The organism is Microcoleus sp. Pol7_A1 (genome assembly GCF_036701085.1).
Classification (GTDB): domain Bacteria; phylum Cyanobacteriota; class Cyanobacteriia; order Cyanobacteriales; family Microcoleaceae; genus Microcoleus; species Microcoleus asticus.
This window is the reverse complement of the sequence record NZ_JAUBQD010000027.1, coordinates 1-57,671: the sequence shown is the minus strand read 5'-3', so window position 1 is coordinate 57,671 and position 57,671 is coordinate 1. Positions and strand designations below refer to the sequence as shown.

General features: G+C 47.3%; 42 protein-coding genes. 27 read left to right on the top strand and 15 right to left on the bottom strand.

What is annotated here, in order from left to right; translation table 11 throughout:
* Positions 1 to 87: 87 nt before the first annotated feature.
* Complete coding sequence (locus QUA20_RS16640; RefSeq protein ID WP_333190004.1) at positions 88 to 927, bottom strand: glycosyltransferase; 840 nt, start codon at positions 925 to 927, stop codon at positions 88 to 90.
* 643 nt (positions 928 to 1,570) lie between these two features.
* Between QUA20_RS16640 and QUA20_RS16635 the strand changes: the two genes are divergently transcribed.
* From QUA20_RS16635 to QUA20_RS16625, 3 genes are all read left to right on the top strand, one after another.
* Positions 1,571 to 6,676, top strand: coding sequence for a PAS domain-containing protein (locus QUA20_RS16635; RefSeq protein ID WP_333190003.1), 5,106 nt, complete (start codon positions 1,571 to 1,573; stop codon positions 6,674 to 6,676).
* Between the two features lie 199 nt (positions 6,677 to 6,875).
* Positions 6,876 to 7,334: a 50S ribosomal protein L9 gene (gene rplI, locus QUA20_RS16630; RefSeq protein WP_015177225.1), complete on the top strand. Its 459-nt coding sequence runs from the start codon at positions 6,876 to 6,878 to the stop codon at positions 7,332 to 7,334.
* Between the two features lie 311 nt (positions 7,335 to 7,645).
* The gene (locus tag QUA20_RS16625; protein ID WP_333190000.1) at positions 7,646 to 10,258 is read left to right on the top strand and encodes a replicative DNA helicase; all 2,613 of its coding nucleotides are present in this window, start codon (positions 7,646 to 7,648) and stop codon (positions 10,256 to 10,258) included.
* Positions 10,259 to 10,495: 237 nt separating this feature from the next.
* Here the strand turns inward: QUA20_RS16625 and QUA20_RS16620 are convergent, their stop codons facing one another.
* Together QUA20_RS16620 and QUA20_RS16615 are read right to left on the bottom strand one after the other, a co-directional pair.
* Positions 10,496 to 11,083 carry an FKBP-type peptidyl-prolyl cis-trans isomerase gene (locus QUA20_RS16620; protein ID WP_333189999.1) on the bottom strand — a complete coding sequence of 196 codons (588 nt, stop codon included), beginning with the start codon at positions 11,081 to 11,083 and terminating at the stop codon, positions 10,496 to 10,498.
* A 256-nt stretch (positions 11,084 to 11,339) separates the two neighbouring features.
* The gene (locus QUA20_RS16615; RefSeq protein WP_333189997.1) at positions 11,340 to 11,666 is read right to left on the bottom strand and encodes a phasin family protein; all 327 of its coding nucleotides are present in this window, start codon (positions 11,664 to 11,666) and stop codon (positions 11,340 to 11,342) included.
* A gap of 212 nt (positions 11,667 to 11,878) precedes the next feature.
* Here QUA20_RS16615 and QUA20_RS16610 point away from each other — a divergent pair, with 212 nt between their 5' ends.
* The 4 genes from QUA20_RS16610 (at position 11,879) to QUA20_RS16595 (ending at position 14,678) form a co-directional block, all read left to right on the top strand.
* A complete protein-coding gene (locus tag QUA20_RS16610; RefSeq protein ID WP_172185914.1) occupies positions 11,879 to 12,235 on the top strand; it encodes a zinc ribbon domain-containing protein in 357 nt (118 codons plus the stop codon).
* Positions 12,236 to 12,309: 74 nt separating this feature from the next.
* A complete protein-coding gene (locus QUA20_RS16605; RefSeq protein WP_333189995.1) occupies positions 12,310 to 13,275 on the top strand; it encodes a BadF/BadG/BcrA/BcrD ATPase family protein in 966 nt (321 codons plus the stop codon).
* A 244-nt stretch (positions 13,276 to 13,519) separates the two neighbouring features.
* Positions 13,520 to 14,176, top strand: coding sequence for a hypothetical protein (locus QUA20_RS16600; RefSeq protein WP_333189993.1), 657 nt, complete (start codon positions 13,520 to 13,522; stop codon positions 14,174 to 14,176).
* 37 nt (positions 14,177 to 14,213) lie between these two features.
* Entirely contained in the window at positions 14,214 to 14,678 is a 465-nt protein-coding gene (locus QUA20_RS16595; protein ID WP_333189991.1) for an MgtC/SapB family protein, read from the top strand.
* Between the two features lie 577 nt (positions 14,679 to 15,255).
* On the opposite strand, the gene QUA20_RS16590 is transcribed toward QUA20_RS16595, so the two are convergent.
* Together QUA20_RS16590 and QUA20_RS16585 are read right to left on the bottom strand one after the other, a co-directional pair.
* Positions 15,256 to 15,471 carry a hypothetical protein gene (locus QUA20_RS16590; protein ID WP_333190052.1) on the bottom strand — a complete coding sequence of 72 codons (216 nt, stop codon included), beginning with the start codon at positions 15,469 to 15,471 and terminating at the stop codon, positions 15,256 to 15,258.
* Positions 15,472 to 15,518: 47 nt separating this feature from the next.
* Positions 15,519 to 15,749, bottom strand: coding sequence for a hypothetical protein (locus tag QUA20_RS16585; RefSeq protein ID WP_333189990.1), 231 nt, complete (start codon positions 15,747 to 15,749; stop codon positions 15,519 to 15,521).
* 126 nt (positions 15,750 to 15,875) lie between these two features.
* Here QUA20_RS16585 and QUA20_RS16580 point away from each other — a divergent pair, with 126 nt between their 5' ends.
* Both QUA20_RS16580 and QUA20_RS16575 read left to right on the top strand, forming a co-directional pair.
* Entirely contained in the window at positions 15,876 to 16,049 is a 174-nt protein-coding gene (locus QUA20_RS16580) for a hypothetical protein (protein WP_333189988.1), read from the top strand.
* Positions 16,050 to 16,143: 94 nt separating this feature from the next.
* Positions 16,144 to 17,892: a hypothetical protein gene (locus QUA20_RS16575; protein WP_172191843.1), complete on the top strand. Its 1,749-nt coding sequence runs from the start codon at positions 16,144 to 16,146 to the stop codon at positions 17,890 to 17,892.
* A gap of 417 nt (positions 17,893 to 18,309) precedes the next feature.
* On the opposite strand, the gene QUA20_RS16570 is transcribed toward QUA20_RS16575, so the two are convergent.
* On the bottom strand, positions 18,310 to 18,441 hold the full coding sequence (locus tag QUA20_RS16570) for a hypothetical protein (RefSeq protein WP_333189985.1): 132 nt from the start codon (positions 18,439 to 18,441) through the stop codon (positions 18,310 to 18,312).
* Between the two features lie 460 nt (positions 18,442 to 18,901).
* On the opposite strand from QUA20_RS16570, the gene QUA20_RS16565 reads away from it, so the two are divergent.
* The 4 genes from QUA20_RS16565 to QUA20_RS16550 all read left to right on the top strand — a co-directional run bounded on the left by QUA20_RS16565 (position 18,902) and on the right by QUA20_RS16550 (position 32,773).
* On the top strand, positions 18,902 to 22,273 hold the full coding sequence (locus QUA20_RS16565) for an amino acid adenylation domain-containing protein (RefSeq protein ID WP_333189983.1): 3,372 nt from the start codon (positions 18,902 to 18,904) through the stop codon (positions 22,271 to 22,273).
* A gap of 4 nt (positions 22,274 to 22,277) precedes the next feature.
* The gene (locus tag QUA20_RS16560) at positions 22,278 to 27,320 is read left to right on the top strand and encodes an aminotransferase class III-fold pyridoxal phosphate-dependent enzyme (RefSeq protein ID WP_333189981.1); all 5,043 of its coding nucleotides are present in this window, start codon (positions 22,278 to 22,280) and stop codon (positions 27,318 to 27,320) included.
* Positions 27,321 to 27,557: 237 nt separating this feature from the next.
* A complete protein-coding gene (locus QUA20_RS16555) occupies positions 27,558 to 28,433 on the top strand; it encodes a cupin-like domain-containing protein (RefSeq protein ID WP_333189980.1) in 876 nt (291 codons plus the stop codon).
* A gap of 206 nt (positions 28,434 to 28,639) precedes the next feature.
* The gene (locus QUA20_RS16550) at positions 28,640 to 32,773 is read left to right on the top strand and encodes an amino acid adenylation domain-containing protein (protein WP_333189978.1); all 4,134 of its coding nucleotides are present in this window, start codon (positions 28,640 to 28,642) and stop codon (positions 32,771 to 32,773) included.
* A gap of 196 nt (positions 32,774 to 32,969) precedes the next feature.
* On the opposite strand, the gene cobS is transcribed toward QUA20_RS16550, so the two are convergent.
* Positions 32,970 to 33,767 (bottom strand): adenosylcobinamide-GDP ribazoletransferase, encoded by a 798-nt coding sequence (gene cobS / locus QUA20_RS16545; protein ID WP_333189976.1) that lies wholly within the window; start codon positions 33,765 to 33,767, stop codon positions 32,970 to 32,972.
* 259 nt (positions 33,768 to 34,026) lie between these two features.
* Between cobS and QUA20_RS16540 the strand changes: the two genes are divergently transcribed.
* From QUA20_RS16540 to QUA20_RS16530, 3 genes are all read left to right on the top strand, one after another.
* Complete coding sequence (locus QUA20_RS16540; protein WP_333189974.1) at positions 34,027 to 34,476, top strand: hypothetical protein; 450 nt, start codon at positions 34,027 to 34,029, stop codon at positions 34,474 to 34,476.
* A 225-nt stretch (positions 34,477 to 34,701) separates the two neighbouring features.
* A complete protein-coding gene (gene tgt, locus QUA20_RS16535; protein WP_333189972.1) occupies positions 34,702 to 35,832 on the top strand; it encodes a tRNA guanosine(34) transglycosylase Tgt in 1,131 nt (376 codons plus the stop codon).
* Positions 35,833 to 35,892: 60 nt separating this feature from the next.
* A complete protein-coding gene (locus tag QUA20_RS16530) occupies positions 35,893 to 36,030 on the top strand; it encodes a photosystem II reaction center protein K (protein ID WP_006634808.1) in 138 nt (45 codons plus the stop codon).
* Between the two features lie 84 nt (positions 36,031 to 36,114).
* Here QUA20_RS16530 and QUA20_RS16525 read toward each other — a convergent pair whose 3' ends face one another.
* From QUA20_RS16525 to QUA20_RS16500, 6 genes are all read right to left on the bottom strand, one after another.
* On the bottom strand, positions 36,115 to 36,669 hold the full coding sequence (locus QUA20_RS16525) for a glutathione S-transferase family protein (RefSeq protein ID WP_333189970.1): 555 nt from the start codon (positions 36,667 to 36,669) through the stop codon (positions 36,115 to 36,117).
* 137 nt (positions 36,670 to 36,806) lie between these two features.
* The gene (locus QUA20_RS16520) at positions 36,807 to 37,388 is read right to left on the bottom strand and encodes a manganese efflux pump MntP family protein (protein WP_333189968.1); all 582 of its coding nucleotides are present in this window, start codon (positions 37,386 to 37,388) and stop codon (positions 36,807 to 36,809) included.
* Positions 37,389 to 37,893: 505 nt separating this feature from the next.
* Entirely contained in the window at positions 37,894 to 40,287 is a 2,394-nt protein-coding gene (locus QUA20_RS16515) for a cache domain-containing protein (RefSeq protein WP_333189966.1), read from the bottom strand.
* 488 nt (positions 40,288 to 40,775) lie between these two features.
* Positions 40,776 to 41,240 carry a hypothetical protein gene (locus tag QUA20_RS16510; protein WP_172187066.1) on the bottom strand — a complete coding sequence of 155 codons (465 nt, stop codon included), beginning with the start codon at positions 41,238 to 41,240 and terminating at the stop codon, positions 40,776 to 40,778.
* Positions 41,241 to 41,429: 189 nt separating this feature from the next.
* Entirely contained in the window at positions 41,430 to 41,990 is a 561-nt protein-coding gene (locus QUA20_RS16505; RefSeq protein WP_333189963.1) for a sugar O-acetyltransferase, read from the bottom strand.
* 138 nt (positions 41,991 to 42,128) lie between these two features.
* Positions 42,129 to 42,803 carry an MBL fold metallo-hydrolase gene (locus QUA20_RS16500; RefSeq protein ID WP_333189961.1) on the bottom strand — a complete coding sequence of 225 codons (675 nt, stop codon included), beginning with the start codon at positions 42,801 to 42,803 and terminating at the stop codon, positions 42,129 to 42,131.
* 33 nt (positions 42,804 to 42,836) lie between these two features.
* On the opposite strand from QUA20_RS16500, the gene QUA20_RS16495 reads away from it, so the two are divergent.
* The 5 genes from QUA20_RS16495 to QUA20_RS16475 all read left to right on the top strand — a co-directional run bounded on the left by QUA20_RS16495 (position 42,837) and on the right by QUA20_RS16475 (position 50,050).
* The gene (locus QUA20_RS16495) at positions 42,837 to 44,309 is read left to right on the top strand and encodes a site-2 protease family protein (protein ID WP_333189959.1); all 1,473 of its coding nucleotides are present in this window, start codon (positions 42,837 to 42,839) and stop codon (positions 44,307 to 44,309) included.
* Positions 44,310 to 44,521: 212 nt separating this feature from the next.
* Complete coding sequence (locus QUA20_RS16490; RefSeq protein WP_333189957.1) at positions 44,522 to 45,118, top strand: hypothetical protein; 597 nt, start codon at positions 44,522 to 44,524, stop codon at positions 45,116 to 45,118.
* A gap of 131 nt (positions 45,119 to 45,249) precedes the next feature.
* Positions 45,250 to 46,320: a DUF6745 domain-containing protein gene (locus QUA20_RS16485; protein ID WP_333189956.1), complete on the top strand. Its 1,071-nt coding sequence runs from the start codon at positions 45,250 to 45,252 to the stop codon at positions 46,318 to 46,320.
* A gap of 163 nt (positions 46,321 to 46,483) precedes the next feature.
* Entirely contained in the window at positions 46,484 to 47,665 is a 1,182-nt protein-coding gene (sat, locus tag QUA20_RS16480) for a sulfate adenylyltransferase (RefSeq protein ID WP_333189954.1), read from the top strand.
* A gap of 207 nt (positions 47,666 to 47,872) precedes the next feature.
* On the top strand, positions 47,873 to 50,050 hold the full coding sequence (locus QUA20_RS16475) for a caspase family protein (protein WP_333189953.1): 2,178 nt from the start codon (positions 47,873 to 47,875) through the stop codon (positions 50,048 to 50,050).
* Positions 50,051 to 50,318: 268 nt separating this feature from the next.
* Here the strand turns inward: QUA20_RS16475 and QUA20_RS16470 are convergent, their stop codons facing one another.
* On the bottom strand, positions 50,319 to 51,596 hold the full coding sequence (locus QUA20_RS16470) for a valine--pyruvate transaminase (RefSeq protein WP_333189952.1): 1,278 nt from the start codon (positions 51,594 to 51,596) through the stop codon (positions 50,319 to 50,321).
* Between the two features lie 583 nt (positions 51,597 to 52,179).
* Here QUA20_RS16470 and QUA20_RS16465 point away from each other — a divergent pair.
* The 3 genes from QUA20_RS16465 to QUA20_RS16455 all read left to right on the top strand — a co-directional run bounded on the left by QUA20_RS16465 (position 52,180) and on the right by QUA20_RS16455 (position 55,073).
* The gene (locus tag QUA20_RS16465) at positions 52,180 to 52,722 is read left to right on the top strand and encodes a peroxidase-related enzyme (protein ID WP_333189950.1); all 543 of its coding nucleotides are present in this window, start codon (positions 52,180 to 52,182) and stop codon (positions 52,720 to 52,722) included.
* Between the two features lie 21 nt (positions 52,723 to 52,743).
* Complete coding sequence (locus tag QUA20_RS16460; RefSeq protein WP_333189947.1) at positions 52,744 to 53,949, top strand: adenylate/guanylate cyclase domain-containing protein; 1,206 nt, start codon at positions 52,744 to 52,746, stop codon at positions 53,947 to 53,949.
* Positions 53,950 to 54,233: 284 nt separating this feature from the next.
* Positions 54,234 to 55,073: a Tab2/Atab2 family RNA-binding protein gene (locus QUA20_RS16455; RefSeq protein WP_333189945.1), complete on the top strand. Its 840-nt coding sequence runs from the start codon at positions 54,234 to 54,236 to the stop codon at positions 55,071 to 55,073.
* A 144-nt stretch (positions 55,074 to 55,217) separates the two neighbouring features.
* On the opposite strand, the gene QUA20_RS16450 is transcribed toward QUA20_RS16455, so the two are convergent.
* Positions 55,218 to 55,418 (bottom strand): hypothetical protein, encoded by a 201-nt coding sequence (locus QUA20_RS16450; protein WP_172187078.1) that lies wholly within the window; start codon positions 55,416 to 55,418, stop codon positions 55,218 to 55,220.
* A 209-nt stretch (positions 55,419 to 55,627) separates the two neighbouring features.
* Between QUA20_RS16450 and QUA20_RS16445 the strand changes: the two genes are divergently transcribed.
* From QUA20_RS16445 to tcmP, 3 genes are all read left to right on the top strand, one after another.
* On the top strand, positions 55,628 to 56,500 hold the full coding sequence (locus QUA20_RS16445; protein WP_333189944.1) for an S-methyl-5'-thioadenosine phosphorylase: 873 nt from the start codon (positions 55,628 to 55,630) through the stop codon (positions 56,498 to 56,500).
* A gap of 163 nt (positions 56,501 to 56,663) precedes the next feature.
* On the top strand, positions 56,664 to 56,993 hold the full coding sequence (locus tag QUA20_RS16440; protein WP_333189943.1) for a hypothetical protein: 330 nt from the start codon (positions 56,664 to 56,666) through the stop codon (positions 56,991 to 56,993).
* 20 nt (positions 56,994 to 57,013) lie between these two features.
* Positions 57,014 to 57,613 (top strand): three-Cys-motif partner protein TcmP, encoded by a 600-nt coding sequence (tcmP, locus tag QUA20_RS16435; protein WP_333189941.1) that lies wholly within the window; start codon positions 57,014 to 57,016, stop codon positions 57,611 to 57,613.
* Positions 57,614 to 57,671: the final 58 nt, after the last annotated feature.

The following is a 57,671-nucleotide window of genomic DNA, read 5'->3' as shown; positions in this document are numbered from 1 at the left end:
GCATCCAGGATACAAGCCCCCGGATTCATCCGTGGGGTCAATGCTTCAATCTAAAATCTAAAATCTAAAATCTAAAATCGATTGACCTTAACGTTTTTGTTTTTTCAGGTAACTCTTAAACTTGAGTATCGGTTCGCTCAACCACCGATCTAATCTTCTGTATTTTACCTGAAAGCTCGACAGCCCCTTAAACTTATTTGGAATTTTTTCCAGTTCGTCCTTAAACGGTGTCTTAGACAACATATCCAGCCATAATTGATTGGGGGCGGAGCTTTCCCACGGTTTCGGTCTTGACATAAAGTGCATCACTTTACTTGACTTATCATCAGTATCGTGGTTGTTCCATATTTGCCCTAATTGCTTCCACCTTCCCACTAAAACAGAATTTAATGCACCTTGATCGCGATCGCCCCAAACGTGAACCCTAGCGTTTTGGAGCAACTTTTCGGACAGTTTGTCTTCCTCCCAAAGCTTCATGTTGTAAACTAAAACGCCACTATTGAAATAAGGGTTTCGATCTTGATAATTGTTGCAATTTCCCCAGACGTTAGCTGCGGCTGCTACCGGCATAGTTTGAAAATTTAGGTTCCACAGCGGCTCTAAACTCCCCACAACGATCGTGTCGCTGTCGAGCCAAATCAGCCTTTCTGTTTCTTTCGTATATTTTCGCGGCTCCAATTTAACGTAAGGAAGTTTAGAACCTGACACCGAAAGAAGTTGGTCGTAATTAGATTGCAATTCTTGCCATTCAATCTGGTATTTGCAGCAATTCTGTAACTGTTTCTTTTGCTGTGGGTCTATCCTGGTAGATACAATGCTAATTTTTACAGGCTGCTTCCCAGATTCGCTAACATTGAGATCTACAGACTTGAGAAGTGCTGCTAACCCCAGAATATAGGTGCGATCGGCGGCTGTGAATATGTGCATAGGATTAAGTTTGTGAAATGAATGGCAGTAAAAGGCGCACGGTCAAACGCGATACAAACGCTGGGACTGGAGGAAGCAGGCGGCCCTGTATTGGGGTAAATGCGATCGCCCGTTTACCGTTGAGACCAACATAATCTTGCCTCAACTTACGAGCGGGTTTACACAAAAAAACGGGGTTTCTAAGTAGGTAGGCGGAAATAAAGTTTACAATATAACAGAATGTAAGAAGGGCGTAACAAGAGCGATCGCTTCGTTTCACTCGCTCCGAGAGAGACCTTATTTATTTTCAAGCTCGATCCACTTATTTACCTGTGCGCAAGTTTCATCTGTTCGCGCCCCAAAACGAGCAACAGCCGTCGGTAATATGCAGCAACGCCGAAAACTGATGAGACTTACTGACCTGGCCTTTGAAACAGCCAGAAATTTGCCCGTCGCCTGTGCTGAATCTCGCAACTGGTTAAGACGTGGGACTCTACGATAAAATAAATTGTCGAGATCTCGATCTTCCCGCAGGACGATTGACATCCCTCTGAGGTTTGAATTGTCACCCCGATTCAATCAAAAGTTCCTCTGAATTCTTTCCCTATTCATTGATGAGCGCGATTGGCTTGGCCAAAAGTAAAATGAGCTTTGTTAGAAACCGATGCAAAATCCAGGCAACACTGAACCCCAACCGAAAATCGACCCCTCTGTTTCAACGGATTCTCACAAAGCATTCTACCCAGCCGCGCCTTTTCCCACAGATGTAGGGATGGTTCTGCAATTGGCAGATGGTAGCATTCAGGGGTGCAATTCTCACGCCCAGGATCTGTTGGGGATGACAGCCGAACAGATGCAGGGCAGCACTTCAATCAATAGTCTGTGGCAGACAGTGCGTGAAGATGGCTCGGATTTTCCCGGCGAGAAGCATCCGGCGATGGTGGCGCTGCAAACCGGGCGATCGTGCTCAAATATCATCATGGGCTTTTATCGGTCACAGGGAGAATTGATTTGGTTGACGCTCAATTCTCAACCTTTATTTCAGGGAGATCGATCGACTCCCTATGCGGTAGTAACAACCTTCACCGAGATCGCTCAACCTCAGACACAAGCAGTCTGTCACGCGCCCGCCCAACAACTGTCAGACACCCTCGAAAGTATTTCGGATGGGTTCTTTGCTTTGGATCGAGACTGGCGATTTACCTACCTCAATTTGCAAGCGGCACGGTGGCTGAATCGACTCTCGGAAGAGTTGATTGGCAACAGCATTTGGGAAGAGTTTCCCGAATCTGTGGGCAGTTTGTTTGAAAAGAAATATCGCCACGCCGCGACATTCCAAGTTACGGTTAGTTTTGAATCTTTTTATCCGCCGCTCAATGCTTGGTATGCGGTACGAGCCTATCCGATCGCATCGGGACTTGCCGTTTATTTTCAAGATGTGACCGAGGAGAAAGCGGCTCGGGCTATTTTTATTCAACAAGCGCAAACTGTGCAGCAACAACTAGCAGAAATCGAGGCGATTTATGCTAGTGCGCCGATCGGACTTTGCTTTATCGATACCGACTTGCAGTTTGTCCGCATCAACGATCGGCTAGCAGAAATTAACGGAGTTCCAGCCGCCGCTCACATCGGCAAAACATTGCGCGAAATCTTACCAGAACAAGCAGATAATTTAGAGCCTCTTTACCAACAAGTTATTGAAACTAAAGTTCCCCTCAAACAGCTCGAAGTTCGCGGGACGAACTCAGCACAGCCGGGAGTCGATCGCGATTGGCTATTGAGTCTCTATCCGCTGAGGGCCGAGGACGATCGCGTGCTGGGCGTGAATGTGACGGTGCATGAAATTACCGAACGCAAAGCTACCAAAAAAGAAATTCAACGGCTCAACCAAGAACTAGAGCGGCGAGTTAATGAACTGCAATCGATACTTGATGCTGTACCCGTCGGTATTACGATCGCCGACGACCCACAGTGTAAAGTAATTCGCGCTAACCGGTTTGCCGAGTCGATGTTGAAAGTGCCCCCCGATACCAATGTTTCTGGAACCGGAGAGCAAGCCGCAGTCCTTCCGTTTAGACAACTCCGCAACGGACAGGAAATTCCGGGAGAACAACTCCCCATGCAACTAGCCGCGGCTTCCGGCGTCGCAGTGCGAGATGTGGAAATTCAAATGGTGCGCGAGGACGGCGCGGCCTTTGATTGGTTGGTGAATGCGGTGCCGTTATTTGACGAACAAGGTGCAGTTCGCGGCTGTGTGGGGGCGTTTGTGGATCTTAGCGAGCGCAAACGAGCTCTTGCTGCTTTGCGCCGTTCCGAGGAACGCTATCGCACTTTGTTTGACTCCCTAGACGAAGGCTTTTGCGTCATAGAAATGCTGTTTGACGAAAACGACAAGCCGATCGATTACCGCTTTTTGGAAGTCAATCCTGCCTTTTTGAAACAAACCGGACTCGAACAAGCTGTGGGCAAAACGGCGCGACAGATGCTTCCTGAACTCGAAGATTATTGGTTTGAGATGTACGGCAAAGTCGCGCTGACGGGGGAGTCCTTGCGCTTTGAGCACGGCTCGGAAGTCATGAACCGCTGGTTTGAGGTTTCGGCGTTCCGCACTCCTGAGCCGCAGAGCCGAAAAGTCGCCTTACTTTTCAAAGAAATCAGCGATCGCAAACAATCGGAAAATCTGCTGCGGCAACAGTCCGAGCAACTGCGGCTGTTCGTCAAACATTCGCCTGCGGGGGTGGCGATGTTTGACCGGCAGATGCGGTATATGCTGGTGAGCGACCGCTGGCTGGTAAGTTACGGGCTCGGCACTCAAAACATTGTGGGCCGATCGCACTACGACATCTTTCCCAATTTGCCCGATCTTTTCAAACAAATCCACCAGCGCTGTCTGGCGGGAGCAGTCGAAACCTGCCAAGAAGAGCAGTTTCCCCGCCCTGATGGCTTAATCGACTGGGTGCGGTGGGAAATTCACCCTTGGCGAACCAACACCAATGAGATTGGCGGCATCATGATTTTTTGCGAAATCATCACCGAGCGCAAAAACGCTGAACTCGCGCTGCAAGCGGCCTCCCAGCAAGTCAGCAATATTCTAGAAAGTATTACCGATGCCTTTATGGCGATCGATTCACAATGGCGCTATACCTACGTTAATGCCACTGCTGAAAAACTGCTTTCTCGATCGAGAAACGACTTGTTAGGTCGATCGATCTGGGAGGTATTCCCCGCCCAGGGAGAATCGAATTCGATGGTATATCAAGAATTTCATCGAGTCGTTAACGAGCAAGTTTCTGTCAAATTTGAAGAGTTTTCCCCGCCGCTTCAGAGATATATAGAAGTGAGCGCCTATCCTGCAGCCGAAGGACTTACGGCTTATTGGAGCGATATTAGCGATCGCAAACGCACTGAAGAAGAACTGCGGCAAAAGAATGCGATTTTGAATCTAATTAATGAGTCAGCGCCCACGCCAATTTTTGTTAAAGATCGAGAAGGACGGATTATTTATGCAAATCCAGCCACCTTGAAGGTGCTGGGTAAACCTGCTGCTGAAGTAATTGGCCGGCGCGATCGCGATTTATACCCAATAGCAGAACTTGGAGCCACAGTCACGGAAAACGATCGCCGCATTATGGAATCCGGACAAACAGAAGTCGTCGAAGAATCTCCCGATGGCATTCGGACATTTGTGGCAATGAAAGCTCCCTACCGCAATCAGGCGGGAGAAGTCATCGGCCTGATTGGCATCTCCAGCGACATCACAAATCGCAAACGAGCAGAAGTCGCCATGCAAGAACAAACTAAGTTACTGCAAGTAATTATTGACAGCATTGGTGACGGTTTGATTTTGGCCAACCAACAAGGGGAGTTTGTGCTGTTTAACCGAGCCGCCGTGCGGATATTCGGTCAGCTATCGAATGAAAAATCTTGTGAGGAATGGTCGAGTACCTACGGACTTTTTACGACAGACAAAAACACTTTCTTCCCCGACGCTGAACTACCTCTAGCCAGAGCAATCAAAGGTGAATATGTCAATGATGTAGAGGTATTTGTCCGCCGCGAAGATTCCGAAGATCGCTGGATCAGTATCAGCGGTTATCCAGTAGTTGATGCTAGCAGTGAAATCAAAGGCGGAGTGATTGTTTGTCGGGATATCACAGAACGCAAACAAGCAGAAGCAGCGATGCAAGAAAGCGAAGAACGATTCCGCAATATGGCTAACAATACTCCTTTTATGGTATGGGTAACAGACTCCACAGGCTATTGCACTTTCTTGAGCAAAAGCTGGTATGACTTCACAGGTCAAACTGAGGAAATAGGTTTGGGATTGGGTTGGGTAAACGCGCTGCATCCAGAAGACAGAGAACAGGCCAAGAAAGCATTTTTGACCGCCAACGAACGCCAAGAACCTTTCCGCGTGGAATATCGCATCAGGCGCAAGGATGGCGGATTTTCTTGGGCGATCGATGCGGCTGCTCCCAGATTTTCCGAAAGCGGACAATTTGAGGGTTATATCGGCTCTGTAATCGACATTACAGAGCGAAAACAAGTGGAAACCGAGCGCGATATGGTTCTCCAATTAGAACAAACTGCCCGCGCGGAAGCGGAGCGAGCTAACCGCATTAAAGACGAGTTTTTGGCAGTGCTTTCTCACGAGTTGCGATCGCCCCTGAATCCGATTTTAGGCTGGTCGCAACTGCTCCTCGGCGGCAAGCTGAACGCCACTAAAACTGCCAAAGCCTTTGAGACGATCGAGCGCAACGCCAGACTGCAATCTCAATTAATCGAAGACTTGCTTGACGTGTCTCGGATTCTGCAAGGGAAACTCACATTAAATGTTGCTCCGGTGAATCTGGCAACGATTATTCCGTCTGCGGTGGAAACTGTGCAATTAGCAGCCGAAGCCAAAAAAATTCAAATCCAAACAATCTTAAATCGCGATATCGGGCAAGTTCTCGGCGATACAAGTCGCTTGCAGCAAATTGTGTGGAATTTGTTATCAAACGCGGTGAAATTCACGCCCGAAGGCGGTCAAGTTGAAGTTCGATTAGCGCAAATCGAAGGCAAAGCTCAAATTCAAGTCACGGACACGGGTAAAGGTATTCTTGCCGATTTCTTGCCTTATGTTTTCGACCATTTCCGACAAGAAGACAGCGCTACAACTCGCAAATTTGGCGGCTTGGGATTGGGATTGGCGATCGTCCGCCAACTCGTCGAACTTCACGGCGGAACGGTGTTTGCAGAAAGCAGCGGAGAAGGCCAAGGAGCGACGTTTACGGTGAGATTACCGCTATTAAATGATGATTCTAGAAGGCAGGAGGAGGAAGCCGTCAATGGGGCTGCTAGTCCCGATATCTCATCCTTGCCGCTAGCTGGATTGAGGATTTTGGTGGTAGATGATGAGCCTGACTCGCGAGATTTTGTCGCTTTCGTGCTTGAGGAAGCGGGTGCAGAGGTGATTTCCCTGTCATCTGGTGCTGAGGCGCTACAGTCGATCGCACAAACTGCACCGGATTTGCTCGTCAGCGACATCGGAATGCCCCAGATGGACGGATATATGTTGATCGAGCGCATCCGCACTCAGCTTGCGCCTGAGTATCGCCAGTTGTTGGCGATCGCCTTAACGGCCTATGCTGGAGAAGCGAACGAGCGCCAAGTTTTGCAAGCCGGATTTGACAAACACTTAGCCAAGCCGATCGATCCGACTGAGTTAGTTGCTACTGTAATGCGATCGATCGCTCTCAACGAGCGAGCGCGACGCTTTGCTAGGTAAGCTTAAACAGCAGCACCTCCCCGTTTGGCGAATTTCCAACAGAATTTGCCAGTTATAAAGATATTATGCCTGTCTTCCTTCTTCCTTCTTCCTTCTTCCTTCTTCCTTCTTCCCTCTCCCTTCTTCCTTCTCCCTTGCGATCGCCCCTCAAACTTCGCTATTATAAAAAGTTGCAGTTAAAACCCCACAATCAACGATCATGGCCAAGCGCGTCCAATTAGTTTTAAATAAAGATGTCAGCAAACTCGGCAAAGCTGGCGACGTAGTAGAAGTAGCCCCAGGCTACGCCCGCAACTACCTAGTACCCCAAGGAATGGGATTTAGAGCCACTCCGGGCATTCTCAAGCAAGCAGAGCGCCGCCGTGAAGAAGAAAGACTGCGCCAGCTAGAGCTCAAGCAGCAAGCTGAAGTCCGCAAAACCGCCCTCGAATCGGCCGGGCCTTTCATTATCTCCAAGCAAGTCGGCGAAGGAGACGCGATTTTTGGTACTGTCACCAACCAAGAAGTAGCAGAACTGATTTTCAACTCTACCAGTCAAGAAGTCGATCGGCGCGGCATCACTCTGCCCGAAATTCGCCAAACTGGTACATACAAAGCTGAAATCAAACTACACGCAGAAGTTACCGCCGAAGTTGATATTCAAGTTGTTCCGATGTAATTAAGAGTTATCAGTCATCAGTCATCAGTCATTAGTTGTTAGTCATTAGTCATTAGCTAAGAACTGAGTACCGCTAACTAAGAAGTGAGTAACGCTAACTAAGGACTGAGGACTGCTAACTTGCAGATTTAAAACTGAGGACTAATCACTGGCAACTAATAACTATAGGATTTACGCAAAAAATGGTTTAATGCGCTATACGTAGGAATAAGGTGCGCCCATAAGCACCCTACAGATAGAGTTGGTGCGTAAGTCCTAAACTAATAACTAATGACTAATGACAATGACCAATGACTGAGAAATATTGACTAATGAGCGATTTGATGCCGACAAATATAGAGGCAGAAGAAGCAATTTTGGGCGGGATTTTAATTGACCCCGAAGCTATTTCCCGAATAGCCGAACTTCTGCGGCCGGAGTTTTTTGCGATCGCCGCTCATCAAGTCATTTATCGATCGGCATTAGGGTTGTTTTTACAGGGTCAACCTACGGATCTAATGACGGTAACGACTTCTCTAACCGACCGCAACCAGTTAGAGCAAGTAGGAGGACTAACTAAATTAGCACAATTAGTCGATCGCACAGTTTCCGCAGTCAACATCGACCAATATGCAGTTTTAGTTGAAGACAAATATCAGCGCCGCAAATTAATCGAAGCTGGCAACAACATAGTACAATTAGGTTACGAGACGGCAACTCCGCTAGAAACAGTCTTAGACCGCGCCGAACAAGAAATTTTCAGCATAACTCAAGAACGTCCGCAACAGGATTTAGTGTCGATCGGCGAAACGCTAAACCAAACATTTCAAGACCTAGAAAATCGCAATGAAGGCCTCACACTTCCCGGTATTCCGTGCGGTTTTTATGACTTAGATGCTATGACAGGAGGCTTTCAGCGATCGGATTTAATCATCGTTGCAGCCAGGCCGGCGATGGGTAAAACGGCTTTTTGTACCAACATCGCCCACCACATCGCAGCCGGACAGCAGAAATTGCCGGTTGCCGTTTTCAGCTTAGAAATGTCGAAAGAACAGCTAGTGCAGCGTATCCTGTCCAGCGAAGCCAAAATAGAAAGTAACCGATTGCGATCGGGTAGAATCAGTCAAAACGAATGGGAACCAATCAGTACAGCCATTGGCAATTTATCAGAACTACCACTATTTATTGACGATACTCCCAGTATTACCGTCACAGAAATACGATCGAAAGCCCGCCGCCTCCAAGCAGAACAAGGCGGAGCCCTAGGATTAATCTTGCTAGATTACCTGCAATTAATGGAAGGCAGCAGCGACAACCGCGTGCAAGAACTATCTCGAATTACCAGAAGCCTTAAAGGTTTAGCCCGCGAACTCAACGTGCCGATTATTGCCTTATCTCAGTTGAGTCGGGGCGTGGAAGCGAGGACAAACAAGCGGCCGATGATGTCTGATTTGAGAGAAAGTGGCTGCTTAACAGGTGATAGTTTGGTAATGCTAGCAGATACTGGTGTGCGCGTACCAATTCGTGAATTAGTAGGAAAATCTGGCTTCACGGTTTGGGCGCTCAATGAAGCCACCATGCAGTTAGAAAAAGCCGTTGTTAGCAATGCTTTTGCTACAGGTGTGAAGCCTTTACTACGACTGCAAACTCGTTTGGGACGAGCAATTAGAGCCACTGGCAATCATAAGTTCTTAACCATTCACGGCTGGCGGCGATTGGACGAGTTAAAAATAGGCGATCGCATTGCCCTACCTAGATACGTATCAAGTTCCTCGATCCAATCGATGGACAATGCCGAAATAGCCTTGCTAGGACACATGATTGGAGACGGATGTACTCTACCTCGACACGTTATTCAATACACTACTAGAGAGGAAGATTTAGCCAATACAGTTGCAAATCTTGCAATAGAAGTCTTTGGAGAGCGAATCATACCTCGTATTTGTAAAGAACGTGATTGGTATCAAGTTTATCTTCCTGCCGCCTATCATCTCACACATAATGTGAGGAATCCTGTAACTGAATGGCTAGATGCTTTAGGTGTTTTTGGTCTGCGTTCTCACCAGAAGTTTGTCCCTAATCAAATATTTGAGCAGCCTCAAGAAGCAATAGCTTTATTTTTACGCCATCTTTGGTGTACTGATGGTTGCATAAAAACAGCTAGGGGTAAATGTCATTACCCTAGTGTTTACTATGCTTCCAGTAGTGAAAAATTGGCAAGAGATGTTCAGTCACTTTTACTCAGACTTGGTATCAATGCCCGCTTATTTTTAAGCCCCCAGCCAGGGAAAGGGCGAGAGCAACATCAAGTTTGGGTTACTGGAAGACCTGATTTAGATAAGTTTATTCATTTGATTGGTGCAGTAGGTAACTACAAACAGCAAGCTCTGACAGAAATTGCAGAATACATTGAAATTCGTTCTAGCAATACTAATAGAGATGTCATACCGCGTGATGTGTGGAAAATGTATGCTGTTCCTGCTATGCAGCAATTTGGTTTAACTACACGCCAGATGCAAGCACAGCTTGGCAACTTATATTGTGGTACAACCCTTTACAAACACAACCTTGGTCGGGAACGGGCATTCAGATTAGCTACAATTGTTAAATCTGATGAACTTGCCCTCTTATCTAAGAGCGATGTTTACTGGGATGAAATCGCCTCAATAGAAGTTGATGGCGAAGCTGAGGTTTACGATTTAACAGTGCCTGCACTGCATAATTTTGTCGCTAATGACATCATAGTTCACAACTCTATCGAGCAAGACGCGGATTTAGTAATTATGCTCTACCGCGATGAATATTACAACCCTGATTCGCCCGATCGCGGAATTGCAGAAGTAATTATTACCAAACACAGAAACGGCCCCACAGGAATCATCAAACTATTATTCGACGCCCAATTTACCTGCTTTCGCAATCTGGCATCTCCGAAGCGATCGTAAATCAACTAGGGCTGATATTATGTCCGTTGAATTGGCAGTTATAAAGTTTGGTCGATTAAGTGGGGGCGGGTTTATAGATATTTTCGTATCGATGTGAATAAAAGATGGTTGGTGAAACCTGCCACTACAAATATTGTAGTTATTTACCAGACGCAATCTTACACAGAAACCCGGTTTCTTAAAAAAACCGGGTTTCTAAACACCGTAAAAGTTTTACGTTGAATTAGATTGAGCTACCTAGCCAGCGATTTTCAACAATTCCACATCAAAAATCAGCGTAGCATTAGGAGGAATCACCCCGCCGGCACCGCGAGCGCCGTAACCGAGTTCAGGGGGAATAATCAACTTGCGGCGCTCTCCAACTTTCATCGTACCGACACCTTCATCCCAACCCTTAATTACTTGACCCACGCCAATTTTGAACTGAAAAGGAGAATTGCGATCGCGCGAACTGTCAAACTTCGTGCCATCTTCCAAAGTTCCAGTGTAGTGCACGACAACCGTCTGCCCGGTTTTTGGAGTCGCCCCATTACCCTCTTTCAATTCAACATATTTCAGACCTGAATCTGTGGTGACAGTTTTCTCAGTATTATCAGTCATATTATTGCCAGCGATAGTAGCTGGTACCTCAGGTAAAGTAGCATCAGCTACTAGCAAGCTATCTTCTTCCAAAGACGGCGCTGACAACTTCTCAATAGCAGTCTCGGGTAAAATATTGTTCAATTCGGCGGCAACTGCTTGAGACCCAGAACCGCCCATTTGAGCGACTATCAAAAACACAAAGCAAACCAGCATTACCCCCAAACTCACTAGAACTCCTCGCAAAATTAATCCTCCTGATAATTTTAACCGCGATATCTCAGATCTCTAAGACATCTAGTACAACAATAACTACCAAATTTTATCTGAACTTTTCCACCAAAAGATGGCAGGTTCCAGATAATTTTAAAGGCAAAAGTATGAAGTCAGAATGTTTGTAATTATACATAAGTGGCTTCTACATAAGTGCCTTTTTGAGCCTTCTGCCTTCGGGTGACAATCTTATCACAAGATAGCAGCGCACCGACAGACCCGATCGAACTCAGCGCCAGTTACGGTTTTCTAAATCCCGCATCTGACGTTCGAGACGATCGAGCCTTCCCCGCAACTCATCCATTTCGGATTGTCGGGGGACTCCCATATCCTGCAGCATATTCCGCAGTTGCCGCTGCAACTGCGTATCCCAATTGCCCTGTTCAGACTTGAGATGCTCAGTCATGTCATCGACAAAGGTTTTGGCTTGGTCGGAATTGATTTTGCCATCTTTGACCCATTGCTCGCTGACTTCCTGCAATTTCTCGGCCACCAGGGAGGTAGTACCAATGCCGAGCATTACCAGTTGTTTGAGTAAGTTGCTATTGTTATCCATATATTTTTCCTACTGTTTGCTCTTCATACTCGATCGGCTCAGGTCGCCTGCTGTCGCTGCGAAACTATCTGTACACTTAAAGTTACATCAGCGCACACCTACCTTTCTATTTTGGAGCATCCAGCCGCCTGATGGCGAGTTTAGCGTGTCGAGCAGCGTTCGGTAAACCCCCTAATGAGCTACCGACAAAATTACCCAATCACATCCTATCTATGCCTGATTGCCCCCGCTGTCACCAACCTGTAGACGCCCGAGCGATCGCCTGTGCGCACTGCAAAACCCCTCTCAAGGCTTTCGGTCATCCGGGTATCCCCCTTTATAGATCGCAAGCCGAAGAATTTCTGTGCACTACCTGTATTTATCACGAAGATGACACTTGCAACTACCCGCAACGTCCTTTTGCCAAAGAATGCACGCTTTATCACGATAGAGCTGAGCCGCTTGTGCCGCAGACGAGCCGTTACATCAGCGGTGGCTGGCCGCAATCAATCAAAAATTGGTGTCAGCGCCATCTCGTTTGGTTAGCTTTATTAGGTTTAATTCTTATTAGCATTGCTCTGTCAATTTAATCGGATTGTGTACAAAGCGTAGAATAGAGATATCTCTGTTAATCTGGGTTGCTCTATTATTCTCTAAATTATTCATGAGTTACGTATTCGGCATCGACGGCGGCGGCACTAAAACTATCTGCCTCTTAATGGACGAAAACCACCTTGTTTTGGGACGGGGTGAAGCAGGGCCGTCAAATTATCAAACGCTGGGAATTGAGACAGCAAAACAATCCATCCAATTGGCGATCGAACGAGCAGTTCTGTCCGCTAAGCTCGAAGCTGTAGGCAATCTCAACATAGAAGCAATTGGTCTGGGACTAGCAGGTGTCGGGCGTCCAAAAGATCTTGAAATAGTGCAATTTGTAGTGCAGAACTTGCAGTTGACGAATACTTTACCAGTAACCCGATCGTTCCTTCCCAGGAATATAGTAATTTGCAGCGACTGCGCGATCGCACTTGTTGGCGGCACGGGCTATCCAGTCGGTATCACCGTTATTTCAGGAACCGGTTCGATTGTTTTCGGGCAAAACAGTCAAGGGAAAACTAAACGAGTCGGCGGTTGGGGATATCTTTTAGGCGATGAAGGCAGCGGATATGACATCGCCGTTCAAGGTTTGCAAGCGGCTTTGAAGTTCTATGACGGACGCGGAGACTTTACAGCACTTGCAGAAAATTTTCAAAACCATTTAGGCCTAAATCACCTAGAAGAATTGGTAGAAGTCGTTTACCGGCGCGGTTGGGGAGTGAAAGAAATTGCAGCTTTAGCGCCGATTGTCGATCGAGTCGCAGCAGAGGGCGATCGCGTCGCTGACGGCATTATCAATAGTGCCGTGGCAGAATTAACCTTTTCAACAAAAATAGCCATTTCAGCGCTATTTAACCCCAGAGAAGAATTTGAAATTGTGCTCGTAGGAGGCGTGTGGGGCGGCGAGGCAAATTGCCGGGGTCGGTTTGAAGCGGCAATAAGTGCGATCGCCCCGACAGCTAAGGTAATTTTGCCCCGATACGAACCAGCTTTCGGTGCTGGATTATTAGCCTTAAACGCTCTCAACAATTAATTGTTGACTGTTGACAGTTGACTGCTGACTGTTGACTATCTTCCTTATCTTCCCGATCGCCCCTGTCTTGCGGGTTTTCTCGATTTTTCCAAATTTTCAAATTCTGGATTATCTACCTTATCTTCCCAACTTGTAGAATTCCAGCCTGCCATAATTAAAACATCAGATGAAGGCGAAACCAGAAACAATTTTAGCAGTAGTGCGTTCCTAAGTAAACCAAAACCGAAGCAAGGAGACAATTTATATGATTACTTCTCAAAAATGGCGTTCAGCAACAGCAGCAATCCTCGCACTGGGCATTACAGTTGCAACCAGCGCGCCGCTGGTAGTAGCTACTCCCGCAGAAGCTCAACAACGAATTTCCCAATTTGATAGCATCCGAATTCCCTCGGGCAGTGTAATTCCAGTTAGCTATGAAAAAGACAAAATTATTGTCACGCGCGAAGAAACTGCACCTTTAACTTTAACAGTAGCGCGAGACATCCGCACAGGTCAAGGCAGAGTATTAATCCCCGCAGGCAGCCAAATAGTCGGGGTATTGCAACCTGTCAGAAGGGGCAATCAAATTGGTACTCAATTTGTTGCCAGAGAGTTAATTATCAGCCGCCGCCAACGCTATCGGATTGACGGAAATTCAGGAGTTATTACCAGAACAGAAAGAGTCCAAAAAGGTGCTGGCACAGGTTCATTAGCCCAAGGTGCAGCATTGGGTGCAGCAGCAGCAGCAGCACTAGCAGGCATTACCGGCGACAAAGCGATCGCCACTGAAGAAGTATTGGGAGGTGCTGGGATCGGCGCTTTAGCTGGTGTCTTGTTGGGGCGGCGCAGCGTTGACGTGATCGTGATTCGCCCGGAACAAGATTTGGCAGTGAGATTGCGATCGGACATCGTACTCCGCTAATATTGGGATCTTCCGATTAATTATTTGCAGTAAAACATTGTCGATCGCTAACTTGTGGTCTCCCGATAATTGGCTAGGCATACTGTTAAGGTTGTGCCTAGCCATGTTTGTTGGCGGAATTATTGGATGGGAGCGCCAACTCAGACACAAACCAGCGGGTTTGAGAACTCATATGCTAGTAAGTATGGGTTCTGCACTGTTTGTTTTAATACCGCTGTCAATGGGTCAACATGAAAACGGACGAGATTCTGTAGAGCGCGTAATTCAAGGCATTGCTGCCGGGATTGGGTTTTTGGGAGGCGGAGAAATCCTGCGGCAAAGTCAACAAGAAATAGGCAAAGTAGAAGTTCACGGACTCACCTCTGCGGCCGCTATTTGGGTATCAGCAGCTTTAGGAACGGCGGCCGGATGCGGGTTGTGGCAACTGGCATTAATTGGCGCTTTAATGTCGCTGTTTGTTCTAAGAGTAATTAAAGAGTTAGAGCGTCAGAGTCGCAAATAGTCTCAGTTATTATATAATGTTTGGTAAAGTAACCGTTATAAAGTTTGTAGTGACGACCCAAGTCCGAAGTAGTTTTATCAGGACTTTAGCCCTCACTACCAACCAATTTGATGGGGTCGATTGAGGGTACATAATATTAGCTGTTTCATACCAAGTCCAGTTAATCACCGATCGTAAATTGTTGCCCCTCATCCAAGTCAGACCTGTATAGGTGATAAAAAAGTAGCTCAAATGCTCGAAATATCTGTTTCCGGCGAGTGATGTTTTTATTTGATAGGTAATTAATAATAAATAACATCTCAAGAGTAATCCTCAACCGTTACGACACAAACACGTTGACTACACCTTGATATGTCCGATCGTCCAAGCCTTGCCTTTGAGGACTCAAGTCCTCACTACCAACTTGAATATTGATTTAAATTTAATTGGATTTCGATCGATACCGATCGAACCCACTTAGCAAAATTTTTAAAATTAATGAATTTAGGATAAAGCTGAACACCATTTAAATATCATATAAACCTGTTTTTTGCCGATAAATTAATATTTATCGCGTCAGATGATTGAATAAAGTTGATTAATTTATTTCCTGAAAATTAGACACTCTTATCGATTCCAAGGACTCTTGCCTCACGCGACCCGCCATCGCAGCTAACTGCAAGCTCATAAAAGCATTCAAATCTTCTAAATCACACTTAGCTGACGAAAAAATCTGCTGCATTTCATTTTCCGCTTCCAGACTCAGATATCCAGCGGCAATAGCTTGTTTTACAACTTCACGAATCTGCACGATCGAAATGTCCCTTACTAAATTTGCACCCATCAAAAGCCAACTAATTACTAACAGGAAGTTTTAGAGGCTGTCTCGCCAAACATTTCAAATTGTCTCAGCTCGCGAGACTCTTGTTTCACTCCTCCGGACATAGCTGCTAGTTGCAGAGCCATAAAAGCATTTAAGTCTTCCAGCTCATACTTGGTAGTAGTTAACATCCGCCGCAGTTGATTTTCGGCTTCAATAGTGAGATAGCCTAGGGTCAGAGCTTGTTGGGCGAGGTCGCGAATCAGTACCATAACACTTCTGGGTTTTATTGCTTGAAGTTTCAGTATCAACCGTTTTAAGCGAATCGGCAGTGACGGCTATTGCTCGATTGGTGTGACATTGTTAAAGGCTAGCGGTGACAGCCGGAGTCGCAGAGTGTGACTAAGTATTTGCACGGATGTGACGGCGATCACGCGGGGGAGGGGGGAGTCGGAGTGGGGGAGGGGGGAGTCGGAGAGTGTCCGGGTGGTGGAGTCGGAGAGTGTCTGAGTGGGGGAGTGTCCCAGTGGGAGCATTTTTCTTCTTCCCTCGAACTAATGGCTAATGACTAATGACTAATGACTAATGACTAATGACTACTGCCTTGTACCTTCAGAAGACGCTCAACGTCTATAATCAGCAAGTTAAATATTTACTGCAAGACATATGGAACCAGTTCATAAAGATTTGCTACAACAAATAGCCCGACTATCGGAAACTTATGCTAATTTGGCCGATCGCCTTTCCCAAGCAGCCAAACAACTGCAAGACTCGGGCCTTCCTCCCTCTGACAGCTTGCTGCAAGAAGTAGCCACCTACAGCCGCAACTTTGCCACAGTCCAAAAACAAGCTCTCGAACTCAACAAATCCACGATCGCGCCGGGGGAAATTGCTTCCCTCAAAGACATTCAAAACTTAGTCGAGACTGTAGCAGCTTCCGAAGGTAAAGCAGAAATTCGCGACGCAGCTTTGAAAGTTATCGATCGAGTATTGGCGATCGCCCACCGCGAACAAAGCGACTTCGCGCCCTTACAATCAGTTCATGCCAAAGCCCGCGAACTGCACCGCGCGATTTCCGAATCAACTCCAACTCAACTGCATTCAGACGCTGAATCTTTAGTCAGCGGCAAGCACCCAGTTTCAGCAGTGCTCGCCCTGGTGGAACAGCAAGACAAATTAGACGACGAACAGTGGGTCATCCTCGAAGAAACAGTCAGCGCCGCTTTTGGCAAACAAATAGCTGTCGCCATTTCCAGAGGCAAATTAACCATTGCTGAGATGGTAAAAGCAGCACCTGCTAAAGTCGAACCCGCATTGAAAGCAGCGCCAGAACCAAAAATCAGCGCCCAACCCTTACCCGAAGTGATTATCATTCCGTCGGGAAATGTTGCGCCGAAACAAGTTGCAGTTGCGCCACAGATCCAAATTTTGGAATCCCCCGCACCTTCGGCCCCCATGCACGAGGTGATTATCGTTCCCAGCGTCGAAGTACCTCAGTCCCTCCAGACAACCGGCTCCGGGAACATTGTTTTTGGCGCACCTCGCAACATTCAACAGGCTCCTGTAGAGGGCGCTTTGGGAATCAAAGTTTTGGCGCACATTCAGGGAATTGGCGATCGAACTTTCGGTGCTCAAGAATACGCGGGTACTAAAGCTCAAGGGCGCCGCGTCGAAGGATTTCAAATTAATATCGATCCTCCAATTCCCGGCTTAAATGTCGAGTACATGGCTCACGTCGAAGGTGTTGGCGATACTCCTTGGCTCAGCGAAGGAGAATTGGCTGGTTTTCGGGGTCAAGCGAAACGAATTGAAGGATTTGCAGTGCGGTTGAGCGGGCCGCAAGCTGATAAGTACGACGTATTTTATAGCGCTCACATTCAGAATATCGGCGACACCGATGTGTCCTCCAACGGCGAATATTGCGGCACTCGCGGCAAAGCTTTGAGAATCGAGGGCATCAAAGTTTGGATCGCGCCGTCTGCGAGTTCCCAAACAGCGGCGCCTGTGGGTTTAAAAGTGTTGGCGCACATTCAAGGAATTGGCGATCGAACTTTTAGCGATCGAGAATATGCCGGCACACGCGCTCAAGGCCGCCGCGTGGAAGGATTTCAAATTAAAATAGAACCTCCCGTTGCCGGTTTAAATTTGCAGTACATGGCTCACGTTGAAGGAGTTGGCGACACTGCTTGGATATCGGAAGGCGAGCTAGCTGGCTTCCGGGGCAAAGCGAAGCGCATTGAGGGATTTGCCGCGCGGCTGACTGGACCGCAAGCTGATAAATACGACGTATTTTATACGGCTCACATTCAGAATGTAGGCGATACTCCGGTTACTGCTAACGGTCAATATTGCGGCACTCGCGGCAAAGGTTTGAGGGTTGAGGGGATGACGATTTGGGTTGAGGCTAAGGGGTAATAACGATAAATGAATGGAAAATTTTAAATTGTATTTTCCATTCATTAAATACTCGAATAACTAGGGTGCGTCAATTCACATTATTTGCGCCACAAACTAACAATCTCCAAGCTGATGCACCGCTCGATAATATCATGTTCGGCTAATCACTTGTCATTGTTCGCGATCGTGTCGCAATCTCAGATGGTGGCAAGTGCTTCGCTGCACTGCGTGCGTTCCGCTCGCAATGACAAATTATAACTAATTTACCGGACATGATATAAATGGTGCGTCAGAATTCGATTTTTCATACTTCTTAAAAATCTCTAATCTGACGCATCCTACCGCTGACGCACCAGCCAATAAACGGTGCGTCCGAACGATATTTTATACTTTCTGTGGTTATTCAAAATCCAAAAATTGACAGCAATATGTCTCTTAGACCATTTCAGCTTGAATTTTTTTGTTGATTTCGGAGCGATTCAGTTCCCTGTTGCGGATGGTATGCGCGATATCGAATCCAGCCCAAATAAACATTCCGAGGACGATCGCACCAATAAAATATCCCATAGCTTTCTTTAAAGGTTGAGGTTGCCTGTAGCTAATCTAGCGCAGCGATTGCCAGCAGACAGGATGCAAATCATTGCTGTTGAGTGCGGATGTCAGCCTGTTATAGCAGATGTTGAAGGCTTTAGTTATTCTTGAGAGAAGAAAGTCGATCGTCAACAAAATATTAAGCAATTTTCACATTTACAGGCTGTGGAATTACACGGTTGCTGAACGGGAAATGCTCTTGAGCGAATGTATCCGTAAAATGTATAAATGATACTTTACAGCGCGGTAGAGTTTGAGTTAACATCGGCTGAGCCGATAAAATATTGCACCCCCAAAAACCAAACATTCAGATACACGCTAGCGAGAATTTTACCGTGATTTTACGGTGCTTGGGGATCAATAGTTATTTAAAAAAGCCTTAAAAATCCGGCTACAGTTGCTCACAAGTCTTTTCTATCAATACTTACATATAAATATGTCATTGCCAGCAGACGATCGCCCGCAATCCGCAACTACTGATAGTGAATCTTCCTATCAACTTTCACCGATACAGCAAGGGATGTTGTTTGACAGCCTTTCGGGTCAACAATCAGGGATAGACATCGAACAAGCGATCTGTAGTATTCGGGAAAATTTGAATGTTTCAGCTTTCATCAAAGCTTGGCAGCAAATAGTGCAGCGGCATCCAATCTTGAGAACCAGCTTTTCTTGGTCAGGTAAAGAAGTTCCCCTGCAAATGGTACATCACCAAGTTGAACTCCCAAGTGTTGAGCAAGACTGGCGCAATTTGTCGGAGGGCGATCGTGCAAACCAACTCGCAACCTATTTGGAAGCCGATCGCCTGCAAGCCTTTGATCTCACTCAACCTCCGCTGATGCGTTTGGCTTGGTTCCGCTGGTCGGAAACTGAGTACAAACTCATCTGGACTTATCACCACATTTTGCTTGACAGTACCTCGGCAGTTATTGTTTTGCAAGAAGTTTTTACCTTGTATGAATCTTTAATGGCCGATCGACCATTAGAATTAAAACCGCCCCGCTGCGATCGAGATTGCATCGAGTGGAAGCAGCCAGACATCTCGAAAGCAGAAACATTCTGGAAACAATACTTAAGCGGTTTCAGCGCTCCTACCCCTCTGGTTGGCGATTTTTCAAGGGCGGGCAAGATGCCCGTCCCACCAGGAAATTCATCAGTTGTTGAACAGGTATCTGACCTGTTCCTGACACCAACAGAAAATTTATCAGCAGAACCAGAAATCCGGCTTTCTAGCACCGTAACCGCAGCCTTAAACTCCCTAGTTCAAGAACACAAACTAACCATAAATACCCTGCTGCAAGGAGCGTGGGCTTTACTTTTGAGCCGCTGTTCCGGTTCTGAAGATGTAGTATTTGGAACTATTTGCAACAGCCGATCGCAGAATCGAGAAAACGCAGAATCAGCGGTAGGATTATTCATAAATACTTTGCCATTTCGGGTAATTGTATCTCCCGATTTACCAGCGATCGACTGGCTCAAACAACTGCAAACTCAGTGGACGGCATTTCAAGAATACCGGAACGTGCCGCTGGCAAAAACTCAAGAATGGAGCGAGATTCCCCGCGGCACAGCTTTATTTGAAAGCCTGCTAGTGGTTGAAAAATCTCACATTAACTCTGCCTTGCAAGCTCTGGGCGGCAACTGGCAAAACCGAGAATTTCAGCTTTTGGAACAGACAAGTTTTCCCCTAACTGTTTACGCATACGGGGGAACCGAACTGCTGTTGAAAATTGCGGGCGATCGCCAGCGGTTCGATCCGATCGCCATTACCAGAATGTTGGGACACCTGCAAACTTTGCTAGAAAGTATAGCCGCGAATCCCCAGCAGAAAATCAGCAAATTGTCAATGCTGACAGCAGCCGAACTTGCTCAGTTGCTGGAGTGGAACCAAACTCAAGCAAATTATCCGCAAGACAAATGCGTTCACCAATTATTTGAAGCACAAGTCGATCGATCGCCCGATGCCATTGCCGCCGTTTTTTCCCAAAATCTCCAACAGCAACTCACCTACCTGGAACTCAATTCCAAAGCCAATCAACTAGCCCATTACTTGCAGCAATTAGGCGTCGGGCCCGATGTTTTAGTAGCTATTTGCATGGAACGTTCCTTAGAAATTGCGATCGCCGTTTTAGGCGTTCTCAAAGCAGGCGCAGCTTACGTTCCCCTCGATCCAGCCTACCCCCAAGAACGGCTGACCTTCATGTTAGCCGACACCCAAGCTCCGGTTATCCTCACTCAATCTCACTTAGTATCGGGGCTGCCCGCACATCAAGCCCGCGCCGTTTGCTTGGACGCAGACTGGGAAACAATCAGCAGTCAAAGCACGGAAAACCCAGCTAGCAGCGTCTCTCCCCAAAATTTAACTTATACAATATATACATCAGGTTCCACCGGTAAACCCAAAGGAGTTCCCCTCCCGCACCGCGCCTTAGTCAACCTAATTGCGTGGCAACTGCAAAACTCCAGCCTTGAAGGCGCAGCCAAAACCCTGCAATTTGCATCTCTCAGCTTCGATGTCTCGTTTCAAGAAATGTTCTGTACTTGGTGTGCCGGCGGCACCCTCGTTTTCATCACAGAAGAAATCCGGCGAGATGCCCAGAGTTTGTTGCAGCTAATCGACAAACAAAAGATTCAAAGACTATTTCTTCCTTTTATCGCCCTGCAACACTTAGCCGAAGCAGCCGATACCTATCAGCTAATACCGAAATCCCTGCGCGAAGTAATCACCGCCGGCGAACAGTTGCAAGTCAACCGTTACATAGCCAGTTTCTTTCAGCAGCTAGAAAATTGTACCCTGCACAATCAATACGGCCCCTCCGAGAGCCACGTTGTTACAGCTTATACCCTCGCAGGCCCGCCCGGAGATTGGCCCGCACTGCCTCCGATCGGCCGCCCTCTTGCCAACACGCAGATATATTTGTTACAAAAAGATGGTGAGCCTATACCTTTAGGAGTAGCGGGAGAACTATACATCGGGGGCATTTGTTTAGCGCGGGGTTATCTCAACCGCCCGGACTTGACTGCTGAAAAATTTATTCCCAACCCTTTTCGACAAAATAAAAGACTCACGATCGAGGATGAAGAAGATCGCCTTTACAAAACAGGAGATTTAGCCCGCTACCTGCCCGACGGTAACATCGAGTACATCGGGCGGATTGACGGCCAAGTCAAAATTCGCGGCTTCCGCATAGAGTTGGGAGAAATCGAAACCGCACTGGCAAAGCATCGCGCCGTCAAACAAGCTGTGGTGCTGGCGCGGGAAGACGCACCGGGGGACAAACGACTGGTTGCATACATAGTGGCCAATCCAGAGGAGCAATTGGCAATAGCCGACCTCCGCCGTTACCTGCAAGGGCAACTCCCAGATTACATGGTGCCTGCGGTGTTTGTGAATGTTGAGGCGATGCCGAAGACGCCCAGCGGGAAAATCGACCGCCGCGCCCTGCCGGCACCTGACTCGCAGCGACAAGAACAGTCCCAGAGTTACGCTGCACCGCAAAGCGAGTTGGAGCTTTTGCTGGCGGGTGTTTGGTCTAAGCTGCTGAAGCTCGATCGCGTCGGCATTCACGACAATTTCTTCGAGATTGGAGGCAATTCTTTGATGACGCTGCAAGTCGCAGTCCAAGTCCGAGATCTGCTAGCTAAAGACTTACCGGTTGTCAAATTGTTCCAGCACCCGACGATCGCCCAATTGGCAAATTATTTAAATCAGGGACAGACTGCAAGCCCATCTAACAACAAATTTCAAGACAGGGCCGATCGGCAAAAAGCTGCTTTTAACAGACAGAAGCAATCTACCAAAAAACGTTAATTTAATGACTAATTCCCAAGAAAACCCAGAACTTGACGGGATTGCGATTATTGGCATGGCGGGCCGCTTTCCCGGTGCTGCCAGTGTCGGTGAATTGTGGCAGAATTTGTGCGGCGGGGTTGAGTCCACAACGTTGTTCGACGACGCCGAACTAGACCCCAGTATTGACCCCAATCTCAAACAGGCTCCGAATTACGTCAAAGCTAGAGGAATTCTTGACGGTGCCGATCGCTTTGACGCAGCATTTTTCGGGGTGAGCACCCGCGAAGCCGAAATTACCGACCCGCAGCAGCGCGTTTTTTTAGAAATCGCTTGGGCCGCCTTAGAAAATGCAGGCTGCGATCCGAATACCTTCAACGGCTCGATCGGAGTCTACGCCGGCACGGGCAACAATACTTATTTTCCCAACAACATCGCCGGACGATCGGATGTAATTTCCCGCGCGGGCGAGTTTCAGGTGATGGTAGCCAATGAAAAAGACTACATTGCTACCCGCACATCTTACAAGCTGAATCTCAAAGGGCCGAGCGTCAGCGTGCATACCGCTTGTTCTACATCATTAGTTGCAGTTTGTCAAGCTTTTTATGCTTTGATGAGCTATCAATGCGATTTAGCCCTGGCCGGCGGGATATCAATTACGGTGCCCCAAAATAGCGGTTATTTGTATCAAGAAGGGGGGATGTTCTCCAGCGACGGACACTGCAAACCTTTCGACGCCAAGGCTGAAGGAACCGTGTTCGGCAACGCAGCAGGGGCAGTTGTCCTCAAGCGTTTGGAAGAAGCGATCGCCGACAGAGATACAATCTATGCCGTAATTCGCGGAGTGGGGCTCAATAACGACGGGGCAGCCAAAGTCAGCTTTGCCGCACCCAGCGTAGACGGGCAAGCAGACGCGATCGCGATGGCGCACGCGATGGCAGACGTCAATCCCGAAACCATATCCTACGTCGAAACCCACGGCACGGCAACCCCCCTGGGCGATCCGATCGAAATAGAAGCGCTGACTCAGGCTTTTGCTCTGAAAACCGCAGCCAAACAATTTTGCGCGATCGGCTCCGTCAAAAGCAACTTCGGACACACGATCGCCGCGGCGGGAGTCACAGGGCTGATCAAAACAGCTTTAGCCCTCAAACACCAGCAAATACCCGCCACTCTGCACTTCGAGCAACCGAATCCAGCCATTGATTTTGCCAACAGCCCCTTCTACGTCAACGCCGAACTCTCGGAATGGAAAGCCGGCAAAACGCCCAGAAGAGCCGGAGTCAGTTCGTTTGGCGTCGGCGGCACCAACGCTCACGTTGTCCTCGAAGAAGCGCCCGCACTGGAACCGTCAAGTCCTTCTCGCCCGCGGCAGTTACTGCTGCTGTCGGCGAAAACTCAATCTGCTTTGGACGCAGCTACCGCAAATTTGCGATCGCACCTCGCCCAAAACCCGGAGATCGATCTCGCCGATGCTGCTTACACCCTGCAAACCGGGCGGCAAGCCTTCAATTACCGCCGTTTCGCCGTTTGCAGCGATCGCGCCGATGCCGTGCAGGTACTCGAATCGCTGCCGCCGCTGCGTACAGCAACCCGCTGCGCCGAATCCAGAAATCCGGCAGTAATCTTCATGTTTCCGGGACAAGGGTCGCAATACGTCAATATGGGCTTGAATTTGTACGAATCCGAGCCTTTATTCCGCGAAACAGTCGATCGCTGCGCCGAAATTTTGCAGCCGCACCTCGGCCGAGATTTGCGGAAAGTCCTGTATCCCGGCAGCGATGAAGCGACAGCAGCCGAATCGCTGCGCCAAACTTTCTTGACTCAGCCTGCGATATTTACCGTAGAATACGCGCTTTCCAAGCTGTGGCAGAGTTGGGGCGTCACTCCCCAAGGTGCGATCGGGCACAGCATCGGCGAATTTGTGGCGGCAACTATCGCAGGCGTGTTTTCCCTTGAGGATGCCTTGATGTTAGTGGCAGCGAGGGGGCGCTTGATGCAAGATTTGCCGGGGGGTTCGATGCTGTCGGTGCGGTTGCCGGCGGCGCAAGTCGAGGGGCGGTTGAGTGCAGATTTGGCAGTGGCTGCGGTGAATGCGCCGGATTTGTGCGTGGTTTCCGGGCCGACGGAGGCGATCGCACTTTTTCAGCAGCAACTAGAAAGCGAAAGCGTTGTCTGCAAACAACTGCATACTTCCCACGCTTTTCATTCGCCGATGGTAGATTCGATCGTCGAACCTTTCGCCGAATATGTCAAAAAAGTGCAGTTGTCAGCGCCAACTATCCCATTTGTTTCTACTGTAACTGCTAGTTGGATAACAGCGGAACAAGCAACAGATCCGATGTATTGGGCGCGGCATTTGCGGGCGACAGTGCGTTTTGCCGACGGGATAAAAGAGCTTTGGCAAGATCCGAACCGGATACTTTTGGAAGTCGGGCCGAGAACAACGGCTGCTACTTTAGCTCGCAAACAAGCCAAAGATTTGAAAAAACAAGTTGCCATTTCTTCCCTCGGCGACAGCCCTGAAAATCAAACTGAATGGGCGGCTTTGTTGAGTGCAGCCGGACACCTTTGGCTTTGCGGAGTATCGATCGACTGGCAGAGCTTTTATCAAGAGGAAACGCGCGATCGCCTTCCCTTGCCAACTTATCCGTTCGAGAGCAAGCGTTTCTGGATCGAACCAAAAGTGTCAGAGGGCAAGAGTGAAATAGTGGAGGAATTGCCCGCTTCTCAATTACCAATTACCACTTCCCAGTTACCAACTACCAATTCCCAATTACTGATGCCAAATTTACAGGTTGAAACCCAACAAGCAGCGCGCAAATACAGACTTATCCCTGTAATTAAAAACATCCTAGAAGAAACTTCTGGCGAGGATTTAGGCAGTGTTGATGAGGACTTAACTTTCCTAGAAATGGGTTTAGATTCTCTATCTTTAACTCAAGTTGCGCTGAATTTGCAAAAAGAATTTAGCATCAAAATTACCTTTCGCCAGCTATTAGAAACTTTTCCCACTCTCGGCACTTTATCTGAATTTATCGATGGTGCTCTGCCGCCGGAGGTTTTGCCTGCAACTCCTGCCGTCCAACAAGCCGCGCCCGCACCAGCACCCGCACCGGCGATCGCACCGACAGCAGCACCTCCTGCGCCCATTGCCACTCCCGTTGCAGTCAGCGCCCCTGTAAATCTGCCCTTACCCAGCCCGGGGCCTCAAATTTTGAATCCCGTACAGTCTGGCAATCTCGAATACCTGATCGGGCAGCAGTTGCAAATTATGTCGCGACAGCTAGAACTGTTGGGCGGCGCTGGTTTGGTTCCCGCACAGCCGGCACCGACAACTAACGGTCAAGTTATGCCGCAGCCGCCGGCACCCGTTCAAAATATCCCTCCATCCCAGACTAACGGCAGCGCGATCGCACCAACAGCAGCACCAACAGCAGCACCAACAGCAGAACCAACAGCAGAAGCAAAAAAGGTGTTCGGTGCCGCCGCCCGCATCGACACCTCCGATCGCGACGGATTAACTCCGTCGCAATCAGCATATTTAGAAACATTTGTCAAACGATATACGGCGCGAACTCAGAAATCCAAACAGTACACTCAGACTCACCGCCACCACCTCGCCGATCCGCGGGTAGTTTCGGGGTTTAACCGGACGATGAAAGAGTTGGTTTATCCGATCGTGGTGGGGCGATCGTCCGGTTCTAAACTTTGGGATGAAGACGGTAACGAGTATGTAGATTTAACCAACGGTTTCGGGTCGAACTTTTTCGGATATTCGCCTGCATTTATTACAGAAGCGATCGCAGCCCAAATGCAGCGCGGGTATGAAATCGGCCCGCAAACACCGCTAGCCGGGGAAGTTGCCGAGCTCGTGTGCGAGATGACAAAACACGATCGCGCCGCCTTCTGCAACACGGGTTCTGAGGCAGTTTTGGGCGCAATGCGCCTAGCCCGCACCGTCACTGGCAACAGTACGATCGTCATGTTTACGGGCGACTATCACGGGATTTTCGATGAAGTAATCGTGCGCGGCACCAAAAAACTGCGATCGCTCCCCGCAGCACCGGGCATTCCTCAATCCGCTGTTGACAATACCCTGATCCTCGACTACGGCGAACCCGAATCCCTGGAAATCCTCAAAGCGCGGGCGGGCGAGTTTGCAGCCATCATGGTAGAACCGGTACAAAGTCGCCGTCCCGACTGGCAACCGCGAGAATTCCTCCACGAAGTGCGCCGGATTACCGAACAAGCCGGTTGCGCCTTCATTATGGACGAAGTGATTACCGGATTCCGAGTTGCACCGGGCGGCGCCCAAGAATATTTCGGCGTACAAGCGGATATCGGCACCTACGGCAAAGTCGTCGGCGGCGGGATGTCGATCGGGGTAATCGCGGGCAAATCAGCCTGGATGGACGCTTTAGACGGCGGTTTTTGGCAGTTCGGCGACGACTCGTTCCCGGAAGTAGGCGTTACCTATTTTGCAGGGACTTTTGTGCGCCATCCCCTGACTTTAGCAGCCGCCAAGGCATCCCTAGAATATTTGAAACGGGGCGGGCCTTCATTGCAGCGCGATCTCAATGCCAAAACCGACAAATTCGTTGCAGAATTGAACGCCATGTTCGATCGAGAGCAAGCACCTTTCACAGTTAAAAACTTTGGTTCCCTGTTCAAAATCACCTACCCGCAAGATTTTACTCATGGAGAACTGCTGTTTTACTCGCTGCGGGAAAAAGGAATTCACATTTGGGATCACCGCCCGTGTTTTCTGACGCTAGCGCATTCCGACGCAGATATTGCTTTTGCCAAGGAAGCATTTAAAAACAGCATTGCCGAATTGCAGTCAGCCGGATTTTTGGCCGCTCCGTCTGGCGGGACTGTTCCGGCGATCGATTTCCACAAAAATGGCAATACAAATGGATCGAAATCGTCAACTGTTTTCGCAAGCAATTCTCCTGTACCCGGTGCCAAATTAGGGCGAGATCCCAATGGCAATCCAGCTTGGTATATCGCAGATCCAGAGCGTCCAGGAAAACATTTACAAGTAGGAGATAGTTTATCAAATTGACGGTTAGGGTTGGTAATTAAATCCTGTAGGGGCGGGTTTTACAAACCATCTATAGGTAAGACAAATAATCTCGCAAACCCGCCCCCACCCAACGGTAAATCTCAATCTACCTGTAGGGGCGGGTTTGACCAACAATAATTACCTCAGACCAACAACCTCGCAAACCCGCCCCACGAACACGATAAATCTCTTCAAATCGGCAATGAATTTCAACTAACCAACACAGGAAAAATCAAAATGCTCCAAACAGCAAAAACTATTCAAGTAGACCGCCGCACAGGTCTGACTCACGCGGAATTTGTCAGGGAGTACCGCAATCCTGGCAAACCAGTTATTTTCACGGATTTATCAAAAGATTGGCCTGCCAAAACGAAATTTACGCCGGAGTATTTTCAAGAAAGATTTGGCGATCGAGAAATTGAAATAGGTGGTAAAGTTTACACGCTCAACAAATTGTTCGATTTGCTCAAGAATTCCACAAAAGAGAATCCGGCTCCCTATCCTTTCAAACTAAATGTTCGCAAAGATTTTGCCGATTTAGAACCCGATATTTCTCCCAGACCGAGTATTGCCACACCCGATCGCACGCACAGCAGCTTAATCCCAAAGATGCTGCTAAATGATTTGTACGACTTAGAAATATTCTTCGGCGGGCCGGGCGGAGAATTTCCTTATTTGCACTACGATTTTCTCGGGCTTTATGCGTATATCAATCAAATTTACGGGGAAAAAGAATTTACAATTTTTCCGCCGGAGCAGCAAAAGTATCTTTACCCAAAACCAGGTTCTCCTTGGCTATCTGAGATTGAGAACCATCACAATCCCGACTTAAAAAAATATCCGCTTTTGGCTGAAGCTACGCCAATAACTATTACAATTTCAGCCGGTGAAACCCTATTTATTCCCTGCGGCTGGTATCACACGGCAAGGTCGCTGACTTTAACAATTTCCGTAGCATTTGACCAACTTTGCGAATCAAATTGGAAATTTTTTACGAACGAATGTTGCATCCCCAGGGGCAACAATTCGGTCAAAGCCAAGATGATTAATGCTTATCTGACTGGTGCAGGTGCTTTGTTGAGTGCTCGCGAAAGATTGATGGGGACGGAGTAATACATTTGGGTTCGTTAGACATCTCCAACAAATAATCTCAAACTGTTTGATTTGATAGATGTAAGGGTTAGGCTTTCCTCGCTTGGTTGGAGGGTGAAGCACTTGGGCATAAAACAATAGTTTGTCTCCCTGCTTTGTCGCCCCTCGCCGTACCCCCTACATCTGTCACTTAAATTTATTTAGTTGTGTACTACTGTTAATAGCCCATGAAAATAGCCGCAGATTTACAACCGAAACTAACTGCTGTAGACTTCGATCCTTTCGCAGGCGGAGAACTTTTTGCTTGCGTACCCGCGACGGAATCGCAAAAAGAAATCTGGATTGCCGTGCAAATGGGAGACGAGGCAAATTGTGCTTATAACGAGTCGATGTGTCTGCGATTGCAAGGAAACCTCGACATTCAATCTCTCCGATTTTCCATTCAGGAATTAGTGCAGCGGCACGAGGCGCTGCGGGCAACATTTAGCCCTGACGGATCGACTCTTTGTATTGCGTCGTCGATCGAACTCGACATTCCGGTGATCGACTTGTCAAGTGTGGACGATCGCGATCGCGAATCGAAATTAGCTTATTTGCGCAGCCAAGAAGTCGATCGCCCTTTCCATCTAGTGCGCGGGCCGCTGTTTCGCAGTCAAATTATTAAGCTGCAAGAGCAGGAACACATCGTGATTCTCACCGGCCACCACATCATTTGCGATGGCTGGTCTTGGGGCATACTATTCCCGGATTTGGGAGCAATTTATTCTGCCAAAAAGCAAGGGTTAGCTGCCAATCTTCCACAGCCAGAAAGTTTTATAGAATACGCAGCTTCACAAGAAGAAAACTCAACAACAACCGAAATTATTGAGGCTGAAAAGTATTGGTTAGAACAGTTTTCAGGCACAATTCCGGTGCTAGATTTGCCGACAGACAGAGCGCGACCTGCTTTGAGAACTTACCAGGGTTCGCGGGAAGATTGGGAACTCAATCCAGATTTGGTTGCTAACCTCAAGCGCCTCGGGAAAAAAGCAGGGTGCAGTTTTTTTACAACTCTCTTTGCTGCATTTGAAGCTTTTATGTACCGCTTGTGCGGGCAAGAGGATTTGGTTGTCGGAATGCCGGCGGCGGGACAACTGGTTGGAGGAAAAGACAAGCTTGCGGGACACTGCGTGAGCTTGTTGCCGCTGCGCACCCGCATTAACGAGGAACAATCTTTTAGAGATTATTTGCGATCGCGCCGCACGGCAATTTTAGATGCTCTCGACTGCCAGCAGATTACCTTCGGTACTTTGGTAAAAAAACTAGCAGTGCCGCGGGACTTCAGCCGCATTCCGCTAGTGCCTGTAACTTTTAATCTGGACGTGCAGCTTGCAGAAGAGCAACTTAATTTTGACGGTTTTGAAGCTGAAGTTTTCTCGAATCCGAGAACTTCGGAAAACTTTGAATGGGCAGTGAATGCCAGCGAAACAAAAAACAAACTCGTGCTGGAGTGCCAGTACAATACAAACTTATTTGATGCTGCGACAATCCGCCGCCGCATGGCTGAATTTGAGGTGCTGTTAGAGGGGATAGTTGCTAATCCAGAGCACCCGCTGAAAAACTTGCCAATTTTGACGGCAGCGGAACAGCAACAGCTATTAGTTGAATGGAATAACACTCAAACAAATTATCCCGAATCTGCCTGCATTCACCAACTATTTGAAGTTCAAGCAGAACAAACTCCCGACGCTGTAGCCGTAGTTTTTGGAGAGCAACAGCTAACCTACCAACAGCTAAATTGTCGCGCCAATCAACTCGCACATTACTTGCAAACTTTGGGGGCTGGCCCGGAAGTTTTAGTGGGCATTTGTTTGGATCGATCTATGGATGCGATCGTCTCGCTTTTGGCTGTTCTCAAAGCAGGCTCGGCTTACTTGCCCTTAGACCCCGCTTATCCCAAAGAGCGGCTGGATTTCATGCTGTCAGACGCCCAAATATCGGTGCTTTTGACTCAGCAGCACCTAGTAGAAAAACTTCCCGACTGCGGAGCAAAAGTAATTTGTCTGGATGCGGCGCAGCAGGAAATAGACGCACAAAGTGAGATAAACCCAGCCAGTCTCGCTAATGCAGACAATCTAGCTTATGTAATGTATACTTCTGGTTCGACAGGCAAGCCCAAAGGCGTTTGCGTCGTCCACCGGGGCGTAGTGCGGTTAGTCAAAGACACTAATTTCGCCAGCCTCACCGCAACAGAAGTATTCCTGCAACTTGCTCCGATTTCCTTCGACGCCTCGACTTTGGAAATTTGGGGAGCGCTGCTCAACGGGGCGCAACTGGCGGTATTCCCTCCCGGCAGCCCATCTTTGGCAGAGTTGGGAGAGGCGATTCGCTTATACAATGTGACAATTTTGTGGCTGACAGCCGGACTGTTTCACTTGATGGTGGACGATCGCATTGAGGATTTAAAGGGTGTGCGCCAACTGTTGGCAGGCGGTGACGTTTTATCTGTTCCCCACGTCCAGAAGTTGCTGCGAGAAGTTCCAAACTGCAAATTAATTAACGGTTACGGGCCGACCGAAAATACGACTTTTACTTGCTGCGCGCCGATCGACTCTGCCAGTCAAATTAGCAATTCCGTTCCTATCGGGCGGGCGATCGCCAATACTCAAGTTTACATACTCGATCGGTATTTGCAGCCAGTGCCGATCGGCGTTCCGGGGGAATTGTATGCAGGCGGCGCAGGCTTGGCCAGAGGCTACCTCAACCGCCCCGATTTGACAGCGCAAAGGTTCATTCTCAATCCTTTCAACGATTTTAGATTGCCGATTTTAGATTTTAGATTGGGGAATGCTGGTGAGAAACTAGAGATTGCTGAAAGCCAAGAAGCATCTAATCATCCCAAATCAAATTGCCTTTACAAAACAGGGGATTTAGCCCGCTACCTGCCTGACGGTAACATCGAATACCTCGGACGCACCGACAATCAGGTAAAGATTCGCGGCTTCCGCATAGAGGTGGGAGAAATTGAGGCTGTACTCGCCGGACATCCAGATGTCAGCCAAGCGGCGATCGCAGTTCAGTTAGATGCTTCGGGCAACAAATGTCTCGCAGCTTATGCAGTTTCCCGCCCAGGTCAAATTCTCGCAGCCAGTACCCTGCGCAGTTTCCTGCAAGAAAGACTGCCAGACTACATGATACCTGCTGGGTTTGTCTTCCTCGACGCTTTGCCCTTAAACCCCAACGGCAAAGTAGACCGCCGCGCTTTGGCAACTCAAAAGTGGCAATCTAGCGACGCTGCGCCCAATGAAACAATTGCTGTTGCCCCCCGCGACAAGTTTGAAATCCAGGTGACAGAAATTTGGGAAAAAGTTTTAGGCATCAATTCAACGGGAATCAGGGACAATTTCTTCGAGGTGGGAGGACATTCCCTGCTAGCAGCACGCCTGTTAGCTGAAATTGAGAAAGTATTCGACAAAAAGCTGCCGCTGTCTGCTATTTTCCAATCGCCAACAGTTGAGCAATTGGCTGACATTCTCCGCGAACCTGAATGGTCTTCGCCTTCTCCGTCAATGGTCGTGATTCAACCGGGAACCGGAAGTTACAAACCGCCTCTGTTCTGCATCCACGTACTCGGCAGAGGATTGGAATTTTACCGTCCTTTAATGAATTATATCGATCCATCGCAGCCTGTTTTGGGACTGTCAAGCCAGATTATGGATGAAAAATTGGCTCCCCCCAATCGAGTTGAGGAATTGGCAGCTTATTACATAAAAGAAATGCAAACTTTCCAGCCGCACGGCCCTTATTTTCTCTTAGGAGTATCTTTTGGGGGGACGGTAGCTTTTGAGATGGCTCGGCAACTTCACGCTCTAGGTGAGAAGGTAGCTTTGCTGGGATTGTTGGACACTTACGGCCCGGCTACTTGCAAAAATTTCTCTGAGATTAATAAGAGTCAACGAGCGATGAAAGTTTTACGGCTCACGCCTGCTTTATTTATGAAGAAAGCGAAGAGCAATCTGATGGGAAAAATCCAGGATCTCACTTATATTCAGTGGAGAATTTTGTGCAAGTTGTACGGGGCGATCGGGCGTCCCTTGCCAATTTATTTGGAAAACTTCTCTCATGGGGAATTAAATAATGAGGCATTGAGACATTATGTAGCGGGAGTTTATCCGGGTCGGGCTTCTATTTTCAAGGCAGTTGAGAGTGCGGCCGCATTTGGTGCCGATCGCGAATTGGGTTGGGGTGGGGTAATTACGGGAGGAATAGAGGTGTACGACATTCCCAGCAACCACCTTGGGATGTTAAAAGAACCTCACGTTCGGATACTGGGGGAAAAATTGCAGGCTGCGGTCGCTCGGTTTCAGGGTAAAAATTTATGAGATTTTAACCGCAGATCGACACAGATAAACACAGATTTTATCTGTGTCGATCGAACTAATGATGCACCACGTGCAACAAGCCTTCTACGATAGGGGCGATCGCATTTGGAGCCGCCTTCGCACGCAAGCTGCAGATTCGGCGGCTTGCGAAGGCTGGATACGACACTCTCCAACAAAAAGCGCAAGCGTTGCATCTTCACCCTTCCAAAGCCGCCAACAGACACAGCAACAAAGCCTCCGTCCACTCGACTACAGCACCGTAAGTATCGCCCGTGTGACCGCCCAAACGGTGGTTAAACCAGGCTCCGGCAAAAATTCCGATCGCACTTCCCCCCAAAGCCATCCCCACCGCCAACAGCCACCGATCGCCCTCCAAGACAACTTGCACCACGCTCAAACTCAGCAGCAACAGCACCCCTGGGATAAAATCAAAAGGAGAATAAATCGATTCTTTGTGAAAAGCTCCTTTACCCTCGGCCCGGAGATAGGGATACCGGGCGATCGCCACCAGTTGGCCCCACCTCCCCCAACCGGCGACACCCATCAAAGCTAGCCATCGATAGTTATTCAAGTCCGAGAGAGCGGCAGTTTTCAGCAGCACGATCGCGATCGCAGCCATCGCTCCAAAGGCTCCTGTAACGCTGTCCCGCATGACTTCTAGCCTGCGCACGGGGTCTGGTACAGCCAGCCCGTCTGCCGCGTCCATAGCCCCGTCTAGGTGCAGCCCACCAGTAATGGCGATGCCCAACACTACCACTAAGGCCGATCGAGTCAGAGCAGGCATTCCCAACAACTGCAACCCAATATCCGCCAGTCCCAGCATCCCCCCAATCAAAAGCCCGATCGCCGGTGCCAAGCGAGCAATGCCCCGAAACTCCAAAGTCCAAGACATCGGCACCGGCAAACAAGTATAAAAAGCGACTGCGGCTGCGATGGCAGCGCCTTGATTCCGGAAAAAGCCGATCGTAGAGCGAACCAATTTATTATCCACCATAAGATAGAAAGTTTTTCATCTCGTATGCAGTTGTCAATCCCTTAGCGTGTGCCAGAATTGGAGCTGTAACACCCTAGTTTTTTGGATCGGGCATTCCTCCTGTCCGAGCTCTTTTCCCCGGAAAACCTCTGTCGGCAGCGATCCCGAAGCTCCCTATCTAAAATGACTAAACTCAAGATCCGCGTTTCCCTTCCCAAGAATTCTAGCTAACTCCCTGATTTCCAAGACGGGAACATAATACAACAGAGGCTTTTACTCCATGAGTCACGACCAATTGAATAACAGGGTAGTTGCTCCTTGCATCATCGATACAGGGATTGTCGTCAACAAACGCGATATCAAAAGATTGCTGTTTGATTTAGGACGTGTCCGCTACCTTCACATACAAGATGGCAAGATTTACAGCGAAGGGGAAGGTTATGTGCTCGAAGTCTTCGCCAACCCCCATCGTTCTACCCTGATTGCCAACCATGCGCTTTATTTGAACGTGTATAGTTTTGATTACCTCGAACTGAAACAGTCCCCTGAAGATGGTGCTTATTTTGACTTGATTCAAGACGGACGGCAGTTGCGCTTAATTCCCCTCTCCAATCCTTTGCAAGAGCAATTCGCCCGGAATTTAAATGCTGCGGCTTTGGATGCGGTTGTCGATCAGGTACTCTCAGGCAACTGGGATCTGCCATTGGATGAGGACGATTCCCCCTTTTAATCGTCAGTCAGTCGATTTTAGATTTTAGATTTTAGATTTTAGATTTACTTGCAGCATTGAATCTGGGAGTTAGAACTAAGGTCTAAAATTTTTTGCCCTCCACGACGATTGTCGGAAACTTGTATCCGTTTTTGGGCGGGGTCATGAGTTTTTTGTCGCGATGTCATCAACAATAGATTAGATAACACGGACGGCCGAGTAGCGGTTAACGATCGTCGGGGACTAATGACTGAAGACAACACGGGATTTTCTTTTAAATGTCAGGCTAATTGCAGCCATACCCAAGCGCGTGCAGGGGTTTTTTCCACTCCCCACGGTGTTGTGGAAACGCCTAAATTTATGCCCGTGGGGACGCTAGCTAATGTCAAAACTTTGACACCCGCACATCTTGAGGCTGCGGGTTCTCAAATGGTTTTGGCAAATACTTATCACTTGCATTTGCAGCCGGGGGAAGCGATTGTCGCAGGCGCCGGCGGATTGCATAAATTCATGGCTTGGCCGGGCCCGATTCTGACGGATTCGGGCGGCTTTCAGGTGTTTAGCTTGAGCCAAATGCGCCAGATTAGTGATGATGGGGTGACTTTTCGGTCTCCCCGCGATGGCCGCAGGATTAATTTGACGCCGGAACGATCGATCGAAATTCAGAATCAGTTGGGGGCCGATGTGATTATGGCCTTTGACGAGTGTCCCCCTTACCCCGCTACGCGGGAGGAGGTGGAGGCGGCAACAAATCGCACTTACCGCTGGCTGCAACGCTGCATTCAAGCTCACTCGCGCTCAGATCAAGCTTTGTTCGGCATTGTGCAGGGGGGTGTTTTCCCCGATTTGCGATCGCGCGCGGCGAACCAGTTGGTAGATTTGGATTTACCCGGTTACGCGATCGGCGGGGTTAGTGTCGGGGAATCGGGGGATTTGATCGCAGAGATTGTGAGGGTGACGGCGCCCCTGTTGCCGGCAAATAAACCGCGTTATTTGATGGGGATTGGGACTTATCGGGAAATGGCGTTGGCTGTGGCGAGTGGCGTAGATATGTTTGACTGCGTGATTCCGACTCGGCTGGGCCGCCACGGGACGGCTTTTGTGGGTGGGGAACGCTGGAATTTGAAAAATTCTCGGTTCCGGGAGGATTTTGCTCCCCTGGATGAGTCTTGTCCTTGTTATACCTGCCAAAAATTCAGTCGGGCTTATTTGGCACATTTGGCGCGGGCTAACGAAGTGCTGGGGTATACTTTGCTGGCGCTTCACAATGTGACGGAGTTGATTCGCTTTACTGGGAGGATGCGGGAGGCGATTTTGGCCGATAGATTTACTGAAGAGTTTGCTAGCTGGCTCGCACCAAGAGTCGATCGATCGTGATTGCCTTGGGTGAAGATATGCGACAATTATTAAAATTGTGTTGGATAGGTAGGTTGATTCATGGAAGCTGCATTACTCTTAGCAAAACTGCCCGAAGCTTATTCGATTTTTGAGCCTTTGGTTAATGTTTTGCCGGTCATTCCCGTATTTTTCTTGCTGCTGGCTTTTGTTTGGCAGGCCGCTGTCGGATTTAGATAAGTTTGATTTCATAAAAAGCAGGGGCAATTCACAAATTGCCCCTGCTTTTAGTTATTAAGTTTTGTTTCGTTCTTCTTTCTGGCTTCAGCCACCGCCGATCGCACTTTTGAAAGCCGGCCTTTCTGAGATCCGCTTGATGTAATCTACAACAGCCGGATAAGGACTGAGGTCTAGCTGTAGCACCATCGGAATGTAACCCAATATTGACCCGACTGCTGCGTCGGCGACGCCGAATTCATCACCCATTAAAAACGGCTGTTTCTCGAAGATTTGATTAAGCGGTGTTAACAAGCGGGGAGTTTCGCGATCGCGAGTTGCTTCTGTAAATATTCCCGGCCCGAGGCTGGCATTAGCAAACATGACCCACTGCACGATTTGAGCTTGCTGCTCCAAAGTCTCGGGCATTTTACCATGTTTTTGAGCTAAATACAGCAGAATTGCACCGGATTCCCAAAGTTTAAAATCTCCCTCAACAATTGCCGGTACTTGGCCGATCGGGTTAATTTCAAGATACTCTGGCTGCAAGTGTGCCCCTGCTGGCATATCTAGGGTGACGAATTCGTAGGGAACCGCTATTTCTTCTAGATACCACTTGACAATTGATGCCCTGCTGCGGGCTCCGCCGTAAAGTTTCAGCACGGAATTTTTATCCTTTAATGCAATATTGCTGTTATAGCATTTTTTGGGAATTGGGCATTGGAGGCACAGCCTCCGGGTATGTGTTCCCAGGCATAGCCTGGAAGGAGTATCCATTACCCATTACCCATTACCCATTACTAATGACTAATGACTGCCGACACTGCTGTTAAATGCGAAAATAAGATATTGCTGCCGATCGCAATTAAAATTACGCCTCCGAGGAACTCTATTTTATTTCCAAATAAGTTGCCGCACTTGTGACCGATAAACACGCCAGCAAATACGACCAAGAAAGTAATAAATCCGATCGCACTAACGACAGGGCCGATCGAAGTTTTTAGCACTGCAAATCCGAGGCCAACTGCGAGGGCATCGATACTCGTCGCCACTGACAGCGTTATCAAAGTCCCCGTATCTAAGGGATTAAACTTTTTCTCGCATTCTTCGCTTTGCAGCGATTCATAAATCATTCTACCGCCAATGAAACTCAAAAGCCCAAAAGCTATCCAATGGTCGATCGGTGTTATCAAAAAACTAAAACTAAGACCTATTAACCATCCTATTACGGGCATTAAAGCTTGAAAAACTCCGAAAAATAAGGCAATTTTTAAAGCTTTATTGACCTTCATGTGTTTGATTGCTAAACCGCTAGAAACAGCAACAGCAAAAGCATCTGCTGCTAGTCCCAAGGAAAGTAATATGGTAGTGGCTGCATCCATTTTTGTAAATTGTTAGATGTTATAGGTAAAGTGTTCCTCTTGACTGTTTTACTTTACACTAAATTTTGATAAACTTGCGGTTTTTTCATATTTGATTCATTTTTAAATCACATTGGTTTCATAATTGACGGTGTTCAAAAGCTCAGGGCTTATCTGTATGATAATGAACAATTATGAGCTACAGTTCTGGACGCAAAAAGTGGTTTTACGTGCTACTTATAGCGGTGTACCCGATCGCCATAAGTAGCACCCTAAATATAGAGGTTCTGCGTTCAGGACTGAACTAAGCCCAGGCGCATCTAAATTTTAAAGTCAAGTTTGATGAAATTCTGGTGGGGTGTCCCGCCCCCCGAAAAATACAGCGCAAGATGCCCGACAGCTTAGCAGTTAACGCTTCGATAAATTGAAATAAAAACTGGGCGATGGAAATCGATCCGACGCGGACGAAGAGGGAGGCAAAAGCATTCATCATTTACGATGCTCGATCGACTGTTAAAATTTTCAATTAAACGATCGGCAATTTGACTATAAACTCAGCACCGCCCCCAGTTTGAGATTGAACCGGAGATTCAACTTTCAGGCTGCCGCCGTGCAATTCTACAATAATTTTATAGCAAACCGACAGATCCAATCCTGTAAACTTATTAAATAATTTAGTATGACCAAACTGGTCAAATATTATGTGTTGAATTTCCGGCGGAATTCGGGACCCGTTGTGGGCGATCGATACTGCAATACACCTGCCTGGAGAATCCTCGACAATATTTGTTTTAATTGTAATAATTTGAGCATAGTTTTCAATACTGTTAACAGCATCAATGGCATTGCTCAGGAGACTCGCGAATACCTGGCTCAGTTGAGCGGGATAACACAAAATTGGCGGCAGGTTGTTGTACTCCTTGACTACTAATATTTTTTTTTCCAGCCTGCTCGCTAGCAACAGCAAAATATTTTCGATGCTTTCATTAAGGTTGGCGTGTACTTTGTTGGCTTCGTCAGGAAGCGAAAATTTCCACAAAGCAAGGACTATTTGGCGAATGCGATCGGTTCCTATTTTCAAAAGATTGAGAATTTGCGGCAACTCTTGGCTAATAAAATCTATGTCGCCAGCCTGTATCTCTTTGGCAATTCGCGGCACGGGTTCGGGATATTGTTTGCGATAGAGGCGAATTATATTAAGCAAATCTTTGATATAATCGTTGAGGTGAAGCACGCGGCCGTAAATAAAGTTAATCGGGTTATTAATTTCTTGGGCAACTTCGGCTGCTAGTTGACCGACAATAGCCATTTTTTCGCTTTGTACTAAATGCTCTTCATTTCTTCTGAGTTTGGCTAATACTTCTTCCAAAAGTGTGAGTTTTTCTTGAATTTGCCCGTGGAGTTGGGATTGGGAAATTGCGATCGCCAGCGAGTCTGCAATTGCTTCCAAAACTTCCACCTCGTCGGGAGTCGCAAACCGCCGGTTTGCACAGGCGAACAGATATCCGAGCCGATTAGTCTGAGTCAGTACGGGTACTGCTGCGTAGTGGCTGTTTGTTAGTTCGATATAGGCGTGTTCCTGAGACGTTCCCCTATCAGGGGCGACGGTTTTATATAGCAGTATCGTTTCGCAGCGGTGGAGGCGTGCAGCTAAATCTCCAGAGGGCCCTCCTGGAACGCCGAAGATTCCCAAGCGCCCGGGCAAACCTTCCCGGCAATATTCCCAGCTAAATTCTAAAGTATCTTGTCGGGGATCGTACCATCCGAAAATTGCTCGATCGAGCTTCAGCAAAGTACCGAGTTCGTCTACTGTAGTTTGGAGGATGCGATCGAGGTGCAAACAAGCGCGAATGCGGCCTGTCAAGCGGTGGAGAAGGGCTTCTGTGCGAGTGCGGCTGCAATTTAGGGCAAACAGCTTGAGTGCGGCAATTGCTGCGAAAATAGCTGCTGCGGCAAGTACGGCGGCGGCTACTGCTAGTAGATTGAAGGGGAGCAGTTGTTTTTCGAGATTGTCGCGGGGAATTACGAGGGCGATCGACCATTCAGCTTGTTCTAAAGGAAGATAGGCAACATAAACTCTGGTGTCGTTGATTTTAGTCAGCAAAATGCCAGTTTTTTGATAAACCATCTCCCGGGCTACATTCGCCAAATTAGCATCTGCAGACTCTAAAAGACTGGGAGCCGGCTTGTCGATATTTCCGATTAACCCAGCGTTGGGATGGACAATCGGCACTCCTTGAGAATTGAGAACAAAAGCGTAAGTTCCTGGGCCGTATTCCAGCTTTCCTACTACTTCCGCAATTCGGTCGATGCTAATGACCCCGTTCATTACTCCGATCGGCTTTTCTGCTGTTTTATAAATAGAATTTGCCGAATTTGACCACACCGGAGCCGAAATCGGAACAATACTTTGTTTTTTGAGCGTGCGAGAAATGGTAGGATCTGAAACATAGACTTCCCCAGCCATTGCCTTTTTGAAGTGTTGGCGGTCGCTGACATTAATCAAGGCTTTGCCTACTTTTGTGGTGAAATAAGAACCGTCGGGAGCTATTAATGCGAAATGCTGGAATTTTTCCAGTCGAATTACTTCGGATTTTAAATAAGGCTCTGCCACTGACCAATTCATCGAACGAACGGGAGGAGTGTGGGCGAGGAGTTGGATCTCAGCCTTTCTAGTGCCGAGCCACCGATCGATATTGTTCCCGCGCTCCCTAACTTCTAACAAAGCATTTCGCTCTAAATTGTTGATAATCAAGCGACGAACGCTTTGATAGCTGATACAACCAGTGATGCTAGCTGCCAGAATTGTTACGCCCCAAAGTAACAGCGCAGTTTTGTAGGGAAGAGGGTATTCGCCCTTAAATCCCGCTGGCAATAGTCGAGTTAATTTCCACCACTTAACTCTCGCAAAGCTTCCCATTGTTTGACTAATTTGTGAGATTGAAATTCTCAGATCACCTGCGATGTAGTCCCAGCCTGCCAATAGTCTGAAACTACGAGCATTGAATAATTGCGGGAATTTTGGAATTTTTTCCCGCCGGCGGGTTCACACTGTTAAACTGCCATAAAAAATTTTACTATATTTTTTATTATTTAGAATATTTAATCGACAATTTAAGAGTTTTCTTAACACTCCTTAATAATTTATGTTAATTAGGTGATGTGCGCAGGCATCATTCTACGTTGAGATGTTCGGCGTTTGTGTTATGAGGTAAGGTACACACACAGGCGGTACACCCTACTTTCAAATGTTTGGGGTTAGTCTTAATATTGAAATATTAAAAGCTTTTCCCTCATTAATGAATGAAAAGCTTTTTAAATTTTTAATTCACATCTCAAAACTCAAAACTATTTTCCCCGCATCCGCTGACTGAGGCGCTGCTAAATAGCCTCAGTTGCGCGATTTGTTTAAAGAACTTTGTGAGTGTGTTCGTGCTGTTTCACATTGTCTTCAGTGCGAATAACGCGCTCGGAGTTGAGGACTCTTTTGCGTTCTAAGGAATAAGTAAAGTCGTTGCGAACGGTTCCCAAGGGAATGTGAAGTTGAGCTTGGGGGCGGATTTTGTAAGTGCGGGCAGCGGAAATCGCCCGAAAGCCAAATTCTTCGCTAAACTGAGCTGATGTCGGGAATTCTGGCAACATTTTTGGTGATTCGCCATCGAGCACTGCTCCCAAAGTCGTCCCGCAAGCCATTAAATAGGATGTGGGAATTCCCTTGACAATTGCTTCCAAAGCTGCTGAGGGAATAGCTTCGATTACTTGCACTTCAAAAACTTCGCCTTCTTCTTTGATGAAGCAGGTAGCTACACCGACTGCTATGTAGTCGTCGGTGCAGAGATCCGGAGCGTTGGGATAAACTGTTGCAGTCGTCATAAGAAAAGCTTGGTAGTGTGGAAACCGGGAACGAGAAATTAAGGGATTTGAAATTTGAGATTTTACATTTTTTCCACGGTTTTTTTCGGGGATTTTACGTGGAAAATCTCAAACTGGCTGTTCTAATACCTAAAATTTTTGGGTTAAGCTCCGAAGAGCCGATCGCACGATTGTGTCGATCGTACCACATCAAGGTAAATGCCGGATGATTCGGCAAGGATTTCCCGCCGCCACGACGTTTGCGGGAATATCTTTGACAACGACACTGCCTGCACCGATCGTGCTATTGTCGCCAATAGTGACTCCTGGACAAATAATACTGCCGCCGCCAATCCAAACATTATTGCCAATATTAATTTCAGCGGCGAGTTCTAGGCCAGAAACTCTAATTTCTGGGTCTGTGGGGTGAAGAGCGGTGTAAATTTGGACGTTGGGCCCGCACAGTAAATTCTCGCCGATGCTAACTCGATTGCAGTCGAGAATCACGCAGCCAAAATTCATATACAATCCGTTTCCAGCATAAATATGGCTGCCGTAGTCGCAGTAAAAAGGTGGCTCGATTTCAACTTTCGGCCCGACTGCACCGAACAATTCCGCGATAATTTCTAACCGTTTGTCTGGTTCGTCTTCGCGGGTAGAATTGTAGGTTCTGGCGAGGCGGCGGGCTCGCCGGCGCTCTGAAATCAATTGCTCGTCTGCAGCTAAATACAATTCGCCGGCGAGCATTTTTTGTTTTTCGGTTTTTTCCATAAGAATCGGCGGTTGTAACCGCCACTATACAAAGTTTCGCCCGTTTCTAAGAGACTGAAGAATAATCTAGGGTGCGTAGCGCGCACCTTATCGCTATAATTAGCGCGTCAAACCATTTTTTGATTTTGCAGCCTAGATTTAGGGGCCGGGTTTCGACTGCAAACAAACGGCTAAATCCAGTTTGGTTAATTGCTCAAAAGCTCGATCGATCGATCCTTTGGAGCGCAAAAAACCAGTATTGGCAGCGGGGCAAATATATTGCAGAGTGGAGGGCGAAAATCGATCGATAATTGACTTAACGCTGTTAATTTGCCGGGGCCAGTGAAAAGTTTTTGCCGTCAATAGCGGTACTGGGGCAGCTTCTCGGTTGGGGAGCAAGTGTCTGCCCGAAAACAGCACTCCGCCGCTGCCACTATCATAAAGGCAAGACGAACCTGGAGAATGGCCTGGAGTCCAAAATGCTTTTATTCGATCGCTCACCGCAAATTCTCGCTCAAAAACCGTCACCTTCAATCCCGGCAGCAAATAAGCTTCCTGCTCTTGAATCAGGATATCGCACCCCGTGGCTTCCTGAATCTCCCGCGCCTTGCCGATAGCGCCGCGGTGGGTGAGAAACAGCAGTCGCACACCGCCGCGCGCGAGCAAAAAGGTTTGGTTAATCTCATCCCAAGCGGGACAATCCACCAGGATGTTCGATTCGTTTTCTACAATGAAATAAGCTGTTGCACCCAGGGTATCCCGGTTAGGCGGGAAAGCAAAGATATTGTCCAGCACGGGTCTGGGCTGTTTGGAGACTGAACTCTGTTGTTTCAAGGAAGTATTTCAGAAGGGAATGGGATAAATATTATGTTGTTTTTACTATGGTTGTTCGTATTGGGGCTGATCTCGTACTACTTGTTGCAGAACGGCATCAGCCGCATCACCCGAACTCCGGTATGGCTGCTGTGGCTGGTAATGATGGCGCCGCCGTTGATTTGGAGCGGTTGGGTTTTAGTTAACGGTACGAGCAAAAAAGTACCGCCGGAGTTAGTAATTATACCTTTTCTGGTTTGCCCTTTTTTGTATTGGTTTTTGGTACAGTTGGGGCGCAAGAAAATTACCGCCGAAACTGCTGAGCAGGTAGCAGACTCTGCGAATGAACCTGCAAAGCCAAAACCGCCCGTGCGCCCGATCGACGCAGCAGAAGAAGCGAGTTTGCGCGATTGTTTTCCTTGGTCAATTTACTTTTTGCGAGATTTGGAATTTCGGCCGCAGGCTGTAATTTGTCGCGGGCAGTTGCGCACGAACCCGGAGGCGGCTTATCAGGCAATTCGGGAGAATGTGGAGAGGCTTTTTGGCGATCGCTTTTTAGTAGTATTTCAAAACAGCTTGAGCGGTCAACCTTTTTTTGCCATAGTGCCCAATCCCAGCCACCAATCAGGAGAAACTCCTGTCAAAACCGAATCTGTAACCCGGCCTTTTTTCGCATTAGCTTTGCTGCTGATCACGGTGTTTACGACGACGCTTGTCGGGGCGCGAATGGCGGGAGTTACTGAACAAGCTTTGCAGTCCAACCCGTCACTATTGCTCCAGGGTTTGCCATACTCGCTGGCTCTCATTACAATTTTGGGAATTCACGAATCCGGCCACTATTTAGCTGCCCAATTTTACAAAATTCGCACGACTTTGCCTTATTTTATTCCGATTCCTTTTTTCTTGGGAACTTTTGGCGCCTTCATTCAAATACGGAGCCCAATTCCCAACCGCCGAGCTTTATTTGATGTTAGCATTGCCGGGCCCCTTGCGGGTTTAGTTGCGACAGTGCCATTATTAATTTGGGGTTTGGATCATTCGACAATTGTACCGCTCTCTGACAAGTCGGGAATGTTAAATTTTGAGTCTTTCAAACCCAATTTTTCGCTGCTGATGACTCTCTTGAGCAAGTTAACCTTGGGCGGTGCTTTGAATGCGGAAACTGCGATCGATTTGCATCCGGTAGCGGTGGCGGGTTATTTGGGTTTGATAGTGACGGCGTTTAATTTGATGCCCGTGGGACAACTCGATGGCGGGCACATCGTGCACGCGATGTTCGGCCAGCGAGCGAGTATGGCGATCGGGCAAGTTGCTAGACTTTGTATGCTGCTGCTTTCTTTTTTGGAACAGGGTTTGCTGCTGTGGGCGATTATTTTGTTCTTGACGCCACTCAACGATGAACCGGCCTTGAATGATGTCAGCGAATTGGATAATCGGCGGGATTTTTTGGGGTTGCTGGCGATCGGGCTTTTGTTAATGATTTTGTTACCTGCGCCCAGGGTACTCCTGGAGTGGTTAAATGTTTAGAAGAAACTTCGGCAACGGATTCGCAAGGCGGATTTAACGACTTTAACGGATTTAATTAACGGATTGATGTTGAAGTCCGAGGGAAGAGAGAAGAAGTAACAAAAGAAAGGTTGAAAATTTATGCAAGGGTTGCTATACAAGCGAGTTTAGCGTTTCTCTACTCGCTTTCGATCTCGAAGTAATCTTCATTTTCACCGACTTATCTGAGAAAGATGTCTTACAAATCCTTTACTTTCCAACAGTTAAAAGAGCGGTTTGGATTGGAGCCGTCACTGGGTTCTATTCTGAGTGCTAAGGTTATTCCTTTAGAACCCTCCGAATGGCTTTGGAGAACCCTAGAAATTAGTTCTAACACTGCTGTGACAACTGCAAAAGAACGTTCGGAACGGATTATTTCTCCTATTTTGTTAGAATCTAGAGAAAGGAACAACCGACAATTTTCTATCTTTTCCGGCTGGTCATTTGATGTAGATGTCGATCGGGGATTGAATGGAGAATGCGATTTTATACTGTCTTCCGTACCCTTTGATTTTGAAATTAAGGTCCCCATTTTTGCATTGAGAGAAACGAAAGGCGGAGAAATAGAATCGTGTCTCCCGCAGTGTGCCGCACAAATGGTGGCCGCTCAGCTATTTAACGAAGGCGAACACAATTCACTACCTGCCGTATTTGGCTGCGTAACTACTGGCGTTGTCTGGCGGTTTCTTAAATTAGAAGGAAATAATTTAATTATTGATGCTGATGTTTATTGTCTCGATAATGTCCCAATGATTTTAGGTGTTTTGCAAAGAATTGTTAATTCATACTAATAATTTAAATTTTATAATAAAAGAGGTTAAGTATTGAGAAATTTCGTCGTTCCTACAAACTTAATTATATTTTATTTCCGGATGCGAAAGCGAAAAAGTTTGACCGCAAATCAAATAATATAGCTGTACCAATGATCGCAATTACTCCCGAACAAACAGCGCTAATTCCGATTTATCGCGAGAAGTGGCGGCAAATTGGAGTTTCGATAAAACCAGTCGATCGCCCGCAAGCTACAGCCGCCATCAACACCGCCTACAACATCATCGGCTTTCCTGAACCGGAAATTATTTTCTGTGACAGCCCTTACATAGCTTTGCAAGCTTTTGAACCGCTAAGGATAAGCGATTCTGGTCTAGGAACGGCCAGCGAAATCAGAAACAAAATTCATAATGAATTGTACGATATATTAAGAAGTCAACTCAGCAGAGAACTGGAAAATAAAATTTACAGCAAACTGTATAACCCGCTGTACGCTCAACTGATGAATCAACTGCACGTTCATGTTAAAGACGAAGTTTACGTCAAATTAGCAAGGAAGTTGGGCGAGAGATTTCAGAAAATTTTTATCGATCAGACTTATCATAATAACAGCATAGTTTCCGAACTCTCAGCCTGTCACGGAAGTTGGGTGGATTTTTGTATTGGCGTGTTAAGTTTGGAGTACGATCGCTCTTTATATTCAGCTTTTCAATCCTTAGTGGAAAAGTGCGGCTGGATTTACCCGTTTGAGAAAAAGTGCTTTGTGTGCGATCGCCCGCGACAACTTCATTTTGACAGCGAATATTTGCTCCACGCAGAAGGTCAACCAGCGATCGAATTTGCTGACAAGTTCAGCGTATACTGTTATCGCGGCGTGCGACTGCCGGAAACAATCGGTCAAGTTCCGCCTCAGTCTTGGCAAGCTTCATGGCTGTTAACAGAAGATAATGCCGAAGTGCGGCGAGTTTTGATTCAGGCGATCGGCTATCCGAGAATTTGTCAAGAATTGCAAGCAACTCAATTGGATACTTGGCAAGAATATACTTTGTTGAAAATTGAGAATAATATTGACTTAGAGCCAATTTATTTGTTAAAGATGACTTGTCCGAGTACGGGACACGTTCACGTTTTACGAGTGCCGCCAGAAGCGCGATCGGCTAAAGAAGCGATTAGCTGGGTAAATTGGGGAATAGATCCCGAAGAATTTCAAGTGCAAACTTGACCGGAAAGTTTAGAGTGTTGAGTGCGCTAGTTGACAGTTAAAGAATTACAGCGCCACAAAAACAGCGTTCTGCACAAGTCCAGAACAATTAAAAAATGTAGATTTACAGCCCGCACTTGGTACTATGTACTCTGGCAGCTAAAACCCACAACTTCAAATCGACATGAGCCAGCATTCAGACCGCATTGCCCCTCACGGCGGCATCCTGGTCAACCGCATTGCCACACTAGACCAAAGACAAGAATTTTTCGACAAAGCAGAAGTATTGCCGCGAGTTCAGCTTTCGGATCGATCGATCTCCGACCTGCAAATGATCGCCATCGGCGCCCTGAGTCCCCTCAAAGGGTTCATGAACGAAGCTGATTATCGATCGGTCGTCAAACAAATGCGCCTCTCCAACGGCCTCCCTTGGTCGGTTCCCATCACCCTCTCGGTAACAGAAGCAGTTGCCGATACCCTGAAAGCAGGAACTTTAGTGCGCCTCGACTCGCCGGCGGGCGAATTTGTCGGGCTCTTGGAACTCGCAGAAAAATACCGCTACAGCAAAGAAGAAGAAGCCCTCAACGTCTACCGCACCGACGACCTCAAACACCCGGGCGTCCAAGTAGTAGACAAATCCGGGCCAGTTAACCTCGCAGGCGACGTTTGGCTGCTGGAACGCGAACTAGATGTCCGGTTTCCCCAATACCAAATTGACCCGGCGAAATCGAGACTGCTGTTCAAAGAAAAAGGATGGAAAACCATAGTCGGTTTCCAAACCAGAAACCCGATCCACCGGGCGCACGAATACATCCAAAAATGCGCCTTAGAAACAGTAGATGGCTTGTTCCTGCACCCGCTAGTGGGGACGACAAAAGATGACGATATCCCCGCTGACGTGCGGATGCGCTGCTACGAAATTCTGTTAGAAAAATACTATCCAAAAGACCGCGTAATTTTGGCAATTAATCCGGCGGCGATGCGCTACGCCGGGCCGCGAGAAGCAATTTTTCACGCTTTAATCCGCAAAAACTACGGCTGCACTCACTTTATCGTCGGGCGCGATCACGCTGGAGTTGGCGATTATTACGGCACTTACGATGCCCAATACATTTTTGACGAATTTGAGCCGGGAGAATTGGGAATTGTGCCGATGAAATTCGAGCACGCTTTCTATTGCACGCTGACGGAACAAATGGCTACAACTAAAACAAGTCCCAGCACTCCCGAACAGCGGGTGCATTTGTCGGGAACCAAAGTGCGGGAAATGCTGCGCGCTGGAAAATTGCCGCCGCCGCAGTTTTCCCGGCCGGAAGTCGCCGCCGAATTAGCCAAGGCAATGAATATTTTCAATTACGAGATTTAAACGTTGAACCTTGGTGCGGGCGGTATTTTGAATAGTTTTTAATTTTGAGTTTTGAGTTTTAAAGTGGAAATTTTAAACTTAAAGCTCAAAAGTTAAAACTTAAAAACTCTCTTAATACTAAACATTTACAATCTAATTAATTTCCCTCAAATTATTGAGAGGAATTTAACTTAAAATTCAAAACTTAAAATTAAAAGCTATTTAAAAATGGGACTGAAGCGGCGGGAATTTTTGCAGCAAGCTGGCCGAGTGCTAGCCGCCATCGGAATCAGCGAGACTTTGTGGCTGCGGTTGGGCGATCGCTACCTCGAAGCCTTAGCCCAGCCGACAGCGAGGAAATTGGCTTTGTTGGTTGGCGTTGACAAATATCCAGACTCGCCCCTCCACGGCTGCGTCACGGATGTGGAATTGCAGCGGGAATTGCTGATATATCGGTTTGGGTTTGCGCCGTCGGACATTCTGACTTTGACTGACGCTCAAGCTACGAGGGACAATATCGAGACGGCTTTTGTGACTCACTTGAGCGGACAAGCAAAACCCGGTGACGTGGTAGTTTTTCACTTTAGCGGCTGCGGTAGCCGAGTCAGTTTGGCCGAGTCTCCCGGAATAATGCAAAACAGTTTGGTGCCGGCGGATGATGTTTTGCCGCTGTTAGCAAACCGGGCGGTGAACGATATTTTAGAGGAAACGCTGCTGCTGTTGGTGCGATCGCTCGCGACAGAAAATGCGATCGCCATCCTCGACACCAGCTACACCTATCCGGGTTCCCGCAAAAACGGCAACTTTCGCATTCGCTCCCGTCCCCGCCCCACCATCGGCGAGCCAAGCCTCGCAGAATTAACGTTCGCCGAAGGCCTCAAATCCAGCCCAAATCTCCGTCCGGCGGCCGTCGTACTTGCCGCGGGCGCGAATTCCCAACTCGCCGCCGAACAAGAGTGGAACGGATTTACCGCAGGTTTGTTTACCTACGCCCTCACCCAAACTTTGTGGTGGGCAACTCCGGCTAGCAGCTTCAGCGTCAGTTTCAGCCGCGCTGCGGGTACAGTCGAGCAAATGACGGGGTTATCGCAGGAACCGCAAATTCGCCATCACGATTTAACAGCGCCGCTGGCGGTGAATTTTTCAAGTTTAATGTTGAATTCCCCTGCATCTGACGGCGCTGTGACGGCGGTGGAAGAAGGCGGCAAAACTGTGCAGTTGTGGCTGGGCGGGTTGTCGCCGGGGGTTTTGGAGTGCTGCGCGGGTTCTGTGTTTGCTGTGGATTCTTCAGCGGGCGCGAGGCTTTTGCTGCGGGGACGTACCGGCCTCTCTGCTAAAGCCCAAGTTTTAGACAAGCCCGATCGAACAGACGGGCAATTAACAGCCGGCGAACTGGTGAGGGAAGAAATTCGGGTATTGCCGCGAAATATCGGTTTGACAGTAGCTTTGGACTCGGGTTTGGAACGCATCGAGCGCGTGGACGCCACCAGTGCTTTCTCGACTTTGCCGCAACTTGCGGCCGTAGGGAGCGAGCAACCGGCTGACTGTCGGTTCGGCAGAGTCCCGGAAACGAGTTTAGCCGAAACAGTCTCGCCTCACGAGCCTGGTTTGATACAAAGCCGTTACGGTTTGTTTTCTTTGGCTCAAATTCTGATTCCCGATACTCAGGGCGATGGGGGAGAAGCCGTCAAGGTGGCGGTGCAGCGCTTGACTCCGCAGTTAAAAGCACTGCAGGCGGGGAAGTTGCTGCGGCTGACAGTCAATGAGGGGTCTTCGCGCCTGAAGGTGCGGGCGGTTCTGGCAACTCTCGCACCGCAAGCGCGGACTGTGGCGCAGCGAGAGCCGGTGCGGGCCGGCGGTGATTATCGGCTGGAACCGCTGAGCGGGGAAAGTGAGAAATCGGTCGGGGATTATATACCAAGTGTGGAAAAAGGCAGCAGCCTTCAGTACGGTTTGTATAACGACAGCGATCGCCCGGTTTACTTTGCGGTGTTTTGCACGGACAGCGCGGGACGGCTGTCCGTGCTCGGCGCTGAGGGTGAAATGTCGCGGGCGATCGCTCCTGGGGAGAATTTGACTGTGCCGGCGGCTGGGGCGATCCTCTTCGAGGGCTTCGCTAACGGGTGGGCGGTATCTGGGCCGATCGGACTTGCGGAAATTATGGTTATATTTAGTGAGAATCCCTTCGCTCAAACTCTGGCTGCAATAGAAGCCGAAATGCCACAAACGAGGGATGCCCAGTCAATTCGAGTGTTGTTGAATCCTTTAAATGTGGCGCGGGCGGTGCTCGAAGATTTGCACGCGGCTAGCATTCCGGGGGTGCAGAAAGTGGGGATATCGACGGATGATTTGGCTTTGGATGTGAATGTTTGGGCAACTCTGAGTTTTGTTTATCGGGTGGTTTAATTTGCTAATTGGGAATTGGGGAATGGGGCATTGGTAATTGGGAATTGGGAATTGGGCATTGGTAATGACAACAGTCAACCGTCAACAGTTAACAGTCAACTGATATCAATTCGGGCTGCGCCGGAATGATATAGAGGACACGGCAGTGCCGTTTCCCTACCGTGATTTATTGTAGGGACACGGCACTGCCGTGTCCTGATTTCGGGTTATATTAATTCCGGTGCAACCGGACTTGATATAACAACTAACAACCAACCAATAACACTAACTACTTAACTGCTGGCTGATAAACCTTTTCTACCATTTGAGCCAAGCGTTTCATTGCAGTTTCAATCTCATCATTTGTCGCCGTCAAACTGATACGCAAACACTCGTGTTTGTGCTGCCAATCTTCCCGCAAACCGGGGAAGAAAGAACTTCCTGGCACGACAATTACGCCGACTTTCTTCAACTCTTGATACAGTTCCCAATCAGTCATTGGCAAATCTTTCAGCCACAACCACGCGAAAATAGCTCCTTCGCCCCGGTGCAAAAACCACGGCAAATCCTTCGGCATTGCTTGTTCTAGAGTGCTTTCTACGATCGCAAATTTGCTTTGATAGTACGGCCGAATTACGTTGATGGAGATGTCGGCAAGAGCGCCGGAAGCAATGGCACGAGTTGCGATCGCCTGTCCGTATCTCGGCGAATGAATGCACATATTGGTCTGAAAACATTCTAATAGTTGAATGATTTTTTCATCGCCGATCGCAATTCCGATTCTTTCTCCCGGCAATCCGGCTTTCGACAAGCTCATGCAGTGTACGATATTGCCGCCAAAAATCGGCGTCATTTCAGTAAAATTCAAAGACGGGAAGGGAGGGCCGTAGGCGGAATCAACCAACACCGGCACGTCGAAAGCGGCCGCTAAATCGGCAATTTTCTTAACTTCGTCGTCGGTGAGAACGTTGCCCGTGGGGTTGCAGGGACGCGAAAAAATGACGCAACCGGTGGTTTGGTCGATCGACAGTTGGCTGAAATCCGGGCGGTATTTGAACCTGTGGGCGGCTGCATCAATATCGAGGGTGGGTTTGCAGGCGACTACCGCTTCGGGAATCAAGCTAACGCCGCCGTAACCCGTGTAGTCTGGGCTCAGCGGTAAAACAATTTTTTTAAGCTGTTTGCTGGTAGTGTACCCGCCGAAAGCGTTGGCTGCGTAGAAGTAGATCGATTGACTTCCGGGAGTAATTAGGATATTGCGATCGGTCAAATTCAGTCCGTAACGCTGGTTAAAATCCGCCAATACCGCATTGATAAACGGCTGATAACCTTGACTGGAACCGTACCGACAAACCACCTCGCCGTATTCCGGGCTAGCCAAAAGTTCCGCAGTGCAGTCGCGCCACAACTGTTCGACTTCCGGCAAAATCACCGGATTTCCGGCGCTCAAATTGATAAACTCCTGCCCGCTGCCGGCTCTGAGAGTTTCAATAATATCTTTCATAATTGCCCGAACTCCCGTGAGGTGGGACATCTGAGCGCCAAATTGAGTAAGGGCAGGGTTCATAGCAAATGCAGCGACAAATATAGAAGTTTACAGTTTACCCATGATAACTCCAGTCGCAGGCGTTAGCCTAGCTTGTCTGGGGCATGGGTTGTCGATCGAGCCTCTGACAAATTTAATAAACTCGATCGGACAGCATTTGTTTTTTCCCCTGTGCGCGCCCCGAGCCTAAGATTCTGAGCATTGGTGGATTCCTATCGATCGAACAGTGTTTTTTACCTGAAAATTCGCGAACAGGCAGTATGATCGAATTCAAGAGTTTTGGTGGGATTTCGCGCCGCGCCAGATGAATTTCCAATACTTGACAGCAACTATTGGGGAATCTAAGATTAGCAGCCAGACCCGAGCTCAACATAATTTTGTTGGCTCCGGTTACTGCTATAATTGCAGGATAAATCCAGCCTCAAAACTCAGATTTTTTGCTAGCTCATGTTCATGATTCGCGGTTTTTAGATTAGACAGCGGTGCATTTCATTATCAATCCGACTAAAGCCCAGATAGCTCGTAACCTCGACCTTTGAGTGGCGTTACACAACAAATACGTAAATTCCAACGCAAATTAACAGCCATAAAATTTTACAAAACAATGACACACTTTCCACTTACAGAATACGAGAAACTTACAGATCCTAAAGCCAAAGCAGTGTACGAAGAAATCTTGACAGACTTGGGGTTTGGCATTGTCCCCAACCTGTTTAAGTCAATGGCAATCAACCCTGACATATTAGAAGCAAATTGGAGAAAATTCCGGGGAACCATCCTGCAAGGAGACTTACCCCGCACCCTTAAAGAAATGGTCGGCGTCGCTATTTCTCAATCAAATAATAGCGAGTACGCTCTCCAAGTTCACCTGCACGGATTGTCAGCGTTGGGGATGAGCGAAGAAATCCTGCGAACCCTAGTCTCTGACTTTGCCAACTGCCCTTTGCCAAAACGCGATAAAGCCGTAATTACCTTTGGCTTGCTGGCTGCTACAAAACCCTTGGAAGTGACAGAAACTGATTACCAAAACCTGCGGGATTTAGGGCTAGATGATTCTGAAATATTTGAGATTATTGCAACAGCAGACTTGTTTAGCTTTGTCAACCGATATACCGATTCGATTGCCCTCGAAATAGATGCTTTGTAATCTATATTTTATACCCCTATTATGGGCGAGCGGCTAGAAGATCTAGATCGAGAAGAACTTCTGTTGACAGCCCGCCGTTTATTAGCAGAAGCTCAAGCGCTTTCCATCCGCATTTCCGCTGTCAATGAAGTTGCCACAGCGATTAACCGCACCCTAGATCTCAACCAGATTTTGCGGGTAGTAGGCAAGCAAGCCAAATGGCTGCTCGACTTTGAACACTGTAGCGTTTGCCTGCACAGCACTAACGCTTGCACGACCTTATTTGGCCCGCATATCCCTGTAGATATTGCAGCCCTCCCAGAGGGCAGCCCTATTAACAAGGCTCTCAAAACACGTCAACCTCAATTAATTCAAGAAGCGGGTGCTACTGCTATTTTATCCCCCTACGCTTCGCAAATTATAATTCCCTTGGAAAGCGAAGGTAAGGTTTTAGGGACAATTAATTTTGCCACAACCAAGCCGCGATCTTACACTGTAGAAGACTTGCGGATTGGCTATCTTTTGGCTTTGCAACTATCCTCAGCCATCCGCAATGCTGAGCGCTTTAAAGAGATAAATAGCCTGTATGCCGATCTCGATACCGAAAAGCACAAATCTGACCAGCTACTGTTGAACGTGCTGCCGGTTGAAATTGCCGAGGAACTCAAAAATAACGGCAAAGTGGAACCACTTTATTATGATTGCGTATCTGTTTTATTTACTGACTTTCAAGACTTTACTAACTTATCTGAACACATGACGCCGCGAGAGTTAGTTGACGAACTAGACTACTGTTTTTCTTATTTCGATCGCGTGATGGATAAATACTCTATGGAAAAACTGAAGACTATTGGCGACAGCTATATGTGTGCGGCGGGAATTCCTACGCCTCGCCCCACACACGCCTTTGACGCTGTACTTGCGGCCATAGAAATTCGACAGTTCATGGATTTGCGAAAAATGCAGAAAGTTCAACAAAATATTACTTATTGGGATATCCGCATTGGCATTCATTCAGGTCCAATACTTGCTGGGGTAATTGGCAATAAAAAGTTTGCCTATGATGTCTGGGGAGATACAGTTAATACTGCATCTCGGATGGAATCTTCCGGCGTAGCTGGAAATATCAATATCTCTCAAGACACGTTTGAATTAGTTAAAGATTTTTTTGAATGCGAATACCGAGGAAAAATTTATGCTAAAAATAAGGGCAACTTGGATATGTATTTGGTTCGCCATCTTAAATGATTTTTGAAATGGCTAATTACTAAGGGAGGATGGCTAACCGAGCTTTGATACCATGTTAAATTTTAGATTTTAGATTAGAAAATTGGGCATGACTGATGACTATCACGGTTGGGATCGCGGACCTAAAGTTGCATTCTCTTTAACTGGTGTTAGTAGAAATAAAACTCAACTATGAACGTAAAATATATTGCTCGCAGTTTTTGATCGGGAGATGGGTATTGTATCGCAGTGCCCCCAGGCTATATTAAAATGATCGAGTTGTAGATTTTAATTTTTAATTATTTATGCGTATTTGGCAAGCCGATTTCTACCGCCGCCCTGTCCAAGACGAAACTGGTAAACCACTGTGGGAACTCTTAATTTGCGACGAGGAAGGCAGTTTTCAATTTAGCGCTATTTGCAGCCAGGGGGCCGCAAATTCTAATTGGCTAGCCTCGCAGTTGCAGCAGCAAGCTCAAGCCCAAAATTTGCCCGACTTGATTCAAGTATTTAGACCTCAGTCTCTCAGCTTAATCGAAGCTGCGGGCAAAGTTTTGGGTGTCAAGGTAGAAGCGACTCGGCGCACTGCTGCTCTGAAATTGCTGCTGCAACAACGCGCAAAAGAATATTCGAGTATGCCTAATTATACAGGTGAAACTTACAGTGCGATCGCCCTCGACTCGCCGCCTCCCGTACCCTTACCGGAAAACCTCTGGGGGGATGGCTGGCGTTTTGCTTCCCTACCCGCCGGCGACATTGAAGATGCTTTCCAAGGGCGTCCCCTGCCAATTTTGGAAATGCCAGAATTGCTGTTACCGCTGAATTTGGGCTTGGCTTCCACAGTACCCGTACCGGGAGTTGTGATTGACGGCGGACGCCAGTCTATGCGGTTGGCTAGATGGCTTCAGGATGCCAAACCTTTTGCTTTGAATTATATCGCTGGAGAACCCGACGGATTGATATTGGAAGCTGGGTTAGTAGATAGGTGGATTGTGGCTACTTTTGAAGATAGCGAGGTGAAAGCAGCGGCCAAAATTTACCAACAGCGCAAGCAATTAAGTAAAGGATTACATTTTTTGTTAGTGCAGCCCGATGATAGCGGCATGACTTATACAGGCTTTTGGCTGTTGAATTTTGATCGATAAGATGTAAATAATATTATTTTTGATGTTGCTCAATCGCGCGCCGAAAAATAGTAAAATACAGCCCGAACTCAGTTCCAGGAGATACAGACTAAAACACAACTTTTAAAACAGTTTCTGGAGCTAGCAAGAGATCGTGCAGCAAATTTATTCTACAACTAAAATCAATCCGTTTTGGATACCCTGACACACTCGGTTGATGTGAACATGATCGTTTTGGTCGATCCCGTCGAGGACTGCTGACTTCAGCAGTCGTCTGTCAAGGGGGGTAATTTGGCGAAAAGCAAAGATGCGCTGGACGATCGCTTCGATCGAGATTTTGGGGAGATTAGCAGAGCTGACTGTCATGGTCTTAACACGCTAAAAGTAGATAACAGAACTGTGTAGCTTTATTTTTAAAGATTTCGTGAAGTCATACTGTGATTAATATCACATACTTTATGTGACAATATAGTGTATGTCGGGTGACTTTTGTCACGAAATCTTCAATTATTTTTACGCCAACTTAACGGTGGCCCGATAAAATCACTCTTGTAAAACTCAGGTAGAGGGTAAAAATGGCACAAGCAAAAATCGGAATTATCGGCGGCAGCGGTTTGTATAAAATGGAGGCCCTCAAGGATATTGAAGAGGTAAAAATTGATACACCTTTTGGAGCGCCATCGGATGCCGCAATTGTGGGAACTTTGGACGGTACGCCTGTAGCATTTCTGGCTAGACACGGCCGCAACCACACTTTTTTGCCCTCAGAAGTGCCTTACCGGGCAAATGTTTATGCGATGAAGAGTTTGGGAGTGGAGTATTTAATCTCAGCGTCGGCGGTTGGTTCCCTGAAAGCTGAGGCGAAACCTTTAGATATGGTAGTACCGGATCAGTTTATCGATCGCACAAAAAATCGAGTTTCTACCTTTTTTGGAGAAGGAATTGTTGCTCACATCACATTCGGCGATCCGGTTTGTGGCGAATTGGCTAAAGTGTTAGCAAGTGCGATCGAATCCTTGAACCTCACCGAGGTTACCTTGCACCGGGGCGGCACTTACGTCTGCATGGAAGGCCCCGCATTTTCCACAAAAGCAGAATCCCACCTTTACCGCAGTTGGGGGGCGACAGTCATCGGGATGACAAATTTGCCGGAAGCAAAATTAGCCAGAGAAGCAGAAATTGCCTACGCAACTTTAGCATTAGTTACTGATTATGACTGCTGGCACGAAGATCACGACAGCGTAACCGTAGAAATGGTAATAGCAAATTTGCACCGCAATGCAGAGAATGCTCAAAAAGTCATTCAAGAAACAGTCCGTAGACTAACAGAAAATCCCCCCGTATCTGATGCACATTCAGCTTTGAAATATGCAATTCTGACTCGGCTGGATCAAGTGCCGGCTGCAACTAAGGAGAAAATGGGTTTGTTGTTGCAGAAATATTTGTAGCGAATAGGGCATCGGGGGCCCCATCGCCTAAAAGCATGGGGCATTCAATCTAATTGAGTACGATTAGCCTATGCTAGACAACTAACCGATCGCCAGATTCGGGTAGTGAAAATTAGTAAAATATATTAAAATAAATAGAGCGCTTATCCAAGGAGTCTAAACAATGAGTAACTCTGATACTACATGGTCTGCTGATGGTAGAAACATTCCTAATATTGCACCTCATACTAAAACTAAGCATTTATTAATAGAGCAATATGTTACAGATTTAATTTGTACGCTTTATGGGACAGGAAAACATGGCGTCAAAACTTTTACTATTGTTGATGGTTTTTCTGGAGGAGGTATTTATAACGATCGAGAATCACATAATACTTGGCAGGGTTCACCTATTCGCTTAATAAATGCCGTGAGAGAAGGTTATTTAAAATCACAAAGGACTTATCCTTTAGATGTAAAGTTTATTTTTATAGAAAAAATAAAGAGCATTTAAAATGTCTTAAAAATGTTGCTATGTGCCAAGCAGGATTTGAAGAGTTATTGGATGAACAAATACATACTTTTACAACGGAATTTCCTAAAGGAATAGGCAAACGAATAGAACAGTGTGAATTTATTAGTGATGAATTTGAAAACCAGGTTAATTATTGCGTTTTTCACGGTGAACAAAGAAGAGGTCATTCTTTATTCTTTCTAGATCCTTATGGATATCTTAATGTTTCTATGGAAAGCTTTAGAAAAATAAATAGCTTGAACAAATCGGAAATAATATATACACTTATGGCTAGAGATATTGAAAGATTTGTAATTGACAAAAATGGTAAAGAAAGAGAAAATTTTTATAAAAAACTTGAAGCAGAAGATTATTTTAAAAATTTAGAAAAATTACAAGGTTTTGGTAGGGAGGCAAAATTTCGAGATGAATCAATGAGATTATTTCGAGAGAAAGGAAATGCTAAAAAAGTTTTCACATTTGCAATGATTCCTACTAAATATAAAAGAGTTTTATACTATTTAATCCATATTTGTAGTCATTTAAGAGCTTTAGAAGTTATGAAAGATAGTAGTTGGTTATATAACAACATTAATTATCAATATAGCAATCCTAAATGATTTTCTCTATCTAGCTCAATCCTAAATGATTTTTTCTGTGTAAGTATATTGACGTATT

What these genes read in the sequence shown, in the direction of transcription:
- QUA20_RS16585 (WP_333189990.1), bottom strand. Translation starts at nt 15,749, where the DNA reads ATGGTACTGATTCGCGACCTCGCCCAACAAGCTCTGACCCTAGGCTAT.
- cobS (WP_333189976.1), bottom strand. Translation starts at nt 33,767, where the DNA reads ATGGTGGATAATAAATTGGTTCGCTCTACGATCGGCTTTTTCCGGAAT.
- QUA20_RS16555 (WP_333189980.1), top strand. Translation starts at nt 27,558, where the DNA reads ATGCTCCAAACAGCAAAAACTATTCAAGTAGACCGCCGCACAGGTCTG.
- rplI (WP_015177225.1), top strand. Translation starts at nt 6,876, where the DNA reads ATGGCCAAGCGCGTCCAATTAGTTTTAAATAAAGATGTCAGCAAACTC.
- QUA20_RS16460 (WP_333189947.1), top strand. Translation starts at nt 52,744, where the DNA reads ATGGGCGAGCGGCTAGAAGATCTAGATCGAGAAGAACTTCTGTTGACA.
- sat (WP_333189954.1), top strand. Translation starts at nt 46,484, where the DNA reads ATGAGCCAGCATTCAGACCGCATTGCCCCTCACGGCGGCATCCTGGTC.
- QUA20_RS16495 (WP_333189959.1), top strand. Translation starts at nt 42,837, where the DNA reads ATGTTGTTTTTACTATGGTTGTTCGTATTGGGGCTGATCTCGTACTAC.
- QUA20_RS16570 (WP_333189985.1), bottom strand. Translation starts at nt 18,441, where the DNA reads ATGGGATATTTTATTGGTGCGATCGTCCTCGGAATGTTTATTTGGGCT.
- QUA20_RS16490 (WP_333189957.1), top strand. Translation starts at nt 44,522, where the DNA reads ATGTCTTACAAATCCTTTACTTTCCAACAGTTAAAAGAGCGGTTTGGA.
- QUA20_RS16560 (WP_333189981.1), top strand. Translation starts at nt 22,278, where the DNA reads ATGACTAATTCCCAAGAAAACCCAGAACTTGACGGGATTGCGATTATT.
- tgt (WP_333189972.1), top strand. Translation starts at nt 34,702, where the DNA reads ATGACTGAAGACAACACGGGATTTTCTTTTAAATGTCAGGCTAATTGC.
- QUA20_RS16470 (WP_333189952.1), bottom strand. Translation starts at nt 51,596, where the DNA reads ATGAACCCTGCCCTTACTCAATTTGGCGCTCAGATGTCCCACCTCACG.
- QUA20_RS16455 (WP_333189945.1), top strand. Translation starts at nt 54,234, where the DNA reads ATGCGTATTTGGCAAGCCGATTTCTACCGCCGCCCTGTCCAAGACGAA.
- QUA20_RS16550 (WP_333189978.1), top strand. Translation starts at nt 28,640, where the DNA reads ATGAAAATAGCCGCAGATTTACAACCGAAACTAACTGCTGTAGACTTC.
- QUA20_RS16610 (WP_172185914.1), top strand. Translation starts at nt 11,879, where the DNA reads ATGCCTGATTGCCCCCGCTGTCACCAACCTGTAGACGCCCGAGCGATC.
- QUA20_RS16615 (WP_333189997.1), bottom strand. Translation starts at nt 11,666, where the DNA reads ATGGATAACAATAGCAACTTACTCAAACAACTGGTAATGCTCGGCATT.
- QUA20_RS16515 (WP_333189966.1), bottom strand. Translation starts at nt 40,287, where the DNA reads ATGGGAAGCTTTGCGAGAGTTAAGTGGTGGAAATTAACTCGACTATTG.
- QUA20_RS16575 (WP_172191843.1), top strand. Translation starts at nt 16,144, where the DNA reads ATGGAACCAGTTCATAAAGATTTGCTACAACAAATAGCCCGACTATCG.
- QUA20_RS16640 (WP_333190004.1), bottom strand. Translation starts at nt 927, where the DNA reads ATGCACATATTCACAGCCGCCGATCGCACCTATATTCTGGGGTTAGCA.
- QUA20_RS16625 (WP_333190000.1), top strand. Translation starts at nt 7,646, where the DNA reads ATGAGCGATTTGATGCCGACAAATATAGAGGCAGAAGAAGCAATTTTG.
- QUA20_RS16530 (WP_006634808.1), top strand. Translation starts at nt 35,893, where the DNA reads ATGGAAGCTGCATTACTCTTAGCAAAACTGCCCGAAGCTTATTCGATT.
- QUA20_RS16565 (WP_333189983.1), top strand. Translation starts at nt 18,902, where the DNA reads ATGTCATTGCCAGCAGACGATCGCCCGCAATCCGCAACTACTGATAGT.
- QUA20_RS16540 (WP_333189974.1), top strand. Translation starts at nt 34,027, where the DNA reads ATGAGTCACGACCAATTGAATAACAGGGTAGTTGCTCCTTGCATCATC.
- QUA20_RS16510 (WP_172187066.1), bottom strand. Translation starts at nt 41,240, where the DNA reads ATGACGACTGCAACAGTTTATCCCAACGCTCCGGATCTCTGCACCGAC.
- QUA20_RS16440 (WP_333189943.1), top strand. Translation starts at nt 56,664, where the DNA reads ATGAGTAACTCTGATACTACATGGTCTGCTGATGGTAGAAACATTCCT.
- tcmP (WP_333189941.1), top strand. Translation starts at nt 57,014, where the DNA reads ATGTGCCAAGCAGGATTTGAAGAGTTATTGGATGAACAAATACATACT.
- QUA20_RS16475 (WP_333189953.1), top strand. Translation starts at nt 47,873, where the DNA reads ATGGGACTGAAGCGGCGGGAATTTTTGCAGCAAGCTGGCCGAGTGCTA.
- QUA20_RS16605 (WP_333189995.1), top strand. Translation starts at nt 12,310, where the DNA reads ATGAGTTACGTATTCGGCATCGACGGCGGCGGCACTAAAACTATCTGC.
- QUA20_RS16600 (WP_333189993.1), top strand. Translation starts at nt 13,520, where the DNA reads ATGATTACTTCTCAAAAATGGCGTTCAGCAACAGCAGCAATCCTCGCA.
- QUA20_RS16520 (WP_333189968.1), bottom strand. Translation starts at nt 37,388, where the DNA reads ATGGATGCAGCCACTACCATATTACTTTCCTTGGGACTAGCAGCAGAT.
- QUA20_RS16635 (WP_333190003.1), top strand. Translation starts at nt 1,571, where the DNA reads ATGCAAAATCCAGGCAACACTGAACCCCAACCGAAAATCGACCCCTCT.
- QUA20_RS16450 (WP_172187078.1), bottom strand. Translation starts at nt 55,418, where the DNA reads ATGACAGTCAGCTCTGCTAATCTCCCCAAAATCTCGATCGAAGCGATC.
- QUA20_RS16485 (WP_333189956.1), top strand. Translation starts at nt 45,250, where the DNA reads ATGATCGCAATTACTCCCGAACAAACAGCGCTAATTCCGATTTATCGC.
- QUA20_RS16465 (WP_333189950.1), top strand. Translation starts at nt 52,180, where the DNA reads ATGACACACTTTCCACTTACAGAATACGAGAAACTTACAGATCCTAAA.
- QUA20_RS16445 (WP_333189944.1), top strand. Translation starts at nt 55,628, where the DNA reads ATGGCACAAGCAAAAATCGGAATTATCGGCGGCAGCGGTTTGTATAAA.
- QUA20_RS16505 (WP_333189963.1), bottom strand. Translation starts at nt 41,990, where the DNA reads ATGGAAAAAACCGAAAAACAAAAAATGCTCGCCGGCGAATTGTATTTA.